General features: G+C 55.5%; 50 protein-coding genes and 1 pseudogene (1 of these 51 running past the window's edge). 36 read left to right on the plus strand and 15 right to left on the minus strand.

The features are described 5' to 3' along the window. The first annotated feature begins 307 nt into the window (after positions 1-307). The 4 genes from metA to aceK all read left to right on the plus strand — a co-directional run bounded on the left by metA (position 308) and on the right by aceK (position 6,247). Complete coding sequence (gene metA / locus SK53_RS20730) at positions 308-1,237, plus strand: homoserine O-acetyltransferase MetA (protein WP_003860360.1); 930 nt, start codon at positions 308-310, stop codon at positions 1,235-1,237. 269 nt (positions 1,238-1,506) lie between these two features. Then, positions 1,507-3,108 carry a malate synthase A gene (gene aceB, locus SK53_RS20735; RefSeq protein ID WP_045331332.1) on the plus strand — a complete coding sequence of 534 codons (1,602 nt, stop codon included), beginning with the start codon at positions 1,507-1,509 and terminating at the stop codon, positions 3,106-3,108. A 31-nt stretch (positions 3,109-3,139) separates the two neighbouring features. Beyond that, entirely contained in the window at positions 3,140-4,444 is a 1,305-nt protein-coding gene (gene aceA, locus SK53_RS20740) for an isocitrate lyase (protein WP_003860356.1), read from the plus strand. Between the two features lie 51 nt (positions 4,445-4,495). Beyond that, entirely contained in the window at positions 4,496-6,247 is a 1,752-nt protein-coding gene (gene aceK, locus SK53_RS20745) for a bifunctional isocitrate dehydrogenase kinase/phosphatase (protein WP_003860354.1), read from the plus strand. Positions 6,248-6,270: 23 nt separating this feature from the next. Here the strand turns inward: aceK and iclR are convergent, their stop codons facing one another. Continuing rightward, complete coding sequence (gene iclR, locus SK53_RS20750; protein ID WP_003860353.1) at positions 6,271-7,098, minus strand: glyoxylate bypass operon transcriptional repressor IclR; 828 nt, start codon at positions 7,096-7,098, stop codon at positions 6,271-6,273. Between the two features lie 193 nt (positions 7,099-7,291). Between iclR and metH the strand changes: the two genes are divergently transcribed. Further along, the gene (metH, locus tag SK53_RS20755) at positions 7,292-10,975 is read left to right on the plus strand and encodes a methionine synthase (RefSeq protein ID WP_048209951.1); all 3,684 of its coding nucleotides are present in this window, start codon (positions 7,292-7,294) and stop codon (positions 10,973-10,975) included. 116 nt (positions 10,976-11,091) lie between these two features. Continuing rightward, positions 11,092-12,723 carry a Na/Pi cotransporter family protein gene (locus tag SK53_RS20760; RefSeq protein WP_003860350.1) on the plus strand — a complete coding sequence of 544 codons (1,632 nt, stop codon included), beginning with the start codon at positions 11,092-11,094 and terminating at the stop codon, positions 12,721-12,723. Here SK53_RS20760 and SK53_RS20765 read toward each other — a convergent pair. Both SK53_RS20765 and SK53_RS20770 read right to left on the minus strand, forming a co-directional pair. Further along, positions 12,720-13,007 carry an addiction module antidote protein gene (locus SK53_RS20765; RefSeq protein WP_022650216.1) on the minus strand — a complete coding sequence of 96 codons (288 nt, stop codon included), beginning with the start codon at positions 13,005-13,007 and terminating at the stop codon, positions 12,720-12,722. The two genes, SK53_RS20760 and SK53_RS20765, sit on opposite strands and share 4 nt — an antisense overlap. A gap of 6 nt (positions 13,008-13,013) precedes the next feature. After that, entirely contained in the window at positions 13,014-13,316 is a 303-nt protein-coding gene (locus SK53_RS20770; protein WP_023315213.1) for a type II toxin-antitoxin system RelE/ParE family toxin, read from the minus strand. Between the two features lie 197 nt (positions 13,317-13,513). On the opposite strand from SK53_RS20770, the gene rluF reads away from it, so the two are divergent. Then, on the plus strand, positions 13,514-14,386 hold the full coding sequence (gene rluF / locus SK53_RS20775; protein WP_022646725.1) for a 23S rRNA pseudouridine(2604) synthase RluF: 873 nt from the start codon (positions 13,514-13,516) through the stop codon (positions 14,384-14,386). On the opposite strand, the gene SK53_RS20780 is transcribed toward rluF, so the two are convergent. The 3 genes from SK53_RS20780 to lysC all read right to left on the minus strand — a co-directional run bounded on the left by SK53_RS20780 (position 14,387) and on the right by lysC (position 17,097). Further along, positions 14,387-14,659, minus strand: a complete 273-nt coding sequence (locus SK53_RS20780; protein WP_003860346.1) for a YjbD family protein — start codon at positions 14,657-14,659, stop codon at positions 14,387-14,389. Between the two features lie 50 nt (positions 14,660-14,709). Next, complete coding sequence (gene panS, locus SK53_RS20785) at positions 14,710-15,654, minus strand: ketopantoate/pantoate/pantothenate transporter PanS (protein ID WP_022650218.1); 945 nt, start codon at positions 15,652-15,654, stop codon at positions 14,710-14,712. 93 nt (positions 15,655-15,747) lie between these two features. Then, positions 15,748-17,097: a lysine-sensitive aspartokinase 3 gene (gene lysC, locus SK53_RS20790; RefSeq protein WP_003860344.1), complete on the minus strand. Its 1,350-nt coding sequence runs from the start codon at positions 17,095-17,097 to the stop codon at positions 15,748-15,750. Between the two features lie 374 nt (positions 17,098-17,471). Between lysC and pgi the strand changes: the two genes are divergently transcribed. From pgi to psiE, 6 genes are all read left to right on the plus strand, one after another. Beyond that, positions 17,472-19,121, plus strand: coding sequence for a glucose-6-phosphate isomerase (gene pgi / locus SK53_RS20795; RefSeq protein WP_003860343.1), 1,650 nt, complete (start codon positions 17,472-17,474; stop codon positions 19,119-19,121). A gap of 366 nt (positions 19,122-19,487) precedes the next feature. Continuing rightward, the gene (yjbE, locus tag SK53_RS20800) at positions 19,488-19,730 is read left to right on the plus strand and encodes an exopolysaccharide production protein YjbE (protein WP_003860341.1); all 243 of its coding nucleotides are present in this window, start codon (positions 19,488-19,490) and stop codon (positions 19,728-19,730) included. A 63-nt stretch (positions 19,731-19,793) separates the two neighbouring features. Then, positions 19,794-20,432, plus strand: coding sequence for a YjbF family lipoprotein (locus tag SK53_RS20805; RefSeq protein WP_003860339.1), 639 nt, complete (start codon positions 19,794-19,796; stop codon positions 20,430-20,432). Beyond that, positions 20,429-21,166 carry a capsule biosynthesis GfcC family protein gene (locus SK53_RS20810; protein WP_023315215.1) on the plus strand — a complete coding sequence of 246 codons (738 nt, stop codon included), beginning with the start codon at positions 20,429-20,431 and terminating at the stop codon, positions 21,164-21,166. The genes SK53_RS20805 and SK53_RS20810 overlap by 4 nt, the downstream gene beginning before the upstream one ends. Beyond that, the gene (locus SK53_RS20815; RefSeq protein WP_048209952.1) at positions 21,166-23,262 is read left to right on the plus strand and encodes a YjbH domain-containing protein; all 2,097 of its coding nucleotides are present in this window, start codon (positions 21,166-21,168) and stop codon (positions 23,260-23,262) included. Before SK53_RS20810 ends, SK53_RS20815 begins: the two co-directional genes overlap by 1 nt. Positions 23,263-23,424: 162 nt before the next feature. Then, positions 23,425-23,835, plus strand: coding sequence for a phosphate-starvation-inducible protein PsiE (gene psiE, locus SK53_RS20820; protein ID WP_000202963.1), 411 nt, complete (start codon positions 23,425-23,427; stop codon positions 23,833-23,835). 96 nt (positions 23,836-23,931) lie between these two features. Here psiE and malG read toward each other — a convergent pair whose 3' ends face one another. The 3 genes from malG to malE form a co-directional block, all read right to left on the minus strand. Continuing rightward, the gene (gene malG, locus SK53_RS20825) at positions 23,932-24,822 is read right to left on the minus strand and encodes a maltose ABC transporter permease MalG (RefSeq protein ID WP_048209953.1); all 891 of its coding nucleotides are present in this window, start codon (positions 24,820-24,822) and stop codon (positions 23,932-23,934) included. A gap of 14 nt (positions 24,823-24,836) precedes the next feature. After that, positions 24,837-26,381, minus strand: coding sequence for a maltose ABC transporter permease MalF (gene malF, locus SK53_RS20830; protein WP_003860331.1), 1,545 nt, complete (start codon positions 26,379-26,381; stop codon positions 24,837-24,839). Positions 26,382-26,502: 121 nt separating this feature from the next. Beyond that, on the minus strand, positions 26,503-27,693 hold the full coding sequence (malE, locus tag SK53_RS20835) for a maltose/maltodextrin ABC transporter substrate-binding protein MalE (RefSeq protein WP_048209954.1): 1,191 nt from the start codon (positions 27,691-27,693) through the stop codon (positions 26,503-26,505). A 371-nt stretch (positions 27,694-28,064) separates the two neighbouring features. Between malE and malK the strand changes: the two genes are divergently transcribed. The 5 genes from malK (at position 28,065) to ubiA (ending at position 33,132) form a co-directional block, all read left to right on the plus strand. Beyond that, entirely contained in the window at positions 28,065-29,174 is a 1,110-nt protein-coding gene (gene malK / locus SK53_RS20840; RefSeq protein ID WP_003860329.1) for a maltose/maltodextrin ABC transporter ATP-binding protein MalK, read from the plus strand. A gap of 42 nt (positions 29,175-29,216) precedes the next feature. Next, entirely contained in the window at positions 29,217-30,527 is a 1,311-nt protein-coding gene (locus tag SK53_RS20845; protein WP_026080558.1) for a maltoporin, read from the plus strand. A gap of 114 nt (positions 30,528-30,641) precedes the next feature. After that, a complete protein-coding gene (gene malM, locus SK53_RS20850; RefSeq protein ID WP_003860327.1) occupies positions 30,642-31,580 on the plus strand; it encodes a maltose operon protein MalM in 939 nt (312 codons plus the stop codon). A gap of 172 nt (positions 31,581-31,752) precedes the next feature. Continuing rightward, complete coding sequence (gene ubiC / locus SK53_RS20855; RefSeq protein ID WP_022646736.1) at positions 31,753-32,250, plus strand: chorismate lyase; 498 nt, start codon at positions 31,753-31,755, stop codon at positions 32,248-32,250. 12 nt (positions 32,251-32,262) lie between these two features. Beyond that, a complete protein-coding gene (ubiA, locus tag SK53_RS20860; protein WP_023315219.1) occupies positions 32,263-33,132 on the plus strand; it encodes a 4-hydroxybenzoate octaprenyltransferase in 870 nt (289 codons plus the stop codon). Between the two features lie 89 nt (positions 33,133-33,221). Here the strand turns inward: ubiA and plsB are convergent, their stop codons facing one another. Continuing rightward, positions 33,222-35,642, minus strand: a complete 2,421-nt coding sequence (plsB, locus tag SK53_RS20865; RefSeq protein WP_048209955.1) for a glycerol-3-phosphate 1-O-acyltransferase PlsB — start codon at positions 35,640-35,642, stop codon at positions 33,222-33,224. Between the two features lie 154 nt (positions 35,643-35,796). Here plsB and SK53_RS20870 point away from each other — a divergent pair, with 154 nt between their 5' ends. The 4 genes from SK53_RS20870 (at position 35,797) to SK53_RS20885 (ending at position 38,612) form a co-directional block, all read left to right on the plus strand. Next, on the plus strand, positions 35,797-36,165 hold the full coding sequence (locus tag SK53_RS20870) for a diacylglycerol kinase (RefSeq protein WP_003860321.1): 369 nt from the start codon (positions 35,797-35,799) through the stop codon (positions 36,163-36,165). Positions 36,166-36,273: 108 nt separating this feature from the next. Next, positions 36,274-36,882: a transcriptional repressor LexA gene (gene lexA / locus SK53_RS20875; RefSeq protein ID WP_003860318.1), complete on the plus strand. Its 609-nt coding sequence runs from the start codon at positions 36,274-36,276 to the stop codon at positions 36,880-36,882. A gap of 63 nt (positions 36,883-36,945) precedes the next feature. Next, positions 36,946-38,283 (plus strand): MATE family efflux transporter DinF, encoded by a 1,338-nt coding sequence (gene dinF, locus SK53_RS20880; protein WP_048209956.1) that lies wholly within the window; start codon positions 36,946-36,948, stop codon positions 38,281-38,283. Positions 38,284-38,402: 119 nt separating this feature from the next. Further along, positions 38,403-38,612 carry a CsbD family protein gene (locus SK53_RS20885; protein ID WP_003860314.1) on the plus strand — a complete coding sequence of 70 codons (210 nt, stop codon included), beginning with the start codon at positions 38,403-38,405 and terminating at the stop codon, positions 38,610-38,612. Positions 38,613-38,659: 47 nt separating this feature from the next. Here the strand turns inward: SK53_RS20885 and zur are convergent, their stop codons facing one another. Next, positions 38,660-39,172: a zinc uptake transcriptional repressor Zur gene (gene zur, locus SK53_RS20890; protein WP_003860309.1), complete on the minus strand. Its 513-nt coding sequence runs from the start codon at positions 39,170-39,172 to the stop codon at positions 38,660-38,662. Between the two features lie 117 nt (positions 39,173-39,289). Between zur and SK53_RS20895 the strand changes: the two genes are divergently transcribed. From SK53_RS20895 to pspG, 4 genes are all read left to right on the plus strand, one after another. Further along, a complete protein-coding gene (locus SK53_RS20895) occupies positions 39,290-39,778 on the plus strand; it encodes a cupin domain-containing protein (protein ID WP_048209957.1) in 489 nt (162 codons plus the stop codon). A 168-nt stretch (positions 39,779-39,946) separates the two neighbouring features. Beyond that, positions 39,947-41,194, plus strand: coding sequence for a conjugal transfer protein TraF (gene traF, locus SK53_RS20900; RefSeq protein ID WP_003860305.1), 1,248 nt, complete (start codon positions 39,947-39,949; stop codon positions 41,192-41,194). An 82-nt stretch (positions 41,195-41,276) separates the two neighbouring features. Further along, a complete protein-coding gene (gene dusA, locus SK53_RS20905) occupies positions 41,277-42,272 on the plus strand; it encodes a tRNA dihydrouridine(20/20a) synthase DusA (RefSeq protein ID WP_003860304.1) in 996 nt (331 codons plus the stop codon). Positions 42,273-42,408: 136 nt separating this feature from the next. Then, positions 42,409-42,651 carry an envelope stress response protein PspG gene (gene pspG / locus SK53_RS20910; protein ID WP_003860302.1) on the plus strand — a complete coding sequence of 81 codons (243 nt, stop codon included), beginning with the start codon at positions 42,409-42,411 and terminating at the stop codon, positions 42,649-42,651. Between the two features lie 184 nt (positions 42,652-42,835). On the opposite strand, the gene SK53_RS20915 is transcribed toward pspG, so the two are convergent. Continuing rightward, positions 42,836-43,819 carry a quinone oxidoreductase gene (locus SK53_RS20915; RefSeq protein ID WP_003860300.1) on the minus strand — a complete coding sequence of 328 codons (984 nt, stop codon included), beginning with the start codon at positions 43,817-43,819 and terminating at the stop codon, positions 42,836-42,838. 60 nt (positions 43,820-43,879) lie between these two features. Here SK53_RS20915 and dnaB point away from each other — a divergent pair, with 60 nt between their 5' ends. The 6 genes from dnaB (at position 43,880) to SK53_RS20945 (ending at position 49,549) form a co-directional block, all read left to right on the plus strand. Then, complete coding sequence (gene dnaB, locus SK53_RS20920; RefSeq protein ID WP_003860298.1) at positions 43,880-45,292, plus strand: replicative DNA helicase; 1,413 nt, start codon at positions 43,880-43,882, stop codon at positions 45,290-45,292. 16 nt (positions 45,293-45,308) lie between these two features. Further along, complete coding sequence (gene alr / locus SK53_RS20925) at positions 45,309-46,388, plus strand: alanine racemase (RefSeq protein ID WP_003860296.1); 1,080 nt, start codon at positions 45,309-45,311, stop codon at positions 46,386-46,388. A gap of 109 nt (positions 46,389-46,497) precedes the next feature. Continuing rightward, on the plus strand, positions 46,498-47,691 hold the full coding sequence (tyrB, locus tag SK53_RS20930; protein ID WP_023315226.1) for an aromatic amino acid transaminase: 1,194 nt from the start codon (positions 46,498-46,500) through the stop codon (positions 47,689-47,691). A gap of 259 nt (positions 47,692-47,950) precedes the next feature. After that, positions 47,951-48,664 carry an acid phosphatase AphA gene (gene aphA, locus SK53_RS20935; RefSeq protein ID WP_003860292.1) on the plus strand — a complete coding sequence of 238 codons (714 nt, stop codon included), beginning with the start codon at positions 47,951-47,953 and terminating at the stop codon, positions 48,662-48,664. Positions 48,665-48,776: 112 nt separating this feature from the next. Beyond that, positions 48,777-49,193 (plus strand): secondary thiamine-phosphate synthase enzyme YjbQ, encoded by a 417-nt coding sequence (locus SK53_RS20940; RefSeq protein ID WP_032672110.1) that lies wholly within the window; start codon positions 48,777-48,779, stop codon positions 49,191-49,193. A gap of 2 nt (positions 49,194-49,195) precedes the next feature. Continuing rightward, positions 49,196-49,549 (plus strand): MmcQ/YjbR family DNA-binding protein, encoded by a 354-nt coding sequence (locus SK53_RS20945; protein WP_003860288.1) that lies wholly within the window; start codon positions 49,196-49,198, stop codon positions 49,547-49,549. A gap of 3 nt (positions 49,550-49,552) precedes the next feature. Here the strand turns inward: SK53_RS20945 and uvrA are convergent, their stop codons facing one another. Beyond that, positions 49,553-52,375 carry an excinuclease ABC subunit UvrA gene (gene uvrA / locus SK53_RS20950; protein ID WP_003860287.1) on the minus strand — a complete coding sequence of 941 codons (2,823 nt, stop codon included), beginning with the start codon at positions 52,373-52,375 and terminating at the stop codon, positions 49,553-49,555. A 251-nt stretch (positions 52,376-52,626) separates the two neighbouring features. Between uvrA and ssb1 the strand changes: the two genes are divergently transcribed. Next, positions 52,627-53,151 (plus strand): single-stranded DNA-binding protein SSB1, encoded by a 525-nt coding sequence (gene ssb1 / locus SK53_RS20955; protein ID WP_003860284.1) that lies wholly within the window; start codon positions 52,627-52,629, stop codon positions 53,149-53,151. Positions 53,152-53,212: 61 nt separating this feature from the next. Here ssb1 and SK53_RS20960 read toward each other — a convergent pair whose 3' ends face one another. Continuing rightward, the gene (locus tag SK53_RS20960) at positions 53,213-53,494 is read right to left on the minus strand and encodes a YjcB family protein (protein WP_003860282.1); all 282 of its coding nucleotides are present in this window, start codon (positions 53,492-53,494) and stop codon (positions 53,213-53,215) included. A 443-nt stretch (positions 53,495-53,937) separates the two neighbouring features. Between SK53_RS20960 and SK53_RS20965 the strand changes: the two genes are divergently transcribed. Then, positions 53,938-55,338 carry a sensor domain-containing diguanylate cyclase gene (locus SK53_RS20965; RefSeq protein ID WP_048209958.1) on the plus strand — a complete coding sequence of 467 codons (1,401 nt, stop codon included), beginning with the start codon at positions 53,938-53,940 and terminating at the stop codon, positions 55,336-55,338. A gap of 265 nt (positions 55,339-55,603) precedes the next feature. Beyond that, positions 55,604-57,169, plus strand: coding sequence for an EAL domain-containing protein (locus SK53_RS20970; RefSeq protein WP_003860279.1), 1,566 nt, complete (start codon positions 55,604-55,606; stop codon positions 57,167-57,169). 6 nt (positions 57,170-57,175) lie between these two features. Here the strand turns inward: SK53_RS20970 and soxS are convergent, their stop codons facing one another. After that, on the minus strand, positions 57,176-57,502 hold the full coding sequence (gene soxS, locus SK53_RS20975) for a superoxide response transcriptional regulator SoxS (RefSeq protein WP_003860277.1): 327 nt from the start codon (positions 57,500-57,502) through the stop codon (positions 57,176-57,178). A 98-nt stretch (positions 57,503-57,600) separates the two neighbouring features. Between soxS and soxR the strand changes: the two are divergent. Then, positions 57,601-57,671, plus strand: a pseudogene (soxR, locus tag SK53_RS20980) (redox-sensitive transcriptional activator SoxR) (it continues 388 nt past the right edge of the window).

The following is a 57,671-nucleotide window of genomic DNA, read 5'->3' on the forward strand; positions in this document are numbered from 1 at the left end:
CCCATGCCGAACTCAGAAGTGAAACGCCGTAGCGCCGATGGTAGTGTGGGGTCTCCCCATGTGAGAGTAGGGAACTGCCAGGCATCAAACAAGAAGAACCCCGTACCGTAAGGTGCGGGGTTTTTTGCTTTTGTTTTTCTCCCTCTCCCTGTGGGAGAGGGCCGGGGTGAGGGCACCAAACCGCACCATCCCCTCCTTGAAACTTTCTCACCTTACGCTTGCAGGCTCGACATTAACCCCGTTTCTGGGTATCGTTAGCTGTCTGGATGTCTAAACGTTTATACGTATGCTGTGAGGATTTAAGGTTATGCCGATTCGGGTGCAGGACGAGCTACCAGCCGTCAATTTCTTGCGTGAAGAGAATGTCTTCGTAATGACAACTTCGCGTGCTTCTGGTCAGGAAATTCGCCCGCTGAAGGTGCTGATCCTTAATTTGATGCCAAAGAAGATCGAAACAGAGAACCAGTTCTTGCGTTTGCTCTCCAACTCTCCGCTTCAGGTTGATATCCAGTTGCTGCGCATTGACGCGCGTGAGTCACGCAACACGCCTGCTGAGCATCTGAATAACTTCTACTGTAATTTTGAAGATATTCGCGATGAGAACTTCGATGGATTGATCGTCACCGGCGCACCGCTGGGTCTGGTGGAATTTAATGACGTTGCCTACTGGCCACAGATCAGGCAGGTGCTGGAGTGGGCAAAAGATCACGTCACGTCCACCTTGTTTGTCTGTTGGGCGGTACAGGCCGCATTGAATATCCTGTATGGTATTCCCAAGCAAACCCGCAGCGACAAACTTTCTGGCGTATACGAACACCACATCCTTCACCCGCATGCGCTGCTGACGCGTGGTTTCGATGACACTTTCCTGGCCCCGCATTCTCGCTACGCCGATTTTCCGGCACAGCTGATCCGAGATTACACCGACCTGGAAATCCTGGCCGAAACGGAAGACGGCGATGCCTACCTGTTCGCCAGTAAAGACAAACGCATCGCGTTCGTTACCGGCCATCCTGAGTACGATCCGCATACCCTCGCGGCAGAGTATTTTCGTGACGTTGAAGCGGGTCTGAATCCGGATGTCCCGTACAACTATTTCCCGAAAAACGATCCACAAAACACGCCTCGGGCAACCTGGCGTAGTCATGGAAATTTGCTGTTTACCAACTGGCTCAACTATTACGTCTACCAGATTACGCCGTACGATCTTCGCCACATGAATCCGACGCTGGAGTAATCGTCTGCATTAAACGATCCTAAAGCGTTTCAGCTATTCAGATCAGGCACCTTCGGGTGCCTTTTTTATTTCCGAAATCCTGTTCAACATACCAGGAAACTTTAACTCTATAGTAATCATGAAGTTGCGTTGCAATTAAAATTAAAATGGAAATTGTTTTTGATTTTGGAAAAATTATAGATAGTCTTAATTCTGCTGAGCGAAAACTACACAACGATCTTTCGCTCGCGTCGGGGGCGTGATTTGGATCTTTGATGAGGAGCAGAACGATGACTCAACAGGCAACAACGGTCGATGAACTGACCTTTACCCAGCCGAATGGTGAGCAAGAACAGCAAGTTTTGACGGCAGAAGCGGTAGAGTTTCTGACTGAACTGGTGACTCGCTTTACGCCACAGCGTAATAAACTGCTGGCGGCGCGCATTCACCAACAGCAGGGGATCGATAACGGCAAGTTGCCAGGATTTATTTCGGAAACTGCTTCCATTCGTCATGGTGATTGGAAAATCCGCGGAATCCCTGAAGATTTACAGGATCGTCGTGTGGAGATCACCGGCCCGGTAGAGCGCAAAATGGTGATCAACGCCATGAATGCCAACGTCAAAGTCTTTATGGCCGATTTTGAAGACTCGCTGGCACCGGACTGGCAGAAAGTTATCGACGGGCAGATCAACCTGCGCGACGCCGTCAATGGCACCATCAGCTATACCAACGAAGCCGGTAAAATTTACCAGCTCAAACCGAATCCGGCGGTGCTGATCTGTCGCGTACGCGGTCTGCATTTGCCAGAAAAGCACGTCACCTGGCGCGGAGAAGCGATTCCGGGCAGCCTGTTCGACTTTGCGCTGTACTTCTTCCACAACCATAAAAACCTGCTGGCGAAAGGCAGCGGCCCCTATTTCTATCTGCCGAAAACCCAGTCCTGGCAGGAAGCGGCGTGGTGGAGTGAAGTTTTCAGCTACGCAGAAGACCGCTTCAGCCTGCCGCGCGGCACCATTAAGGCCACGCTGCTGATTGAAACCCTGCCTGCCGTATTCCAGATGCATGAGATCCTCCATGCGCTGCGTGACCATATTGTGGGCCTGAACTGCGGCCGTTGGGATTACATCTTCAGCTACATCAAAACCCTGAAAAACCATGCTGACCGGGTATTGCCGGATCGTCAGGTTGTCACCATGGATAAACCGTTCCTCAGCGCCTACTCGCGCCTGCTGATTAAGACCTGCCACAAACGCGGCGCCTTTGCGATGGGCGGTATGGCGGCGTTTATCCCGAGCAAAGACGCAGAGCGTAACAATCAGGTGCTCAACAAGGTGAAAGCCGATAAAGAGCTGGAAGCCCGTAATGGCCACGACGGGACGTGGATTGCCCATCCTGGTCTGGCCGATACGGCGATGGAAGTCTTTAACCGCGTACTCGGCGACAACAAAAACCAGCTGTTTGTCACCCGTGAAGACGATGCGCCAATCGCAGAAGAACAGTTGCTGGCGCCGTGTGCGGGCGAACGCACGGAAGAGGGGATGCGCGCCAATATTCGCGTCGCCGTGCAGTACATCGAGGCATGGATCTCCGGCAACGGCTGCGTGCCGATTTACGGCCTGATGGAAGATGCCGCCACGGCGGAAATTTCACGTACCTCCATCTGGCAGTGGATCCACCATCAAAAAACGCTCAGCAACGGCAAACCGGTAACCAAAGCCCTGTTCCGTCAGATGCTGGCCGAAGAGATGCGGGTCATCCAGGACGAACTGGGCGAGCACCGCTTCAGCAGCGGGCGTTTTGACGATGCTGCACGTCTGATGGAGCAAATCACCACCTCTGATGACTTAATCGACTTCCTGACCCTGCCGGGCTACCGCTTCCTGGCGTAATTCACCACATAACAATATGGAGCATCTGCACATGAAAACCCGTACCCAACAGATCGAAGAGTTACAAAAAGAGTGGACCCAACCGCGCTGGGAAGGCATTCGCCGTCCGTACAGCGCAGAAGAAGTGGTGAAGTTACGCGGCTCGGTTAATCCGGAATGTACGCTGGCGCAGAACGGCGCGGCGAAAATGTGGGATCTGCTGCATGGGGGAGCTAAAAAAGGCTATATCAACAGCCTCGGCGCACTGACTGGCGGTCAGGCATTGCAGCAGGCGAAGGCCGGCATTGAAGCTATCTATCTTTCCGGCTGGCAGGTCGCGGCGGATGCTAACCTTGCCTCCAGCATGTATCCGGATCAATCTCTTTATCCGGCGAACTCGGTGCCGTCAGTGGTGGATCGGATCAACAATACCTTCCGCCGTGCGGATCAGATCCAGTGGGCCGCGGGTATCGAACCCCACGATCCGCGTTTTATAGACTATTTCCTGCCGATCGTCGCCGATGCGGAAGCCGGTTTCGGCGGCGTGCTGAACGCCTTTGAGCTGATGAAATCCATGATTGAGGCCGGTGCAGCGGCCGTTCACTTTGAAGATCAACTGGCGTCGGTCAAGAAGTGCGGGCATATGGGCGGGAAAGTGCTGGTACCAACCCAGGAAGCGATCCAAAAGCTGGTTGCCGCGCGTCTGGCTGCTGACGTGCTCGGCGTGCCGACGCTGGTGATTGCCCGTACCGATGCTGATGCGGCGGACCTGATCACCTCTGACTGCGATCCGTACGACAGCGAATTTATTACCGGCGAGCGCACCAGCGAGGGGTTCTATCGCACGCATGCCGGTATCGAACAGGCCATCAGCCGCGGTCTGGCCTATGCCCCTTACGCTGACCTGGTCTGGTGTGAAACCTCCACGCCGGATCTGGCGCTGGCGAAGCGTTTTGCCGATGCGATTCATGCGAAGTATCCGGGCAAGCTGCTGGCCTATAACTGTTCGCCGTCCTTCAACTGGCAAAAGAATCTGGACGATACCACCATCGCCAGCTTCCAGCAGCAGCTGTCGGATATGGGCTACAAGTACCAGTTCATCACCCTGGCGGGTATCCACAGCATGTGGTTCAACATGTTCGACCTGGCGCACGCCTACGCGCAGGGCGAAGGCATGAAGCACTATGTTGAGAAGGTGCAGCAGCCAGAATTTGCGGCAGGCAAAGAGGGATATACCTTCGTTTCGCACCAGCAGGAAGTGGGAACCGGCTACTTCGATAATGTGACCACGATTATTCAGGGCGGGGCCTCCTCCGTCACGGCATTAACGGGCTCAACGGAAGAAGCACAGTTCTAATCTTTTCCCCCTCTCCCCCCTCGGGGAGAGGGTTGGGGTGAGGGGGAATATATGTCGCGTGGTCTGGAATTACTGATTGCCCAAACTATTTTGCAGGGCTTCGATGCCCAATATGGCCGCTTTCTGGAAGTCACCTCCGGCGCGCAACAGCGTTTTGAGCACGCCGACTGGCATGCGGTTCAGCAGGCCATGAAGCAGCGTATCCATCTTTATGATCACCATGTAGGTCTGGTGGTGGAGCAACTGCGCTGTATCACCGACGGTAAAAGCCCGGATGCGGATTTTTTACTGCGCGTGAAAGAGCATTACACCCATCTGTTACCCGACTACCCGCGCTTCGAGATTGCGGAGAGCTTTTTCAACTCCGTCTATTGCCGGTTATTTGACCACCGCTCATTATCTCCTGAGCGGTTATTTATCTTCAGCTCCCAGCCGGAGCGCCGCTTCCGTACCATTCCGCGTCCGCTGGCGAAAGATTTCTTTCCCGATCGCGGCTGGGAAAAGCTCCTGCACCGCGTCTTAACGGATTTGCCGCTGCGCCTGCCGTGGGAGAATAAACCCCGGGATATCGGCTATATCCATGCGTATCTCAATGAAACCTTCGGCGAGGAGGTGCTCAGCCGCAGCCATTTGCAGGTTGCCAACGAGCTTTTCTACCGGAATAAGGCCGCCTGGCTGGTGGGCAAACTGGTTACGCCGACAGCCATCGTGCCGTTTCTGCTGCCCATTCACCGTACCGACGACGGCCAACTGTTTGTCGATACCTGCCTGACTACCAGCGCTGAGGCCAGTATCGTATTTGGCTTCGCCCGTTCCTATTTCATGGTCTATGCCCCACTGCCTGCCGCCCTGGTGGAGTGGCTGCGCGAGATCCTGCCGGGCAAAACCACCGCCGAGCTGTACATGGCGATTGGCTGTCAGAAGCATGCCAAAACGGAAAGTTATCGGGAATACCTGCGTTATGTCACCACGGCTGATGAGCAGTTTATCGAAGCGCCGGGGATCCGCGGCATGGTGATGCTGGTTTTCACACTGCCGGGCTTCGACCGCGTGTTTAAGGTGATTAAGGATAAATTCGCCCCGCAGAAGGAGATGAGCGCCGCGCACGTTCGCGCCTGCTATCAGCTGGTTAAAGAGCACGATCGTGTCGGGCGAATGGCCGATACCCAGGAGTTTGAAAACTTTGTGCTGGATAAGCAGCAGATCGATCCGTCGCTGATGTCGCTGCTAATGCAGGAAGCGCCGACGAAAATTACCGATCTTGGCGATAAGATTGCGATTAGCCATCTCTATATCGAACGCCGGATGGTGCCGCTAAATATCTGGCTGGAGCAGTCCGAAGGCCAGGCTTTACGAGACGCCATTGAAGAGTACGGCAATGCGATTCGCCAGCTCGCCGCCGCCAATATTTTCCCCGGCGACATGCTGTTTAAAAACTTCGGCGTCACCCGTCACGGGCGGGTGGTGTTCTACGATTACGATGAAATTTGCTACATGACCGAGGTGAACTTCCGCGATATCCCGGCGCCGCGCTACCCGGAAGATGAACTGTCCAGCGAGCCGTGGTACAGCGTATCGCCGGGCGATGTGTTTCCGGAGGAGTTTCGCCACTGGCTGTGTGCCGACCCGCGCATCGGGCCGTTATTTGAAGAGATGCATGCCGATCTGTTCCGCGCCAGCTACTGGCGCGGGCTGCAAACGCGGATCAAAAACGGACACGTGGAAGATGTCTACGCTTACCGCCGCAAGCAGCGGTTTTGCATCCGCTTTTCTCCCTCTCCCTGTGGGAGAGGGCCGGAGTGAGGGCATCAGGCGGCAATGCACGTTTAACGAATCCCACCATACGCCAGCGTCACCTCTTTCGCGGCCTTAATCACCATCGCGCCCAGCTCGGTGACGCGGTCGTCGGTCATGCGTGAAATCGGCCCGGAGATGGAGATGGCGGCAAACGGCTCGCGGTGCTCGTCAAAAATGCAGGACGCGAGGCAGCGCAGCCCGAGGGCATGTTCTTCGTCATCAAACGAATAGCCGCGCTTGCGGGTCAGAGCCAGATCTTCTTTCAGATGCACGGGCGACACCAGCGTGGCGTGGGTATAGGCGTGCAGCCCTTTACGGTGCAGCAGCCCCGTTACCTGCTCTTCGCTCAGCTGCGAGAGAAACGCTTTCCCTGCGCCAGAGGCGTGCATCGGCAGCTTGCCGCCAATCGGTGCGGACATGCGCATCAGCTGCGTACACTGCACCTGGTCGATAATAATCGCCTGGTGATCGCTCTGATCCAGTACGGCCAGGTTTACCGTCTCGCCGGACTCCTCCATCAGCTTGCGCAGAATCGGGTGGACAATCGCCAGCAGGTTGCGGCTTTGCAGGAAGCTGCTGCCGACAATAAACGCATGCGCCCCGACCGCCCAGTGTCCCAGCTCGCCCACCTGACGCACGAATCCCAGCTGCTGCATGGTGGTCAGCAGACGGTGCGTGGTGGAGTTCGGCAGGCCAGCCTGCTGCGCCAGCTCCGTCAGGGCCACGCTGCCGTGCGATTCGGCTATCCATTCCAGCAGCTTCAGGCCGCGCGTCAGGGATTGAACCTGTCCGCCAGGTTGTGCAGCGGTGGTTGCAGCAGGTTTTCTGCCGCGTTTAGCGGGAACGGTCGTAACCATGACGAACTCCTTTTTCTGTATCGTGGAAATCATTTTCGTTTTATTTGGTGGTTTTGCAACCGCTTTCCTGACTGATCGGAGGAGTGATAGTGAACATGTCTCATGTTACCGCTGTGTGACTTTTCGACCCTGCGAGATTATGCCAGTATGGAACGCAGCCTTTTGGCCATGTTGAGCGTTGTCGGGAGCAAGTGTGAGCAGCAAAGTAGAGCAACTGCGTGCGCAGTTAAATGAACGAATTCTGGTGCTGGACGGCGGCATGGGCACCATGATCCAGGGTTATCGCCTGAGCGAAGACGATTTCCGCGGCGAGCGCTTTGCCGACTGGCCTTGTGACCTGAAAGGGAACAACGACCTGCTGGTGCTCAGCAAGCCGTCCGTGATCAAGGATATCCACAACGCCTACTTCGAAGCGGGTGCGGATATCGTTGAAACCAACACCTTTAACTCGACAACCATCGCCATGGCGGATTACCAGATGGAATCCCTGTCGGCGGAGATCAACTTTGAAGCCGCAAAGCTTGCGCGCGCCTGCGCCGACGAGTGGACGGCCCGCACGCCGGACAAGCCGCGCTACGTTGCCGGGGTGCTTGGCCCAACCAACCGCACCGCGTCGATTTCACCGGACGTCAACGACCCGGCGTTTCGTAATATCACCTTTGACCAGCTGGTTGTTGCCTACCGTGAATCGACCAGAGCGCTGGTGGAAGGCGGTTCCGATCTGATCCTGATTGAAACGGTATTCGACACTCTCAACGCCAAGGCCGCGATTTACGCGGTGAAAGAGGAGTTCGAGGCGCTGGGCGTTGACCTGCCGATCATGATTTCCGGCACCATCACCGATGCCTCCGGCCGTACCCTGTCCGGCCAGACCACCGAAGCGTTTTATAACTCCCTGCGCCACGCCGAAGCGCTCTCCTTCGGCCTGAACTGCGCGCTGGGGCCGGACGAGCTGCGCCAGTACGTGCAGGAGCTTTCGCGCATCGCAGAGTGCTACGTCACCGCCCACCCGAACGCCGGTTTGCCGAACGCGTTCGGTGAGTACGATCTGGATGCCGACACCATGGCGGCGCAAATCCGCGAGTGGGCCGAATCTGGCTTCCTCAACATCGTCGGCGGCTGCTGCGGCACCACGCCGGAGCATATCGCCGCCATGAGCCGCGCCGTCGCCGGGCTTCCACCGCGCAAGCTACCCGAGCTTCCGGTAGCCTGTCGTCTGTCCGGCCTGGAGCCGTTGACCATCGGCGACGACAGCCTGTTTGTGAACGTGGGTGAGCGTACAAACGTCACCGGCTCCGCGAAGTTCAAGCGTCTGATCAAAGAAGAGAAGTACAGCGAAGCGCTGGATGTTGCTCGCCAGCAGGTGGAAAGCGGCGCGCAGATTATCGATATCAACATGGACGAGGGGATGCTCGACGCCGAAGCGGCGATGGTGCGTTTCCTCAACCTGATTGCCGGTGAGCCGGATATCGCCCGCGTGCCGATCATGATTGACTCCTCCAAATGGGACGTCATCGAAAAAGGGCTGAAGTGCATTCAGGGCAAAGGCATCGTTAACTCTATCTCAATGAAAGAGGGGGTCGATACCTTTATCCACCACGCGAAGCTGGTGCGTCGCTACGGGGCCGCCGTGGTGGTGATGGCCTTCGATGAAGTGGGTCAGGCCGATACCCGCGAGCGCAAGATTGAGATTTGCCGCCGCGCGTACAAAATTTTGACCGAAGAGGTGGGCTTCCCGCCGGAAGACATCATCTTCGACCCGAACATCTTCGCCGTCGCGACCGGCATCGAAGAGCACAACAACTACGCCCAGGACTTCATCGGCGCGTGTGAAGACATTAAACGCGAACTGCCGCATGCGCTGATCTCCGGCGGCGTGTCAAACGTCTCGTTCTCGTTCCGCGGCAACGACCCGGTTCGTGAGGCGATCCACGCCGTGTTCCTCTACTATGCCATCCGCAACGGGATGGACATGGGGATCGTCAACGCCGGCCAGCTGGCAATTTACGACGATCTGCCAGCCGAGCTGCGCGACGCCGTAGAAGACGTGATCCTCAATCGTCGTGACGACGCCACCGAACGCATGCTGGATCTGGCGGAAAAATACCGCGGCAGTAAATCTGACGAATCAGCCAACGTTCAACAGGCCGAATGGCGCTCCTGGGATGTGAATAAGCGTCTGGAATACTCGCTTGTAAAAGGCATTACCGAGTTTATCGAGGAGGATACTGAGGAAGCGCGTCAGCAGGCCGCCCGTCCGATTGAAGTGATCGAAGGGCCGCTGATGGACGGCATGAACGTGGTCGGCGATCTGTTCGGCGAGGGCAAAATGTTCCTGCCGCAGGTGGTGAAATCCGCCCGCGTCATGAAACAGGCGGTGGCGTATCTGGAACCCTTTATCGAAGCCAGCAAAGAGAAGGGCTCCAGTAACGGTAAAATGGTCATCGCCACCGTGAAGGGCGACGTACACGACATCGGCAAAAACATCGTTGGCGTGGTGTTGCAGTGTAATAACTACGAAATTATCGATCTTGGCGTGATGGTCCCGGCGGATAAAATCCTCAGGACCGCGCGTGAGGTGAATGCGGATCTGATTGGTCTTTCCGGGCTGATTACGCCGTCGCTGGACGAAATGGTCAACGTGGCAAAAGAGATGGAGCGCCAGGGCTTCACCATTCCACTGCTGATTGGCGGGGCAACCACCTCGAAAGCCCACACGGCGGTGAAAATCGAGCAGAACTACAGTGGGCCGACGGTGTATGTCCAAAACGCCTCGCGCACCGTGGGCGTGGTCTCCGCGCTGCTGTCTGACACCCAGCGCGATGACTTTGTCGCCCGCACCCGCAAAGAGTATGAAACCGTCCGCATTCAGCATGGACGTAAGAAACCGCGCACGCCGCCGGTTTCGCTTCAGGCGGCGCGCGAAAACGATCTGGCGTTCGACTGGTCCAGCTATACGCCGCCGGTCGCACACCGTCTGGGCGTGCAGGACGTGACGGCCAGCATCGAAACGCTGCGTAACTACATCGACTGGACGCCGTTCTTCATGACCTGGTCGCTGGCGGGCAAATATCCGCGCATTCTTGAAGATGAGGTGGTGGGCGAAGAGGCGAAGCGCCTGTTTAAAGATGCTAACGACATGCTCGACAGGCTGAGCGCAGAGAAAGCCCTCAACCCGCGCGGCGTGGTGGGGCTGTTCCCGGCGAACCGCGTGGGCGACGACGTGGAAATCTACCGCGATGAAACCCGCACCCATGTGCTGGCCGTGAGCCACCATCTGCGCCAGCAAACCGAGAAAGTGGGCTTTGCCAACTACTGCCTGGCGGATTTCGTCGCACCGAAACTCTCCGGTAAAGCCGACTATATCGGCGCCTTTGCCGTAACCGGTGGTCTGGAAGAAGACGCGCTGGCGGATGCGTACGACGCGCAGCACGATGATTACAACAAAATCATGGTGAAAGCGATCGCCGACCGTCTGGCGGAAGCCTTCGCTGAATATCTGCATGAACGCGTACGTAAGGTGCACTGGGGCTACGCGGCGAATGAGAATCTCAGCAACGAGGAGCTGATCCGCGAAAATTACCAGGGCATTCGTCCGGCGCCGGGGTATCCGGCCTGCCCGGAACACACCGAGAAGGGCACTATCTGGAAGTTGCTGGACGTCGAAGCGCATACCGGCATGAAGCTCACCGAGTCGTTCGCCATGTGGCCGGGCGCGTCCGTTTCCGGCTGGTACTTCAGCCATCCGGACAGCAAGTACTTCGCCGTGGCACAGCTTCAGCGCGATCAGATTGAGGATTACGCCCTGCGTAAAGGCATGAGCGTGTCAGAGGTGGAACGCTGGCTGGCGCCGAATTTGGGCTACGACGCAGACTAACGTCACTTTTCCTTACAACAAACAGGGCACCGCTATGGTGCCTTGTCTCTTTCTTACGTTTAAACCCTTATACTGAACCTCAGGAAAACGAATAACGATAAGGAGGAATACCTACCGTGTTGACGTTGTTACACCTGCTCTCCGCAGTCGCACTGCTGGTATGGGGCACCCATATCGTTCGTACCGGCGTGATGCGCGTGTTTGGCGCACGTTTACGTACCGTTCTCAGCGGCAGCGTTGAGAAGAAGCCGCTCGCCTTCTGCGCGGGTATTGGCGTCACGGCGCTGGTGCAAAGCAGCAACGCCACCACCATGCTCGTCACCTCGTTCGTGGCGCAGGATCTGGTGGCGCTCGCCCCGGCGCTGGTGATTGTCCTTGGCGCCGACGTCGGTACCGCGCTGATGGCGCGTATCCTGACGTTCGATCTCTCCTGGCTGTCGCCACTGCTGATTTTTATCGGCGTCATTTTTTTCCTCGGCCGTAAGCAAAGCCGTGCCGGGCAGCTTGGCCGCGTCGGTATTGGCCTCGGGCTGATCCTGCTGGCGCTGGAGCTGATTGTGCAGGCTGTCACGCCGATCACCCAGGCCAACGGTGTGCAGGTCATCTTCGCCTCGTTAACCGGCGATATTATGCTGGATGCGCTGATCGGCGCGGTATTCGCCATCGTCAGCTACTCCAGCCTGGCAGCGGTCCTGCTGACGGCGACCTTAACCGCCGCAGGGGTAATTTCCTTCCCGGTGGCGCTGTGCCTGGTGATCGGTGCCAACCTCGGCTCTGGCCTGCTGGCGATGCTCAACAACAGCGCCGCCAACGCTGCCGCCCGCCGGGTGGCGCTGGGGAGTTTACTGTTTAAGCTGGTGGGTAGCCTGATCATTCTGCCGTTTGTGCACCCGCTGGCGAACCTGATGGATAATCTCTCTCTGCCGAAAGCGGAACTGGTGATCTACTTCCACGTCTTCTACAACCTGGTGCGCTGTCTGGCGATGGTGCCGTTTGCCGCGCCGATGGCCCGCTTCTGCGAGCGGCTAATTCGTGATGAACCGGAGCTGGACGCGCGCCTTAAACCGAAGCATCTGGACACCTCTGTGCTGGACACGCCCGCACTGGCCATCGCCAATGCCGCCCGCGAAACGCTGCGCATGGGTGACGCGATGGAAACCATGCTGGAAGGGTTGCAAAAGGTGATGCACGGCGAGCCGCGCGAAGAAAAAGAGCTGCGCAGGCTGGCGGACGATATCAACGTGCTGTATACCGCCATCAAGCTCTATCTGGCGCGGATCCCCCAGGACGAGCTGGCGGAAGAGGAATCCCGCCGCTGGGCGGAAATTATTGAGATGTCGCTTAACCTGGAGCAGGCTTCGGATATTGTCGAGCGTATGGGCAGTGAAATCGCGGATAAATCCCTGGCCGCACGTCGGGCGTTTTCTGTGGAAGGGCTGAAAGAGCTGGAAGCGCTGCACGAACAGCTGGTCAGCAACCTGAAGCTGGCGATGTCGGTCTTCTTCTCCAGCGACGTGCCGAGCGCGCGCCGCCTGCGCCGCAACAAGCATCGTTTCCGCATCCTTAATCGCCGCTACTCGCACGCCCACGTTGAGCGTCTGCATCAGCAGAACGTGCAGAGTATCGAAACCAGCTCGCTCCATCTGGGGCTGCTGGGCGATATGAAACGTCTCAACTCGTTGTTCTGCGCGGTGGCGTACAGCGTGATGGAGCAACCGGATGAAGATGACGAGCGGGATGAGTATTAATCCCCAGAGGGTTTGATTGTTAACCCAAGGCCCAATGCTTTCATGACCGCCAGCGTGGTTTTGAGCGTTGGGTTCCCCTTATCACTGAATGATCGATACAGTTGTTCTCGTGACAGGCCCGTTTGCTGGGAAATGGTCGACATCCCTTTCGCTCGGGCGATGACGCCCAGCGCTTTAGCAATGTACGCTGAGTCACCCGTCTCTAATGCATCAGCCATAAACACAGCGATTTCCTCGTCATCCACCAGTGCGTTGGCTGGATCGTAGGGTGTTAATTTATGCATGCTCATTCACTCCTGCCATTGGGATACATTGCTCAGCATTTTTGCCATAAGTATGTCTCTGGCCTGGCTGCTTTTGTCACCACCACATAACAGCACGATGATGCAATTGCCCTGGTCCTTAAAATAGACTCTGTAGCCCGGGCCAAAGTGGATCCTCAGTTCACTGATACCTTCCCCCACGGGTCTAATGTCGCCCGCTAAGCCATTTGCCAGCCTAAAGAGGCGGGAAGCGATAATCGTCTTTGCCCGCCTGTCCTTTAAATTTTGCTCCCAGCGTCGGAAGGATTCTGTCTGAACGATCTCCTTCATATTACTCCCTGTGATTTATAAACTACAAGCAATTGTCTCTGGAGAGTAAAGCTAAAAGGAGTTAGCTCAAGGATAAATAGCCTGACGCTAAATCCTGAAAGCGTCTCGCAAACTAAAAAACCCGTCTCAGTAACCGTCGGCTAATCTTTTTTTCCAGCCCAAACCTAAGGTATATTTCGCCCTTCACAGGAGAAACTATGCTGCCAACTCAATCAACCCGATTAAACAAATACATTAGCGAGAGCGGGATCTGCTCACGTCGCGAGGCTGACCGTTACATTGAACAGGGTAACGTATTTCTTAACGGCAAACGCGCCACCATTGGTGATCAGGTGGTACCTGGCGATGTGGTGAAAGTGAATGGTCAGGTCATCGAACCGCGTGATGCCGAAGACCTGGTGTTTATCGCGTTGAACAAACCGGTTGGGATTGTCAGCACCACGGAAGATGGCGAGCGGGACAACATTGTTGATTTCGTGAACCACAGCAGCCGCATTTTCCCGATTGGCCGTCTGGATAAAGACTCTCAGGGGCTGATTTTCCTCACCAACCACGGCGATCTGGTGAACAAAATTCTGCGTGCCGGTAACGACCACGAGAAAGAGTACATCGTGACGGTGAACAAGCCGGTGACGGACGAGTTCATTCGCGGGATGGGCGCAGGCGTGCCGATTCTGGGCACCGTAACGAAGAAGTGTAAGGTCAAAAAAGAAGCGCCGTTTGCCTTCCGCATTACCCTGGTGCAGGGCTTAAACCGCCAGATCCGCCGCATGTGCGAGTATTTTGGTTATGAAGTGACGAAGCTGGAACGCACGCGCATCATGAACGTCAGCCTGTCCGGGATCCCGCTGGGCGAGTGGCGTGACCTAACGGATGACGAGCTGATCGAGCTGTTCAAACTTATCGAGAACTCCTCGTCCGAAGCGAAGCCGAAAGCCAAAGCCAAACCGAAAACGCAGGCGATTAAACGTCCGGTGGTGAAGGCACCGCAGGCAGAAGAGAAAGGGCGGGGCAAGCCGGGTAACGGAAAACGCTTTACCCAGCCGGGGCGCAAAAAGAAAGGGCGCTAATTAGCGCCTTCCACGGGTTGATGTATTGGCGGACCAGGAAAAGGTCGCCTCTGCATCCGGCTTATAAGCCTGCTCTTTTTTCAGCTTGCGGGCTTTTTTCGCCGCAGCCTCACGTTGCGCCATCAGTTTATCGATGTACTCTTTTTTAACCTGATTGGTTTCGGCGTTCGTCAGCGTGCGGCCATGCGCGATGCGGGCGCGGTCGAGAAGCGTTTTAAGTTCGCGCTGCTCGGCTTCGGTCATGTCTTTCTGGGTCAAACGTGGTGTAGCCATTGCTGAAGCCTCCTGATGGGGAGGCTTCAGTGTAAAGCAAGCCGGGACAATTAACCCTGTTTCACCGCATCTTTTTTCGGTTGGTCATCAATCGGCTTACCGGACCAGTACCCTGCTAACAGCGAACCGGACAGGTTATGCCAGACGGAGAACAGCGCCCCCGGTAGCGCTGCCAGCGGTGAGAAGTAAATTTTACCCAGCGCCGCCGCCAGGCCGGAGTTCTGCATCCCCACTTCGATCGCCAGCGTGCGGCAGGTGGATTCGTCAAAGCCAAACAGCTTCCCGCCCCAGTAACCGCCCAGCAGACCAATAGTGTTATGCAGCACAACCGCGACGATCACCACAAAGCCCACCGAAGCAATGTGCGATGCGGAACCGGCTACCACGGCGCTGATAATGGCCAGTATGCAGATCATCGAAAACGCGGGCAGATACGGCTCAACCGCTTTCACCACCCGCGGGAAGAGATGGTGGATCACCAGCCCCAGCGCAATCGGGATCACCACGATTTGCAGGATGCTGAGCAGCATGCCCATCACGTCCACCTGGATATGCGCGTCGACATACAGGCGGGTTAACAGAGGCGTGGCAATCACGCCCACCAGCGTGGAAACGGACGAGATGGTGACGGAAAGCGCCACGTCGCCTTTCGCCAGATAGATCATGACGTTAGATGCCGTGCCGCTGGCAACGCTCCCCACCAGCACCATCCCGGCGGAAAGGTCGGGCGGCATCTTAAAGGCCATCGCCAGCAGCCAGGCCGCGAGCGGCATCACCAGGTAGTGCAGGAAAATCCCTGCGGCAACCGGCGCCGGGCGAGACAGCACGCGTTTGAAATCGTCAATTTTCAGATGCACGCCCATGCCGAACATAATCAGCATCAGCAGCGTGGTGACCCACGGACCAATGCCCGTGAACGTGGCAGGAGTGTAATACGCGAGTACAGAGAGCAGCAGCGCCCATAACGGGAACAGCCGGGTGATAGCGGAGAGCATAGTGAATTCCTTGCAGTATTGTCGTGTTGTTTTGTTATAAAAAAGCCGGGTCTGTGCCCGGCTTATCGATATTGTTTAACGTGCTAACGAATTTTATTCAAACAAATTCTGATGAAGTTTCTGCACGACCTGCTCGGCCTGATCGGCAGGGACCAGGAAGCAGAGGTTGTAGCTGGATGCACCGTAGCAGATCATGCGGATATTGAACGGGTCGAGCACGCCGAACACCTCTTTACCCACGCCACAGGCGCGCGACAGCTTGTTGCCGATGATGGCCACCAGCGCCAGGTCTTCTTCTACTTCCACACGGCACAACTCGGAAAGCTCAATCAGCAGCGACTGCGTCAGCAGGGTATCACCCGTTGAGGTTGAACCGGTGGTGTCCAGCGTCAGCGCAATACTCACTTCGGAAGTGGTAATCAAATCTACAGAGATATTGTGGCGCGCCAGGATGCCAAACACTTCTGCCAGGAAGCCGCGGGAATGCAGCATATTATGGCTGTGCAGGGTAACCAGCGTCTGCTTACGACGCAGGGCCAGCGCGCGGAACAGCGGCGGGTTCTCGGTTTTCTTGCAGACCAGCGTCCCGCCCGCCTTTGGATCTTTACTTGAGCCAACGAAGACCGGAATGTCGCTGCGCACGGCGGGCAGCAGCGTGGCCGGGTGCAGCACTTTCGCGCCGAAAGTCGCCATTTCAGCCGCTTCTTCAAAGGCGATCACGTCAATACGTTTTGCCGCAGAGACCACGCGCGGGTCGGTGGTGTAGATTCCCGGCACGTCCGTCCAGATATCCACGCGGGTGGCGTGCAGGGCTTCACCCAGCAGGGCGGCGGTGTAGTCGCTACCGCCACGGCCCAGCGTGGTTGTGCGCCCTTTGGCTTCGCTGCCGATAAAGCCCTGGGTGATCACTATGCCTTCATCCAGGCGCGGGGCAAGCTGCTGGTTAGTCAGCTCAGCCAGGACTTCCACGTCCGGCTCGGCGCGGCCAAAGCGGTCGCTGGTGCGCATGACTTTACGCACGTCGAACCACTGCGCCTGAATATTGCGCTCGCGCATGATCTCAACGAACAGCAGGGTAGACATTAGTTCACCGTGGCTGACCAGCTCATCGGTCAGGGCGGTAGAGGTTGCCAGCGACGCGGCTTCGGCCAGAGTGGTGATATTTTCCAGCAGGCGTTCCACTTCCTCACGAATGACGTTCGGGTTTTGCAGACGCTCGAGAATGTCGAACTGAATTTTGCGCAGTGCATCCAGCTTCACGAAACGCTCGGTCGCTTCCAGTCCTTCAGACAGAGAAACCAGCAGGTTCGTCACGCCGGCTGAGGCGGAAAGTACCACCAGGCGGGTATTCGGATCGGCCAGCACCACATCGGCGCTGCGGTTCATGGCATCGTAGTCTGCCACACTGGTGCCGCCAAACTTGGCGACCACAAAACTCGTCATAACAACCTCGTGTCAGGGAATGAATAGAGCGACCTTGGCACAAGAATGAAGCGAGAACAGGTGCAGGCGCAAAATACGGCCCTATAAATAAAATGCGGGGGAGGTCCTGTCAATGCTGGGATTATGCGGATTTTTCATGGGGGGGTACCCCTCAGAAACAGGACTTATAACAGGCCCATATTTTATGCTCCTTTTTACCCCTTTTTGACCAACATTTCGCCACGCCGGAAGGGCGCGACAGCAGCTATACTTTTCGGGTCTTTTCACCTGCGTTTGATGCAGACCAGGGCAATGGCATAAAAACCATCACAATTTTTATTTGCAGGCGCTACAATCGACCGCAGTCACAATTCTCAAATCAGAAGAGTATTGCTATGAAAAACATCAACCCAACGCAGACCGCTGCATGGCAGGCACTACAGAAACATTTTGATGAAATGAAAGACGTCACCATCGCGGATCTGTTCGCGAAAGATGCCGATCGTTTCAGCAAGTTTTCCGCCACCTTCGATGACCTGATGCTGGTGGATTTCTCCAAGAACCGTATCACCGAAGAGACGCTGGCGAAGCTGCAAGATCTGGCGAAAGAGACTGAACTGGCAGATGCCATCAAATCCATGTTCTCCGGTGAGAAGATCAACCGCACCGAAGACCGTGCCGTGCTGCACGTGGCGCTGCGCAACCGTAGCAATACTCCAATTATCGTTGACGGCAAAGATGTGATGCCGGAAGTGAACGCGGTGCTGGAAAAGATGAAAACCTTCTCCGAAGCGATCATCTCAGGTAGCTGGAAAGGCTACACCGGCAAAGCGATCACCGACGTCGTAAACATCGGTATCGGCGGCTCTGACCTCGGCCCGTTCATGGTGACCGAGGCGCTGCGCCCGTACAAAAACCACCTCAACATGCACTTCGTGTCCAACGTCGATGGGACCCACATCGCTGAAGTGCTGAAAAAGGTGAACCCGGAAACCACGCTGTTCCTGGTGGCGTCTAAAACCTTCACCACTCAGGAAACCATGACCAACGCCCACAGCGCGCGCGACTGGTTCCTGAAAACCGCGGGCGACGAAAAGCACGTGGCGAAACACTTCGCGGCGCTGTCCACCAACGGTAAAGCGGTGGGTGAGTTCGGTATTGATACGGCGAACATGTTTGAGTTCTGGGACTGGGTTGGCGGCCGCTACTCTCTGTGGTCTGCGATCGGTCTGTCCATCATCCTGTCCGTCGGCTTCGACAACTTCGTTGAGCTGCTCTCCGGCGCGCACGCGATGGACAAACACTTCTCCACCACCGCGCCTGAGAAAAACCTGCCGGTGCTGCTGGCGCTGATCGGGATCTGGTACAACAACTTCTTCGGCGCTGAAACCGAAGCGATTCTGCCGTACGACCAGTACATGCACCGCTTTGCGGCCTACTTCCAGCAGGGCAACATGGAATCCAACGGCAAGTACGTTGACCGTAACGGCAACGCGGTGGATTACCAGACTGGCCCAATCATCTGGGGCGAGCCGGGCACCAACGGTCAGCACGCGTTCTACCAGCTGATCCACCAGGGCACCAAAATGGTACCGTGCGATTTCATCGCCCCGGCGATTACGCACAACCCACTGTCCGACCACCATCCGAAGCTGCTGTCTAACTTCTTCGCCCAGACCGAAGCGCTGGCGTTCGGTAAATCCCGCGAGGTGGTTGAGCAGGAGTACCGTGATCAGGGTAAAGATCCGGCAACGCTGGAGCACGTGGTGCCGTTTAAAGTGTTCGAAGGCAACCGTCCAACTAACTCCATTCTGTTGCGCGAAATCACGCCGTTCAGCCTGGGGGCGCTGATTGCCCTCTACGAGCACAAAATCTTCACTCAGGGCGCTATTCTGAACATCTTCACCTTTGACCAGTGGGGCGTTGAGCTGGGCAAACAGCTGGCAAACCGCATTCTGCCAGAGCTGGGTGACGATAAAGCGATCGACAGCCACGACAGCTCCACCAATGGTCTGATTAACCGTTATAAAGCCTGGCGTGCGTAATAAATATGTCATGAACAATGCCGGCGATATGCCGGCATTTTTTTATCGGATAATTCCTGATGTCTGTTAGTTATCTCAAATTCTGAATCTGAGTTTAATCCGAAAAAGACAGTAACCCCGTTAATTGCTGAGGTTTATTTTAAGAAAATACGGAGTGATGCTTTAATGTTCTTATATTATAAATTATTGATTTATATTTATTATATATTTACTTGATTCTTTTTTCCTTCCATTTTTAACCATTAGTCTGAAAACCTCATCCCTATTTACCCCCACGGTAAACCCACTGCTTTAGTTGTGTATACTCGAATCCGCCTGAATTTCTTTTCGGGCAAATCTCCATTCATTCATTGAAGGGAAATTGTTATGAAGAAAGTACTGTATGGCATTTTTGCCATATCTGCGCTTGCGGCGACGTCTGTCTATGCAGCTCCGGTCCAGGTCGGGGAAGCAGCAGGGTCGGCAGCGACGTCTGCGTCTGCGGGGAGTTCTACCGCAGCCAGCACCAGCGCCGTAAGTTCAGCCGTGGGTGTCGCGCTGGCGGCAACCGGTGGCGGTGATGGCTCCAATACCGGAACCACGACCACTACGACGACCAGCACCCAGTAATACCGGGTGTTTTAATCATAACCACACTTCGGTGTGGTTATTTCGCCCCTTCGGAGAAGAGTCGTGAAGCGACCTGCAATCATCCTGATTTGCCTGCTGTTGCAGGCGTGCTCAGCTACCACCAAAGGGCTGGGCCACTCACTGTGGGACAGCATGTTCGGCACGCCGGGCGTGCATCTGACCGATGACGAACTTCAGAACATGCCGTATGCCAGCCAGTACATGCAGCTAAACGATGGTCCGCAACTGTTTGTGGTGCTCGCTTTCGATGAAAACGGGCAGCAGAAATGGGTGACGCAGGATCAGGCCACCATCGTGACGCAGCATTCCCGCATCGTGAAAACGTTGCTCGGCGGCGACAACCTGCTTGAGGTGAACAACCTGGCTGAAGATCCGCTCATCAAGCCGAATCAGATTGTCGATGGCGCAAGCTGGACGCGCACGATGGGCTGGACCGAGCACAAACAGGTGCGCTACGCCACGGCCCGCTCCACCTTCCGCTGGGACGGTACGGATAGTGTCAAAGTGGGCAGCGACGAAACGCAGGTGCGCGTGCTGGATGAAGAGGTGACAACCGATCAGGCCACCTGGCATAACCGCTTCTGGGTGGACGAAGAGGGGCAAATCCGCCAGTCCTTACAGTATCTCGGTGCCGGTTTCTTCCCGGTGAAGACCACCCTGATCAAGGCGGCGAAATCATGAAAATGTTCATCCACATTGCGCTTCTCGCCAGCCTGGCCTCGCCGCTGGCGTGGTCTGCGGGAACGGTACAGGTCTACACCCCGGACAGCGAAAAACCTAAAACCTTAACCAATGCCGGGCATCTGCTCGATCTGGTGGGGCAGCCGAGGCTGGCGAAAAGCTGGTGGACCGGGGCGGTTATCAGCGAGCGTCAGGCGACGATTGTAGCGGAACAAAAACATCAGGCGCTGCTCGCCCGACTGAGCGGGCTGGCACAACAGGAAGATGCCGACGATGCCGCGGCTATTACTAGCCTGCGTCAGCAGCTTCAGGCGGTTAAGGTGACGGGGCGCCAGAAGGTGAATCTCGATCCCGACGAAGTGCGTGTCGCGGAAAACGGCAATCCGTCGCTGGAAGGGGACTATACCCTGTGGCTTCCGGCTCAGCCTTCCACCGTCACCGTGATGGGGCTTCTCAGCAGCCCTGGCAAAAAGCCGTTTACGCCGGGCCGGGACGTGGCGAGCTATCTCGACGAGCAAAGTCTGCTCAGCGGAGCGGATAAAAGCTATGCCTGGGTGGTCTATCCGGACGGGCATACGCAGAAAGCGCCGGTGGCTTACTGGAATAAACGCCATATCGAACCTATGCCGGGCAGCATCATTTTTGTCGGTTTTGCCGACCATTTCTGGACGAAAGCGTATGACGGGCTTAATGCCGATATCCTTCGCTCCCTGATACAGCGGATACCGGAATAATGAAAAAAACCTATCTCTACAGCATGCTTGCACTGTGCGTGAGTGCCGCCTGTCATGCAGAAACGTATCCGGCACCCATCGGCCCGTCGCAGTCCGATTTTGGCGGCGTGGGCTTACTGCAAACCCCAACCGCGCGTATGGCCCGCGAGGGGGAAATCAGCCTTAACTATCGCGATAACGATCAGTACCGTTACTACTCTGCGTCCGTACAGCTGTTCCCCTGGCTGGAGACCACGCTGCGCTACACCGACGTGCGTACAAAACAGTACAGCAGCGTAGACGCTTTCTCCGGCGATCAGACCTACAAAGACAAAGCCTTCGACGTGAAGCTGCGTCTGTGGGAAGAGAGTTACTGGATGCCGCAGGTCTCCGTTGGTGCGAAAGACATTGGCGGGACCGGCCTGTTTGACGCGGAATACATCGTGGCCAGCAAAGCCTGGGGACCGTTTGATTTCTCACTCGGTCTGGGATGGGGCTATCTGGGTACCAGCGGCAACGTAACCAACCCGTTCTGTACCTACAGCGACAAATACTGCTACCGCGATAACAGCTACAAAAAAGCGGGTTCCATCAACGGCGACCAGATGTTCCACGGCCCGGCCTCGCTGTTTGGTGGTGTAGAGTATCAAACGCCATGGCAGCCGCTGCGCCTGAAGCTGGAGTACGAAGGTAATAACTACAGCGAAGATTTTGCCGGCAAAATTGAGCAGAAGAGCAAGTTTAACGTCGGCGCCATTTACCGCGTCACCGACTGGGCCGACGTTAACCTCAGCTATGAGCGCGGTAATACCCTGATGTTTGGCTTTACCCTGCGCACTAACTTTAACGACATGCGGCCGCACTATAATGACAACCCGCGGCCAAAATATCAGCCGGAGCCGCAGGATGCGATCATTCAGCACTCCGTGGTAGCGAACCAGCTGACGCTGCTGAAATATAACGCGGGCCTGGCGGATCCGAAGATCCAGACCAAAGGCGATACGCTGTATGTTACCGGCGAGCAGGTGAAATACCGCGACTCCCGCGAAGGGATCGAGCGCGCCAACCGGATCGTCATGAACGATCTGCCGGAGGGGATCCGCACGATCCGCGTGACGGAGAACCGCCTGAATCTGCCGCAGGTCACCACCGAAACCGATGTTGCCAGCCTTAAGCGTCATCTTGAAGGCGAACCGCTCGGGCATGAAACCGAGCTGGTGCAAAAACGCGTTGAGCCGGTGGTGCCGGAAACCACCGAGCAGGGCTGGTATATCGATAAATCGCGCTTCGATTTCCATATCGATCCGGTGCTGAACCAGTCCGTGGGTGGGCCGGAAAACTTCTACATGTATCAGCTGGGCGCGATGGCGACGGCGGATCTGTGGGTGACCGACCACCTGTTGACCACCGGTAGTCTGTTCGGCAACATTGCCAACAACTACGACAAATTTAACTACACCAACCCGCCGAACGATTCAAAACTGCCGCGCGTGCGTACCCGCGTTCGCGAATATGTGCAGAACGATATCTACGTGAATAACCTCCAGGCCAACTACTTCCAGTATTTCGGCAACGGCTTCTACGGCCAGGTTTACGGTGGCTATCTGGAAACCATGTTCGGCGGCGCCGGGGCAGAAGTGCTTTATCGTCCTGTCGACAGCAACTGGGCGTTTGGGGTTGATGCCAACTACGTGAAACAGCGTGACTGGCGCAGCGCGCAGGACATGATGAAGTTCACCGACTACAGCGTCAAAACCGGCCACCTGACCGCCTACTGGACGCCGTCGTTCGCGCAGGACGTGCTGGTAAAAGCCAGCGTCGGCCAGTATCTGGCGGGCGATAAGGGCGGCACGCTGGATATCTCCAAACACTTTGACAGCGGCGTTGTGGTGGGCGGCTATGCCACCATCACCAACGTTTCGCCAGACGAGTACGGGGAAGGGGACTTCACCAAAGGGGTGTACGTGTCGATTCCGCTGGATCTGTTCTCATCAGGCCCAACCCGCAGCCGTGCGGCAGTGGGCTGGACGCCGCTGACGCGCGACGGCGGTCAGCAGCTTGGACGTAAATTCCAGCTGTATGATATGACCAGCGATAAGAACATTAACTTCCGCTGATGCTTCACGCCGGGCGGCACTGCGTTTGCCCGGCCTACGGTTTTTGTAGGCCCGGTAAGCGCAGCGCCACCGGGCGAATGCGCCAAACATAAACAAAAAATATAGATCCCCGTCACATTTTTGCGTTATACAGGAACCTCGCCCTGGAGAATGAGGTGCTGTATGACATCCCTGACTCGTCCGCGCGTTGAGTTTATCTCAACGATACTCCAGACCGTACTGAACCTCGGTCTGCTGAGCCTTGGCCTGATCCTGGTCGTTTTTCTGGGTAAAGAGACGGTGCATCTGGCGGATGTGCTCTTTGCTCCTGAGCAAACCAGCAAATACGCACTGGTGGAAGGCCTGGTGGTCTACTTTCTCTACTTTGAATTTATCGCCCTGATTGTGAAGTACTTTCAGTCCGGCTTTCACTTCCCGCTGCGCTATTTTGTCTACATTGGCATCACCGCCATTGTGCGGCTGATCATCGTCGATCATAAATCCCCGCTCGACGTGCTGATCTACTCGGCGGCGATCCTGCTGCTGGTGATCACCCTCTGGCTGTGCAACTCAAAGCGGCTAAAACGCGAATAAAAAAAGGGCGCTCCGAAGAGCGCCTAACAACAGTCACAAGTTGGTTCAATACAATACGTCTAAAGTTGAGGGTTGCAGTGGCATAACAAATGAAACTTAACCTTTCACACCGCCCGCCGTCAGGCCGTTGACCAGCCAGCGCTGGGCCAGCAGGAACACCACGGTAATCGGGATGGCAGAGAGGACGGCCGCCGCGGCAAAGTCGCCCCACAGGTAGTTTTGCGGGTTGAGATACTGCTGCATACCGACGGCCAGGGTGTAGCTGTTTACATCGCGCAGTAACAGAGAGGCGACCGGTACTTCGGTGATCGCCGCGATAAACGACAGAATAAACACCACCGCCAGAATCGGCACCGACATCGGCAGCAGCACCAGGCGGAACGCCTGCCACGGTGTCGCGCCATCCAGTGCCGCCGCTTCTTCCAGCGAGCCGTCGATGGTTTCGAAATAGCCTTTAATGGTCCACACGTGCAGGGCGATACCGCCGAGATAGGCGAAGATCACGCCGCCGTGAGTGTTCAGGCCGATGAACGGCACGTACTGGCCCAGACGGTCAAACAAGGCATATAACGCCACCAGCGACAGTACGGCCGGGAACATCTGGAAAATCAGCATCCCTTTCAGCAGGGTCGCTTTGCCCGGAAAACGCATACGGGCGAAGGCGTAAGCACAGGTGGTGGAGAGCGTCACGATGCCGATGGCTGTGATGGTTGCCACCTTCACCGAGTTCCACAGCCACAGCAGCACCGGGAACGGCGGCGGCGTGACGCGGCCATCCGCGTGTTCCACGCTGAAGCCCAGCGCGAGCTTCCAGTGCTCCCAGGAGATTTCGTCCGGGATCAGGCTCCCGGTGGCGAAGTTCCCCGAACGCAGGGAGATGGCGATAACCATCAGCAGCGGGAACATGATCGCCGCGATGAAAATCAGCAGGCCTAAGTGCGTCGCGAGGAGGCGCAGTTTCTGAGATTTGGGTTGTACCATTGCCATGTTCAGTGCCCTCCTTAGTCAAATTTCATACGTGTGGCTTTCAGGTTCACAATCGCCAGGGCGCCCACCAGCAGGAAGATCAGGGTGGCAATCGCCGCCGCCAGGCCGAAGTCCTGACCGCCGCCGCCCTCGAAGGCGATGCGGTAGGTGTAGCTCACGAGCAGGTCGGTATAGCCTGCCGGCGTGGTGGTGCCGAGACGGTCCGGGCCACCGTTAGTCAACAGCTGAATCAGCACGAAGTTGTTAAAGTTAAAGGCGAAGCTGGCGATCATCAGCGGCGTCAGCGGCTTAATGAGCAGCGGCAGGGTAATTTTGAAGAAGTTCTGGAACGGACCCGCGCCGTCCATCGCCGAGGCTTCGTAAAGGTCGTCCGGGATGGCCTTCAGCAGCCCCATGCACAGGATCATCATGTACGGATAGCCCAGCCAGGTGTTCACGATGATAATCATCGAGCGAGCGGTGGTCGGGTCGCTGAACCAGGCCGGTTTAATGCCGAACAGCGCGCTCAGCATCATGTTGATTTCACCGAAGCTCTGGTTAAACAGCCCTTTGAAAATCAGAATCGAGATGAACGACGGCACGGCGTACGGCAGAATCAGCAGCACGCGGTAAATCGCTTTGCCCTTCAGGGACTCCCACTGCACGAGGCAGGCCAGCACCATGCCCACGGCCACGGTCAGGATCACGGTCAGTACGGAGAAGACCACCGTCCAGACGAAGATGGCGAAGAACGGTTTCTGGATGCCTTCGTCGGTAAACACGCGGGTAAAGTTGTCCCAGCCGATGGTGACGGTATAGCCCGGGCTGAGTTTGTCATCCCCCCAGCTGCCGTCGGCATTCACCGACTGATAGAAACCAATATCGTTGTTCGGGCGGTACTTCACGCCGCTCTGGTTGTTGGTCAGCGTGCCGTCATCCGCCAGGGTATAGAGCGGTTGGGTGCCGGAGAACTGGCGCAGCGAGCTCATGATCACTTTGCTTTCGTCTGGCAGTACGGCGGTGAGCTGGGTCAGTGCCTGGCGATTCTGGGTGATGATACGCAGGTTGGCACGTTCACCTTCCGGCAGGGCCGCAGCCTCTTTTAAGGTCAGCTTCTGCTCACCGCCAAATTTGAACGCGTCGGAAAGATAGGTTTTGCCGCTCTCACCGTCAGTGAGCGCTAACTTCCACTCATCACCCGCAGGATACAGGCCGAAGTTAAAGGTTTTACCCGCCTGATAAGAACGGTCCAGAAGCACCTGGGTGGCACGCTCCTGCGCGAGCTGGTTGGTGCTGCTGTAGTTGGTAAAGGCAATCGCGATGGTGCAGATCAGCGGAAAGAGGACAAACAGCCCCATCCCGGCAACGCCCGGGTAAACATAGCGCCAGGCATACGCTTTACGGTTGGCGAAAATATACAGGCCAACCGAGCTTAAAATCAGCGTCATGATGGCGAATAGGTATTCCCCTTGCACGTACATTAAAACAACAAGGTAACCCACCAGCAGACACAGCAGACCTATCACTGACCACTTCAGTGCGTCGCTTTGCCACCAGTGTTTCTTTTTAATGACATCCATGGGGTTCTTCCTCTACAACGGTGGAAACTTATCGTCAGGTGGCGCTGCGCTTACCTGACCTACGGATCGTGCCGTAGTCGTAGGGCGGGTAAGCGCATGCGCCACCCGCCGTTTTTCAGACTTACTTAGTAATACGACCCTGAGCATCTTTCAGCGCGGCATCGACAGTCTGGCGACCGCTTGCAGCGTTGATGACGGCGGTACGGGTGGCGTACCAGAATGCAGCCATCTGAGGGATGTTCGGCATGATTTCGCCTTTCTGGGCGTTATCCATGGTGGCCGCAATACGTTGATCTTTCGCCAGCTGATCCTGGAAGGATTTCAGCGCAACGGCGCCCAGCGGTTTGTCCTTGTTCACTTCATCCAGACCCTGATCGGTCAGCAGGTAGTTTTCGAGGAACTCTTTCGCCAGCTCTTTGTTCGGGCTGGCGGCGTTGATGCCTGCGCTCAGCACGCCCACGAACGGTTTAGACGGTTTGCCGTTGAAGGTTGGCAGCAGGGTCACGCCGTAGTTGATTTTGCTCTTGTCGATGTTGGTCCAGGCCCACGGACCGTTGATGGTCATCGCGGTTTCGCCTTTATTGAACGCCGCTTCCGCGATGGAGTAGTCAGTATCCGCGTTCATGTGTTTGTTCTTAATCAGGTCAACCAGGAAGGTCAGACCTTTTTTCGCGCCCGCACTGTCCACGCCCACGTCCTTCACGTCATATTTGCCGTTTTCAAACTTGAACGCGTAGCCGCCGTCGGCAGCAATCAGCGGCCAGGTGAAGTACGGTTCTTGCAGGTTGAACATCAGAGCGGATTTACCCTTCGCCTTCAGCTCTTTATCCAGAGCAGGGATCTCTTCCCAGGTTTTCGGTGGGTTTGGCACCAGGTCTTTGTTGTAAATCAGTGACAGGGCTTCAACCGCGATTGGGTAAGCGATCAGCTTGCCGTTATAGCGAACGGCGTCCCAGGTGAACGGGAACAGTTTGTCCTGGAAGGCTTTGTCTGGCGTAACTTCTGCCAGCAGGCCAGACTGCGCGTAGCCCCCGAAACGGTCATGCGCCCAGAAGATAATGTCCGGACCATCGCCCGTTGCCGCAACCTGCGGGAACTTCTCTTCCAGTTTGTCCGGGTGCTCTACGGTGACTTTGATACCGGTGTCTTTCTCGAATTTTTTGCCCACTTCGGCCAGACCGTTATAGCCCTTGTCGCCGTTAATCCAGATAACCAGCTTACCTTCTTCAATTTTGGCGAGAGCCGGTGCGGAAATCATCATTGCTGCGAGGGCGGACAATGCGAAAACGCGTGCGCCAGTCTTGATCTTCATATCTGCCATCCTTTATTGGTGATGTGCTCGTGGATACATAAGGTGGTTCAACGTGACTCAGTCTCCTTATTTGACATCCTCTTTCCATCCTCCCAGTCCCTACGCCCCACCCCCTGTTTGTGTGATCCCTGTAACATAAATTTAAGTTATGAGTGCTGGCGCACATAAAAACCCACTGAATTTTGCAGGCCGCTTCACGATTTTCGCCTCGGCCCCTCAGCTGCGGTCGCAGAGCCTGCTCTCTCATCCTCCCGCCTCCTCCCCCATAAAAAAGCCGGGGGGTGGAGGATTCACGAAAGTAATGGAACACGCATAGTGAACTTATCTTGAATGTTTCTGTCGGTGACAGGTTGTAACGAAGGGAGAAGGGCATGGCGAGCGTACAGCTGCGTAATGTAACGAAAGCCTGGGGCGACGTAGTGGTGTCAAAAGACATCAATCTGGACATCCACGAAGGTGAATTTGTGGTGTTCGTGGGTCCATCAGGCTGTGGTAAATCGACTCTGCTGCGTATGATTGCCGGTCTTGAAACCATCACCAGTGGCGATTTATTTATTGGTGATACCCGAATGAACGACATCCCACCAGCAGAACGCGGCGTGGGCATGGTGTTCCAGTCTTATGCGCTTTATCCGCATCTTTCCGTTGCCGAGAACATGTCCTTTGGCCTGAAGCTGGCCGGCGCGAAAAAAGAGACCATTAACCAGCGCGTCACCCAGGTGGCGGAAGTGCTTCAGCTGGCACATCTGCTGGAGCGTAAACCGAAGGCGCTCTCCGGCGGTCAGCGTCAGCGTGTGGCGATCGGCCGTACGCTGGTGGCCGAGCCGCGCGTGTTCCTGCTCGATGAACCTCTCTCTAACCTGGATGCCGCCCTGCGCGTCCAGATGCGTATCGAAATCTCCCGTCTGCACAAACGCCTTGGACGCACGATGATTTACGTCACCCACGATCAGGTCGAAGCGATGACGCTGGCCGACAAAATCGTGGTGCTGGATGCCGGTCGCGTGGCGCAGGTGGGCAAACCGCTGGAGCTGTATCACTACCCGGCAGACCGCTTTGTTGCGGGCTTTATTGGCTCGCCAAAGATGAACTTCCTGCCCGTAAAAGTGACCGCGACGGCAATCGAACAGGTACAGGTGGAGCTGCCAAACCGTCAGCAAGTCTGGCTGCCGGTCGACAGCGCCAACGTACAGGTGGGGGCCAATATGTCCCTCGGTATCCGTCCTGAGCATCTACTGCCAAGCCACATTGCGGATGTGACGCTGGAAGGTGAAGTTCAGGTCGTCGAACAGCTTGGTCACGAAACACAGATTCATATCCAGATCCCCGCCATCCGTCAGAACCTGGTCTACCGCCAGAATGACGTGGTGTTGGTAGAAGAGGGTGCCACATTCGCTATCGGTTTGCCGCCAGAGCGTTGCCATCTGTTCCGTGAGGATGGCACTGCATGTCGTCGGTTGCACAAAGAGCCAGGCGTTTAAGCATTCCAATTACAAAGAAAAGCAATGATCTCAGGAGATAGAATAATGATTACTCTGCGCAAAGTCCCTCTGGCTGTCGCCATTGCGGCAGGCATCCTGTCTGCCCAGGCGGGCGCCGTAGACTTTAAAGGTTATGCTCGTTCCGGCATTGGCTGGACCGGAAGTGGCGGTGAACAACAATGTTTCCAGGCAACAGGCGCACAAAGTAAATACCGTCTCGGTAACGAATGTGAAACCTACGCCGAACTGAAACTGGGCCAGGAAGTGTGGAAAGAAGGCGACAAGAGCTTCTATTTCGACACCAACGTAGCGTACTCCGTTTCTCAACAGAATGACTGGGAATCCACCAGCCCGGCCTTCCGTGAAGCTAACGTGCAGGGTAAAAACCTGATTGAATGGCTGCCAGGCTCTACCATCTGGGCCGGTAAGCGCTTCTATCAGCGTCATGACGTACACATGATCGACTTCTACTACTGGGATATCTCTGGTCCTGGTGCCGGTATTGAAAACATCGATCTGGGCTTTGGTAAACTCTCTCTGGCAGCGACCCGTTCTTCTGAGTCCGGCGGTTCTGCAACCTTCGCCGATCGTGATGCGAACGGCGACCGTATTTATGACAACGTGGTACCAAACGATGTCTTCGACGTCCGTTTAGCCGGTCTGGAAACCAACCCGGGCGGTACGCTGGAGCTGGGCGTTGACTACGGTCATACCAACATTCCTGACGACTACTATCTGCAACCTGGCGCCTCTAAAGATGGCTGGCTGTTCACCGCTGAACACACCCAGAGCATGATGAAAGGCTTCAACAAGTTCGTACTGCAATACGGTACGGATTCCATGACCTCTAACGGTAAAGGTATTCCACAGGGTGGCAGCATCGATAACGACGGCTCTATGTGGCGCGTGCTGGACCACGGTGCAATCACCCTGGCAGACCGTTGGGACCTGATGTACGTCGGTATGTACCAGAACATCGATCGTGACAACAACAACGGTACCGAGTGGTGGACCGTGGGTGTTCGTCCAATGTTCAAATGGACGCCGATCATGAGCACCTTGCTGGAAGTGGGCTACGACAACGTTAAGTCTCAGAAAACTGACGACAAAAACAGCCAGTACAAAATCACCCTGGCACAGCAATGGCAGGCAGGCGACAGCATCTGGTCCCGTCCGGCTATCCGTGTCTTCGCAACCTACGCGAAGTGGGATGAGAAATGGGGCTATGCAAACAACGACTCAGGTGCAGGTTACACCTCTGGCGTAGCGTATAGCGACACCTCCGCGAAAACCTTCAGCCGTGGCGACAACGATGAGTGGACCTTCGGCGCCCAGATGGAAATCTGGTGGTAATTCGTCGAGCCTGACGTAATGACCTGAAAAGAGGGGCGTAAGCCCCTCTCTCCTTAGGGTGCTGCGCGCTATTGCCTGGCCACCGCAGTGCTCACGCTATCAGAGGTAATAACAATGAAAATGAAGAAAAGTCTCGTCGCGCTGTGCCTCTCTGCGGGGCTGTTGGCCTGTGCGCCTGCGCTCACCTATGCAGATGTGAATTTTGTTCCTCAAAATACCAGTGCTGCGCCAGCTATTCCGGCTGCGGCACTTCAGCAACTGGTGTGGACGCCAGTTGATCAGTCGAAAACGCAAACCACCCAGCTTGCCGCTGGCGGTCAGTCGCTGAACGTGCCGGGTATCAGCGGTCCGGTTGCGGCTTTCAGCGTGCCGGCGAATATCGGCGAGCTGACCCTGACGTTAACCAGTGAAGTCAATAAACAGACCAGCGTCTTCGCGCCTAACGTGCTGATCCTCGATCAGAGCATGACGCCATCCGCATTCTTCCCAAGCGACTATTTCAGCTATCAGGAGCCTGGCGTCATGAGTGCCGATCGGCTGGAAGGCGTTATGCGCCTGACGCCAGCCCTGGGTCAGCAGAAGATTTATGTCCTGGTGTTCACGACTGAAAAAGATCTGCAACAGACAACGAAGCTGGTTGATCCGGCGAAAGCCTACGCAAAAGGCACCGGTAACGCTGTCCCGGATATCCCGGATCCGCATGCTCGCCATACTACCGACGGCCTGATCAAGCTGAAAGTCTCCACCAACAGCGCCTCCAGCGTACTCGTAGGCCCGCTGTTTGGCTCATCTGGCCCGGGGCCGGTAACGGTGGGTAATACTGCCGCGCCTGTGTATGCCGCGCCAGCCGCAACACCGGCCGCGGCTCCGGCCCCGGCGAAAAAAGCCGAGCCGGTGCTTAACGATACTGAAACGTACTTTAACAACGCCATCAAGCAGGCAGTTAAAAACGGCGATGTCGATAAAGCGCTGAAACTGCTTGATGAAGCCGAGCGTTTAGGTTCAACCACTGCCCGTTCCACCTTTATCAGCAGTGTAAAAGGCAAGGGGTAACCGTCTCCCCACAGTGCTGATTTTGTTAGTCGTTTGGTGCGCCTTCACGGGCGCACTTTTTTTGGCTAAGTTGCACCATTGTTGCAATAGTGATCGTTAAATTCTGTTTGTCCGTCCTCATTTTGCCAATCTGCGATACAATGCTTTTACGTTATGTATCGGAGAGTCTGGCATGTCACACCCCGCGCTCACGCAGCTGCGTGCGCTACGCTATTTCGACCACATCCCTGCGCTTGACCCGGAACAGCTGGACTGGCTGCTGCTGGAAGATTCCATGACAAAACGTTTTGAGCAACAGGGTAAAACGGTCACGGTGACGATGATTCAGGAAGGGTTTGTCTCGCCTGCGGAGATTGCCAGCGAGCTGCCGCTGCTGCCGCAGGAAGAACGCTACTGGCTGCGTGAAATTTTACTCTGTGCGGATGGCGAGCCGTGGCTTGCCGGGCGGACGGTGGTTCCTGAGTCTACACTTTCCGGGCCGGAGCTGGCATTGCAACGCCTCGGCAAAACGCCCCTGGGGCGCTATCTGTTCACCTCGTCTGAACTGACCCGTGATTTTATTGAAATTGGTTGCGATGCCGATTTGTGGGGGCGCCGTTCCCGCCTTCGTTTGAGTGGCAAGCCGTTAATACTGACGGAACTCTTTTTGCCTGCATCGCCGTTGTACTAAGAGGGAGAGAAAATGGAGTGGAGTCTGACGCAGAATAAGCTGCTGGCCTATCACCGCCTGATGCGTACTGATAAACCCATTGGCGCGCTGCTGCTGCTGTGGCCGACCTTATGGGCGCTGTGGGTTGCCACGCCGGGCGTGCCGCCGCTGTGGATCCTGGCGGTATTTGTGGCGGGCGTCTGGCTGATGCGCGCTGCGGGCTGTGTGGTCAACGACTATGCTGACCGGAAATTTGATGGACATGTTAAGCGCACCGCGAATCGTCCTCTGCCGAGCGGTCAGGTGACCGGGAAAGAGGCGCGCATTCTGTTTGTGGTGCTGGTGCTTCTCTCTTTCATGCTGGTGTTAACCCTTAACACCATGACCATTCTACTGTCCGTTGCGGCTCTGGCGCTGGCCTGGGTTTACCCGTTCATGAAGCGATACACCCATCTGCCGCAGGTGGTATTGGGTGCGGCATTTGGCTGGTCGATTCCCATGGCGTTTGCCGCGGTCAGCGAGTCCGTTCCGCTCAGCTGCTGGCTGATGTTCCTGGCGAATATTCTCTGGGCCGTTGCGTACGATACCCAATACGCGATGGTCGATCGCGATGACGATCTCAAGATTGGCATCAAATCGACGGCGATCCTGTTTGGTCGTCACGACAAGCTGATCATCGGCATATTACAGGTGGCGGTGCTGGCGCTGATGGTGGCGATTGGTCGCCTGAACGGGCTGAACTGGGAGTTTTACTGGTCCGTACTGGTGGCGGGGCTGCTGTTTGCGTATCAGCAGAAGCTGATCGCGAAGCGCGAGCGTGAAGCCTGCTTTAAAGCGTTTCTGAATAATAACTACGTCGGGCTGGTGCTGTTTCTGGGCCTGGCGATGAGTTACTGGTCATAAAAAAGCCGGGTGGCGGCTTCGCCTTACCCGGCCTACGATTTAGCGGAACATGTAGGCCGGGTAAGCGTTAGCGTCACCCGGCTTTAGCATCATTCGCCCTGCGTCGAACTCTCAATCGTTAAACGCACATCCGCGGTAATCAGCTCTGCCAGCATCTGGTAAACCTTCATCGTCTCTTCCGGCTCGGCATCGCCCGTATCGCTAATGTACCCTTCGTCGCGCAGCGTCAGCACCAGGGAGCTGAATACCGCTTTGTCGAAGAATTCTGGGGCGTTAATGCCATGCAGAACGGAGAGGCGCTGGGCCAGCGTCCGGCTCTCTTTTTCCAGCGTACCGCGGTTGATGGACGGATTTGCACTCAGCAACCAGAAGGTAATGGCGTAGCGCTGCAACGTCTCACGCGCACCGGAAGCCAGGAGCTGCAAGGTACGTGAACGTGACGGATTGATATGCAGTTCATCATCACTGATGGTAATCAGCCCCTGACGATGCATCTCTGCCGTCATTTTATCGAGCTCTGCCGCCAGTTCATCCTTACTCCAGCGCAGGAACAGCTCCGCTTTCAGCATCGGGTAGATGGCCTGAATATGGCGCAGCAGCTCCTGACGCGAAATACGGCGGTGCTGGGTAATAATGGCCGCCATCAGCGACGGCAGCATCAGCATGTGCGTGATGTTATTACGGTAGTAGGTCATCAGCACGGCCTGCTCGCGCGGCAGAATGATGATGTCACCAATCGTATCTTTCTCGACTTCGAACTTGTTCATCTGCAACGCGTGATCGATCAGCTCGCTGGCGGTGGCAGACGGCACGGTCGAATCCACGGAATACGGCACGTTGCGCATGATATCCAGGTAGCAGTCAATCTGCTCGGTCAGCTGTTCGCGGGTCAGTGAACGCTGGCGAGAGGCCAGAAGCGCAGTACAACACAGGTTCATGGCGTTTGCCGCACCAGCATTGTTGATGCGTACCATCAGCTCGGATGCAATGCCGTTGACCGTTGGCGTCAGCCAGGCCGGACGTACCGCTTCGATAGGATCGATAGACTCGCGCCACTCCGGAACATGATGGTTCAGAAATGTCATCAGCGGCAGGGGCTCGCCAAAGTTCACGTATCCCTGGCCGAGGTTGCGCAATTTACTCAGCCCACGCAGCATCTGCGGCAGACTCTCTTTCTCTTTAGTCGCACCGCGCAGCTCTTTCGCGTAGGTGCCCACTTCCATCACGTGTTCATAACCGATGTAAATCGGCACCAGCGTGATAGGACGGGTACCGCCACGCAGCATGGCCTGAATGGTCATCGACAGCGTGCCGGTCTTTGGATCGAGCAGACGACCGGTACGCGAGCGACCGCCTTCAACAAAGTACTCCACAGAATAACCGCGGCTGAACAGCTCGCCCAGATACTCCCTGAAGACGGTGGAGTAAAGCTTGTTACCTTTAAAGGTACGACGAATGAAGAACGCACCCAGACGGCGGAAAATCGGGCCTGCTGGCCAGAAGTTCAGGTTGATACCGGCAGCAATATGCGGTGGCACCAACCCCTGGTGATAGAGCACGTAAGAGAGCAACAAGTAGTCCATGTGGCTGCGGTGGCAGGGCACATAGACAATCTCGTGGCCGTCGTGCGCTAACTGACGCACGCGTTCGGCGTTGTGGACGTTAATCCCCTGATAGAGGCGGTTCCACGTGAAGCCGAGGATACGGTCAGAGAGGCGAATCATCTCGTAGGAGAAGTTCGCGGCGATCTCTTCCATCAGCGCGATTGCGTTCTGCTGCGCTTTCTCGTGCGAAATTTTCTTGCTGCGCGCTTCGTCTTCTACGGCACGGGCAATCGCTTTGGAAGCCAGCAGCTTGTTGAACAGATCCTGACGTGCCGGGAGACGTGGTCCAACGGCCGCCAGACGCTGACGTGCAAAGTGCATACGCGCAACGCGCGCCAGCTTTTGCGCAATGATTTTGTCAGTGCCGTGTTCATCCGCCATGCGGCGCAGTGAAACGGAAGGTGAGAAGCGGACAAAACTGTCGCGTCCCAGCCAGGAGACGGCGAAAAACTTCTGAATGCCGTTGAGCATACGCAGCGGCGGGTTCTCTTCCCCTTTTTCGCGCCCCGGACGACGGCCAAACATCACCGACACCGGCACCATCTGCACGTCCAGATCGGGGTTGCTGCGGTGCAGATCGAGGTAATCATGGAACAGCTTAATGGACTCTTCTTTCGGCGTGTAATAGGTGAACACGCGCGGCCCGCCATGGATGAACACGTAGCGTGGCAGCAGCGTACCGTCGACTTCCAGCGGTTCAAGTGGGTCAGGTAAATCGTGCGCCAGACATTGAGCGCGAAGCGTCAGCAGGTCTGCCTTCGAGTTATAAGGCAAAACGTACATAATAGGGCGCGACGTATCGAGCCCTAATTCCAGCGCAGGTTCTGCTGGGATAGACTTACTTTTTACCAGGACGCTTAATGGTAAATTAAGTAATTTGTAGTAAATTCGTGGCCAGCCGGACATAAACGATGTAAAGCCTCTGGTTAATAATGCAATTGCGGCGCAAGGATAACAGAAAGCGCGCAAAATTTCTGTTGTTACCCGTCATACTTCAGGTTGCAGCAAAACGCGCTGCGGCTTTAGTTACAGACGCTATTTATCATAAAAGGTTCTTTTAATGGCCAATAATACCACTGGGTTAACTCGAATCATTAAAGCTGCCGGTTATTCATGGAAAGGTTTCCGCGCTGCATGGGTTAATGAAGCCGCTTTCCGCCAGGAGGCGGTTGCTGCAATCGTTGCCGTTGTCATCGCCTGCTTCCTTGATGTTGATGCTATCACCCGCGTACTGCTCATCGGATCTGTCTTTCTGGTGATGATAGTGGAAATTCTTAATAGCGCTATTGAGGCCGTTGTTGACCGAATCGGGTCGGAATTCCATGAATTGTCTGGCCGGGCGAAAGACATGGGTTCCGCTGCCGTACTGCTGGCGATTATCACTGCGGCGATCACCTGGGTCACGCTGCTTTGGTCGCATTTCCGATGAGCCTCGAGGAATAATTAAGTCCCTGGTTTTTTGTGCAGTTTTTGGTTCCAAAATCGCCTTTGACTGTATATACTCACAGCATAACTGTATATACACCCAGGGGGCGGTATGAAAGCGTTAACGACCAGGCAGCAAGAGGTGTTCGATCTCATTCGGGATCATATCGGCCAGACGGGTATGCCACCCACGCGTGCAGAAATTGCGCAGCGTCTGGGCTTCCGTTCTCCTAATGCTGCCGAAGAGCACCTTAAAGCACTGGCGCGTAAGGGCGTGATTGAGATTGTTTCCGGCGCCTCACGCGGTATTCGTCTGCTGGTGGAAGAAGAGAGCGGTATTCCGCTGGTGGGTCGCGTAGCGGCAGGTGAACCTCTGCTGGCGCAGCAGCACATCGAAGGGCACTATCAGGTTGATCCAGGCATGTTCAAGCCGAGCGCCGATTTCCTGCTGCGCGTTAGCGGAATGTCCATGAAAGATATCGGTATTCTGGATGGCGATCTGCTGGCGGTACACAAAACGCAGGACGTGCGTAACGGGCAAGTCGTGGTGGCGCGCATTGATGATGAAGTGACGGTTAAACGCCTGAAGAAACAAGGCAATACCGTGCAGCTTCTGCCTGAAAACAATGAATTCTCCCCGATTGTGGTGGATCTCCGCGAGCAGAGCTTCTCTATTGAAGGACTGGCGGTCGGCGTTATCCGCAACGGTGAATGGCTGTAATCTCTTCCTGACAGGCTGTAGTTCCTCTACAGCCTGGCCTGTTTTCTGATTCCGGTAATTTCCATGGCATTGCTAACTTCTGCCGATAAGGCGTTGTGGCGTCTTGCGCTACCGATGATTTTTTCCAATATTACCGTTCCTCTGCTTGGGCTGGTGGATACGGCGGTTATCGGGCATCTCGATTCGCCGATTTATCTCGGCGGCGTCGCGATCGGCGCAACGGCGACCAGCTTTCTCTTTATGCTGCTGCTTTTTCTGCGCATGAGTACGACGGGCCTGACGGCCCAGGCGTATGGTGCAAAAGATCCCCTGCGTCTGGCGCGTGCGCTGGTTCAGCCGCTCATTCTGGCATTCGGTGCCGGCGCGTTAATCGTTCTGTTGCGTACGCCGCTGATTGATCTTGCGCTCCATATTGTAGGCGGCAGCGATGCCGTACTGGAACAGGCCCGGCGGTTCCTCGAAATTCGCTGGCTCAGCGCGCCCGCTTCACTGGCAAACCTGGTCCTGCTGGGCTGGCTGCTGGGCGTGCAGTACGCCCGCGCGCCGGTGATCCTGCTGGTGGTGGGCAACCTGCTTAACATTGTGCTCGATCTGTGGCTGGTGATGGGGCTGCACATGAACGTCCGGGGCGCGGCGCTGGCCACGGCAATTGCCGAGTACGGTACGCTGCTGATCGGTTTGGGGATGGTCTGGCGCGTGCTGGCGATGCGCGGTATCACCCTGGATCTGCTGAAATCGGCCTGGCGCGGCAACATTCGTAAGCTGCTGGCGCTTAATCGCGACATCATGCTCCGTTCTCTCCTGCTGCAACTCTGCTTTGGCGCCTTAACCGTTTTTGGTGCGCGTCTTGGGCCTGAGATCGTTGCCGTCAACGCAGTGCTCATGACGTTACTGACCTTTACCGCTTACGCGCTGGATGGTTTTGCTTACGCCGTCGAGGCGCATTCAGGGCAGGCCTATGGCGCGCGTGAAAGCGGCCAGTTACGTGAAGTCTGGCGTGCTGCCTGTCGTCAGGCGGGTCTGGTGGCGCTGGCCTTTGCTCTGGTATACGCCTGTTTTGGTGGGCATATTGTCGCACTACTCACCTCGTTGCCCGCGCTACGTGAGCTGGCCGATCGCTACATCCTCTGGCAGGTAGTATTACCGGTGGTGGGTGTGTGGTGCTATTTGCTGGACGGCATGTTTATTGGTGCGACGCGAGGGGCGGAGATGCGCAACAGCATGGCCGTCGCGGCGGCGGGGTTTGGCCTGACGCTGCTGACCCTGCCGTATCTCGGCAATCATGGTCTGTGGCTGGCGCTGGCGGTGTTTCTCTCACTGCGTGGCCTTTCGCTGGCCGTTATCTGGCATCGTCACTGGCGAAACCATACCTGGTTTCCAGCCCCGCACGATATATCGTAACGGTTAAAGATTCCGAATATAAAAACAACTACCGAATCCTTAACTACAATAATAATCACGTCCAGCAGAAAAGAACGTAGCGGGCGATACTCATAGACGCTTAACACGAGGACACGATTATGAATAAAGACGAAATCGGCGGCAACTGGAAGCAATTCAAAGGTAAAGCGAAAGAACAGTGGGGTAAGCTGACAGATGACGATATGACCGTCATTGAAGGTAAGCGCGATCAGCTGGTAGGTAAAATCCAGGAGCGCTACGGTTACGAAAAAGATCAGGCGGAAAACGAAGTCAAAGACTGGGAAACCCGTAACGACTACCGCTGGTAACCGGTACTATCCCCAAGGGCGGCCCTGAGCCGCCTTTTTCTTTGGCTTTAACGCGGCTTTTTCTTCACCAGGATAGAGTGATCGTGCTGACAGTCATCCTGATGACGGCATGACTCCACCTCCACGCAGGCAGAACATAAGCCGTGGGCTTCAATCACGTTATGTCGCAGCGCAAAGCCCATTCTGGCTGCCAGCGTATGCATAATATCTTCCACACCTTCCGCACACTCTTCCTTCACCACACCACAGCGATCGCAGATAAACATGGCGGACGTGTGAGTTGGCTGGTCAAAAAGATGGCACAGCACATAGCTGTTTGTTGATTCCACTTTATGCACAAATCCTTGCTCCAGCAGAAAATCCAGCGCCCGATAAACGGTCGGCGGTTTTGCCTGCGGCTCGCTTTCACGCAGCAGATCGAGCAGATCGTAGGCGCTGATGGCGCCCTGTTGCAGGCTCATCAGACGCAGTACCTCAAGGCGCTGCGGGGTCAGGCGCACATTGCGTTGCGCGCACAGCTTTTCAGCTTGCGCTAACAGCTCTTTTGTGGACTTGTCCATCGGGCACCTCGGATGTGGTAAGGGGTGAAAACTCTCACTTTATCATGTTCTGCTAAAAACACCGAGATCCGCCAGGCTGTGCTATACCTGACGCATCGCAAATCAGGAGATCGCAAAATGAAAAGACCTGACTGTATTCGGCACTGGCGGGACGTGGAAGGCGCTGATGACGCAACGTATCCTGACAGCAACGAACGTTTTTCTATTGGCGCGCCGCTGGCCCGCAAACTGGGTCTCGGCCGCATTGGTATTCACCATGAACGGCTGCCGCCCGGACGCCGCACATCTTATCCGCATGCGGAAAGCGACGAAGAGGAGTTTGTTTACGTTCTGGAGGGTTACCCTGAGGCCTGGATCAATGGCTATTTATGGAAGCTCGAACCCGGAGACAGCGTGGGATTTCCAGCAGGGACGGGCGTGTGTCACACCTTTATCAACAATACCGATGAAGAGGTGCGCTTACTGGTGGTGGGTGAGGCCAATAAAAAACATAACCGTATCTACTATCCGCTCAATCCGGTGTATGCCGCGACGCGCGAAGACCGCTGGGTCGACCATCCGCCTCAGTTTTTTGGGCCGCACGATGGAAAACCTGGGCGACAATAATTTCCTCTTCTATAAATATTGATGGTCGTCACATATTACAACAGGCCGGGATGGAATTTAACTTAAGGAAATAGCGGGTCTTTTTGCACTTATTCACAGCAATAGTTCGTTCCTGTTTGGGTGATAACAGACAGGGTTAACTAATAACAAACTATTTACGAGCACACTGTGAAAAAACATTTTAAATTTTCGATGGTTAGCATCGCTGTCTCCTTTTTTATGGCAAATCAGGCGGGAGCAGCCAATACCTGGACGGAAGCGCGTAGCGACGCAATGGGCGGAACGGGTGTCGCGGCAGGGAGCTATGGCAGCGGGGCGTTAATCAACCCCGCGTTGCTGGCAAAATCTAAACCGGACGATAGTGTCACTGTGATCCTGCCGTCCATTGGTGCGCAGATTTCAGATAAAGACAATCTTCGGGATAAGATTGATGACATCAGTGATGATGTGAATAACTATCGCAGCACACTGAATAATATTAATCCTGTCGATCTTTTTAACCCTTCAAGCCCTGCCTCTTTGCAGGTCTCTTCGGCGGCAGGCGATCTTGCCGATCAACTGGATTCATTGAAAGGGAAAACCGCCAGCGGTAAAGCAGGAGGGGGGATCGCCGTAAGCATTCCTAATGATGTACTTTCAGTCGCTTTTGTAGCGAAAGCCAATGCGCGTGCACGCGTGAGCTCTTATATCGATCAGGGCGATATCGATAAGCTACGTTTAGTAGAGGCTACGCCCGTTGCCGTATTTGGCGTTAACCCGAATGATCTCAAATCAAAAGGGTATGGCCGTGCAGCAATCGTTTCGGATTATGGTGTTGCAATCGCACGTCAGTTTGATCTTAGCGGTGTGCCGGTTTCCGTCGGCATCACCCCGAAGCTACAAAAAACATGGCTTTATAACTACACCGTTTCTATCTACAACTTTGACAGTGATGATATAAACAGTAGCCGTTACCGCAATGATGACACCGGGTTTAACGTTGATGCTGGCCTTGCGGCAGACTTTGGGGAAAACTGGACGGTCGGCCTGACCGGTCAGAATCTCTTCTCTCGCGATATCGACACCAAAGAAGTGGATGGGGTACGCGATACCTATCAAATTAGTCCTGTCGTCACTGCCGGGGCCGCCTGGCATAACGATCTGGTCACGCTTACCGCAGACGGCGATCTGACCGAAACCAAGGGCTTTAAAAGCGAAGACACCTCCCAGTACGTTGGCGTCGGTGCCGAAGTCACGCCGCTGAGCTGGCTGGCAGTACGCGCCGGTTATCGTGCGGATATGAAAGGGAACGACAGCAACGTCTTTACCGGCGGTGTCGGTTTCGCGCCGTTCAACGCCGTCCACGTTGACCTGATGGGGCTTTATGGCGAAGACGAGACCTGGGGCGCAGGGGCACAGTTGAGCATGACGTTCTAAAGTCCACCGGAGGCGCTGCGCCTCCGGCTTTTCTTTATGCTATAGTAGCGCCCCTTTTCCACCAGATGCTTAAAACTTCGCCATGTCGTCAGAATTCCAGACCGCTTTCCCTGCACACCGTTTCTCCATTGCGCCAATGCTCGACTGGACGGACAGACACTGCCGCTATTTCCTGCGCCAGCTCTCCCGCCATACGCTGCTGTACACCGAAATGGTCACTACCGGCGCAATTATTCATGGCAAGGGCGATTATCTGGCGTACAGCGAAGAGGAGCATCCGGTTGCGCTGCAACTGGGTGGCAGCGATCCGGCTGCGCTGGCGCAGTGCGCGAAGCTGGCTGAAGAACGCGGCTATGACGAGATTAACCTCAACGTCGGTTGCCCGTCCGACCGTGTGCAAAACGGTATGTTCGGCGCGTGTCTGATGGGAAATGCACACCTGGTGGCGGACTGCATCAAAGCGATGCGCGACGTCGTCTCTATCCCGGTTACGGTCAAAACCCGTATCGGCATAGACGACCAGGACAGCTACGAGTTTCTGTGTGATTTCATCAACACCGTATCAGGGAAGGGTGAATGCGAGATGTTTATCATCCACGCCCGTAAAGCCTGGCTCTCTGGCCTCAGCCCGAAAGAAAACCGCGAGATCCCGCCGCTGGACTACCCGCGCGTGTACCAGCTGAAACGCGACTTCCCACACCTGACCATGTCGATCAATGGCGGTATTAAGTCGCTGGACGAGGCCAAAGCGCACCTCGAACATATGGATGGCGTGATGGTCGGACGCGAGGCGTATCAGAATCCGGGCATTCTGGCGACGGTTGACCGGGAAATCTTTGGCGTTGAGGGTGCTGACACCGATCCCGTGGCCGTAGTGCGCGCCATGTATCCGTACATTGAGCGCGAGCTGAGTCATGGTACGTATCTGGGCCACATTACCCGCCATATGCTTGGCCTGTTCCAGGGCATTCCTGGTGCGCGCCAGTGGCGTCGTTATCTCAGCGAGAACGCGCATAAAGCCGGTGCGGATATTGAGGTACTGGAACACGCGCTGCGTCTGGTTGCGGATAAACGTTAAATTTCGCTAAAAGATGGTCAAATACGCCACGCCCTGCAACACATTGCGGGGCGTTTTGCTTTCAGAACAACAACTTATTTTTGGCATGATTCTTGTAACGATCGCAGCATCATTCGGGAACTCGTGGGAGAGCACCATGCTTGAACTACTTTTTGTGATTGGTTTCTTTATCATGCTGATGGTCACGGGCGTGTCGCTGCTCGGTATCCTGGCCGCGCTCGTTGTGGCCACGGTGGTGATGTTTGTCGGCGGTTTATTTGCCCTGACGATTAAACTCTTGCCGTGGTTACTTCTGGCGATTGCGGTGGTATGGGCGATACGGGCGATTAAATCGCCAAAACTGCCCAGTTATCAGCGTAATAACCGCTTCCGTTACTAAGGTATTGAGGGGTACGTCACATACCTGCAACTTTTCCGGCAGCAATCCTTAGAACAGAATAGGATTTACTTATCGAATCTGTCACTATGGCTGCCGCTAAAGAATTCATCGAGCTGTACCCTACATACAGCCGAACTAAAAAAAGAAAGGGCTTCCCACGGGAAGCCCAATTTCTTTTTATGGCTCAGGGAATTAACAGACTCGACCCCTGCGTTGCCCGGCTCTCCAGCACCTCATGCGCACGTTGCGCATCGGTCAGCGGATATTTCTGCGCCTCTGCCACATCCACTTTAATCACCCCGCTGGCGATCAGCGAGAACAGCTCGTTGCTGGCTTCCTCGAGTTCTTCCCGGTTGGTGATGTAACCTTGCAGGGAAGGGCGAGTGACGTACAGTGATCCTTTCTGATTCAGAATGCCCAGGTTCACCCCGGTGACAGCCCCGGAGGCGTTACCGAAGCTCACCATCAGCCCGCGACGTTGCAGGCAGTCCAGCGAAGATTCCCAGGTGTCTTTCCCCACCGAGTCATACACCACGCGGACCTTTTTGCCGCCAGTGATCTCTTTTAGCCGCTCAACGATGCTCTCTTCCCGGTAGTTGATCACCTGCCATGCGCCCGCGTCCAGCGCACGCTGCGCTTTTTGCGCGCTGCCTGTGGTGCCGATCAGCTTCGCGCCCAGGGCTTTCGCCCACTGGCAGGCAATCAGCCCCACGCCACCTGCGGCTGCGTGAAACAGGAATTGCTCGTCAGGCTTAATTTCGTAGGTTTTACGCAGCAGATAATAGACCGTCAGCCCTTTCAGGAATGAGGCGGCAGCCTGCTCGAAGCCGATCGCATTTGGCAGAAGCGCCGCTTTCTCGGCCGGAACGTTATGGATGGAGCTGTAAGCGCCCAGCGCCGACTGCGCGTACACCACGCGATCGCCTTCCTTAATGTGCTTAACCGCGCTGCCCACTTTGCTGACGATGCCGGCCGCCTCTGTGCCCAGCCCGCTCGGCATCGACGGAGGCGGATAGAGGCCGCCGCGAATATAGGTATCGATGTAGTTAATGCCGATAGCTTTGTTTTCCACCTGGATTTCGTTCTCGCCAGGCGCAGCGGGGGTAAATTCCACCGCTTTGAGTACGTCAGGGCCACCATGCTTGTGAAATTCAATACGTGTTGCCATGCTTCCTCCAGAATGTGGTAATCTTTCGACCCACTCTTTATCTCGGTAACTCCATTCACTATGGCAGGAAACAAACCCTTCAACAAACAGACTGAACCTCGTGAGCGTGATTATCAGGTCGCCGGGTTAAAAGTCCCGCCGCACTCGATTGAAGCGGAACAGTCGGTGTTGGGCGGTTTAATGCTGGATAACGAACGCTGGGACGACGTCGCCGAGCGCGTTGTCGCGGAAGACTTCTATACCCGCCCGCACCGCCACATCTTTACGGAAATGGCGCGTTTGCAGGAGTCGGGCAGCCCGATCGACCTGATTACGCTCGCAGAATCGCTGGAGCGTCTGGGACAGCTCGACAGCGTCGGCGGATTTGCCTATCTGGCAGAACTGTCAAAAAACACGCCAAGTGCCGCGAACATCAGCGCTTACGCTGATATAGTTCGTGAACGTGCCGTTGTCCGCGAGATGATCTCGGTGGCGAATGAGATCGCCGAGGCCGGTTTCGATCCCCAGGGGCGCACCAGCGAAGATCTGCTCGACCTGGCGGAATCCCGCGTCTTTAAAATCGCCGAAAGCCGTGCGAATAAAGACGAAGGCCCGAAAAACATCGCCGATGTGCTCGACGCCACCGTCGCACGTATTGAGCAGCTTTTCCAGCAGCCGCACGATGGCGTGACGGGGGTGAACACCGGTTATGACGATCTCAACAAGAAAACGGCAGGTCTTCAGCCGTCGGATTTGATTATCGTGGCCGCACGTCCGTCGATGGGTAAAACGACATTTGCAATGAACCTCGTCGAAAACGCGGCGATGTTGCAGGATAAGCCGGTGCTTATCTTCAGTCTGGAGATGCCCTCTGAACAGATCATGATGCGTTCTCTGGCGTCCCTGTCGCGCGTGGATCAGACCCGCATCCGTACCGGTCAGCTGGACGATGAGGACTGGGCGCGGATCTCCGGCACCATGGGGATTTTGCTGGAAAAACGGAACATCTATATTGATGACTCCTCCGGCCTGACGCCGACGGAAGTGCGCTCCCGCGCGCGCCGTATCGCCCGTGAACACGGTGGCATCGGTCTCATCATGATCGACTACCTTCAGCTGATGCGCGTTCCGTCGCTTTCCGACAACCGTACGCTGGAGATTGCCGAGATTTCGCGCTCGCTCAAGGCGTTAGCCAAAGAGCTGCACGTGCCGGTGGTGGCGCTGTCGCAGCTTAACCGCTCTCTGGAACAACGTGCAGACAAGCGCCCGGTCAACTCCGACCTGCGTGAATCCGGCTCCATCGAGCAGGATGCCGACTTAATCATGTTCATCTACCGTGATGAGGTTTATCACGAGAACAGCGACCTGAAAGGGATCGCCGAAATTATTATTGGTAAGCAACGTAACGGCCCCATCGGTACGGTACGTCTGACCTTTAACGGCCAGTGGTCGCGTTTCGACAACTATGCCGGTCCTCAATATGATGATGAGTAATTTCTAAGGAATTCAAATGCAAGCGGCAACTGTTGTTATTAACCGCCGCGCTCTGCGACACAACCTGCAACGTCTGCGAGAACTGGCGCCCGCCAGTAAGCTCGTTGCAGTCGTGAAAGCGAACGCTTACGGACACGGTCTTCTTGAGACCGCGCGAACGCTCCCCGATGCCGACGCTTTTGGCGTCGCCCGTCTCGAAGAAGCTCTCCGCCTGCGCGCAGGTGGAATTACGCAACCGATTCTGCTCCTCGAAGGCTTTTTTGAAGCCTCGGACCTGCCGACCATTGCCGATCAGCACCTGCACACGGCGGTGCATAACGAAGAACAGCTGGCCGCGCTGGAAACGGCCGAACTGAGCGAGCCGGTCACCGTCTGGATGAAGCTCGACACGGGCATGCACCGTCTGGGCGTGCGGCCGGAAAGCGCGGAGGCGTTTTATCAGCGTCTGTGTCAGTGCAAAAATGTGCGTCAGCCGGTGAACATCGTCAGCCACTTTGCCCGCGCCGATGAGCCTGAATGCGGCGCAACGGAACAGCAGCTTGATATCTTCAACACCTTCTGCGAAGGCAAACCGGGGATGCGCTCGATCGCGGCATCCGGCGGTATTCTGCTGTGGCCGCAGTCGCACTTCGACTGGGCGCGTCCGGGCATCATTCTTTACGGCGTATCGCCACTGGAGAACAAACCCTGGGGGCCGGACTTTGGCTTTAAGCCGGTGATGTCGCTGGTTTCAAAGCTGATTGCCGTGCGTGAGCACAAAGCGGGAGAGCCGGTAGGTTACGGCGGCACCTGGATCAGCGAGCGCGATACCCGTCTTGGCGTGGTGGCGATGGGCTACGGTGACGGCTATCCCCGCGCCGCACCAACGGGCACGCCGGTGCTGGTCAACGGTCGTGAAGTGAAGATTGTCGGCCGCGTGGCGATGGACATGATTTGTGTTGATCTGGGGCCCGACGCGCAGGATAAAGCGGGGGACGATGCGGTGATGTGGGGCGAAGGCCTGCCGGTAGAACGTATTGCTGAAATAACAAAAGTGAGTGCTTACGAACTTATCACGCGTCTTACCTCAAGGGTCGCGATGAAATACGTCGACTAAGCATGAGCGGGATGCGGTGCATCCCGCTGCTGTTAACATCCCCTCGATCTTCTTCCGCTTCCGGTTTATTGTTGAATTCCCTGCCTCATAATAATCCGGAGAACATCGCGTGTTTCAGAAAGTAGACGCCTACGCCGGCGACCCTATCCTCTCCTTGATGGAGCGTTTCAAAGAAGATCCTCGCAGCGACAAAGTGAACCTCAGCATTGGTCTTTACTACAACGAAGACGGCATCATTCCTCAGTTGAAAGCCGTTGCTGAAGCTGAAGCGCGTCTTAACGCAACCCCGCACGGTGCTTCGCTTTATCTGCCGATGGAAGGATTAAACACCTACCGCAACACTATCGCGCCGCTGCTGTTTGGTGCGGACCACGCGGTGCTCGCGCAAAAGCGCGTAGCGACTATCCAGACGCTGGGTGGCTCGGGTGCGCTGAAGGTAGGCGCAGATTTCCTGAAAAAGTACTTCCCGGATTCCGGCGTGTGGGTCAGCGACCCGACGTGGGAAAACCACGTTGCGATCTTCGAGGGCGCGGGCTTTAAGGTTGAAACCTATCCGTGGTTCGACAGCGAAACGAACGGCGTGCGCGTTGATGCGCTGCTGGAAAAACTGAACACCCTGCCGGAGCGCAGCATCGTATTGCTGCATCCGTGCTGCCATAACCCGACGGGTGCGGACCTCACCAATGCCCAGTGGGATGCGGTGATCGAGATACTGAAGGCGCGTAACCTGATCCCGTTCCTCGACATCGCCTATCAGGGCTTTGGCGCGGGCATGGAGGAAGACGCCTACGCCATTCGCGCGATTGCCAGCGCGGGGCTTCCCGCTCTGGTCAGCAACTCCTTCTCAAAAATCTTCTCCCTGTACGGCGAGCGCGTTGGCGGTCTGTCCGTGGTGTGTGAAGACGCTGAAGCCGCGGGACGCGTACTCGGCCAGCTGAAAGCGACGGTCCGCCGGATCTACTCCAGCCCGCCGAACTTTGGTGCGCAGGTGGTGGCGACAGTTCTCGGTGACGAAACACTGAAATCGTCCTGGCTTGCCGAAGTAGAAGCGATGCGTAAGCGCATCCTGTCGATGCGTCAGGAGCTGGTTAACGTCCTGAAAGAGGCCGTGCCTGGGCATAACTTTGATTATCTTCTCAAGCAGCGCGGGATGTTCAGCTACACCGGACTGAGCGCAGCGCAGGTCGATCGCCTGCGTGAAGAGTTCGGTGTCTACCTGATCGCCAGCGGCCGTATGTGCGTGGCGGGTCTGAATGCCAGCAACGTCCAGCGCGTGGCGCAGGCGTTTGCAGCTGTGATGTAAGTACTCACTACTTATTATCTCCCTCTCCCTGTGGGAGAGGGCTGGGGTGAGGGCATCAGGCCGCAGAAAATCTTGCCCGGTGGCGGCTGCGCCTTACCGGGCCTACATTACTCATCCACACTTTGTGATCGTCTTCTTTTTATTCCGCTTCATAAGTAAAAACCCCTTTCCTTCCCCTCCCGCTGGGGTTATGGTCGGATAGTTTTTTGACCATCCGCTCAAAATAAAAAGATAACAAACTGAATATTCAGGGGAAAATATGCGCAAGATCACACTGGCGCTCAGCGCCGCCTGCTTATTGTTCTCGCTTAATAGTACCGTTGTTGCGCGGGCTTCTGCACCCACGCCGCTTTACACCGGCACCACCGCCGCCATTCTTGCCGAACAGGCCCCCATTCACTGGGTTTCAGTGGCACAAATTGAAAACAGCCTGACGGGTCGCCCGCCGATGGCCGTGGGCTTCGATATTGACGATACCGTTCTCTTCTCCAGCCCCGGTTTCTGGCGCGGCAAAAAAACGTACTCCCCGGACAGCGAAGCCTATCTGAAAAACCCGGAATTCTGGGAAAAGATGAACAACGGCTGGGATGAGTTCAGTATCCCGAAAGAGGTTGCCCGCGCGCTGATCGCCATGCACGTAAAGCGCGGCGACAGCATTTACTTCGTGACCGGACGTAGCCAGACCAAAACCGAAACCGTCTCGAAAACGCTACAGGATGATTTTCTGATCCCGGCGGCCAGCATGAATCCGGTCATTTTTGCCGGGGACCAGGAAGGGCAAAACACCAAAACCCAGTGGCTGGAAAAGAAAAATATCAAAGTGTTCTACGGGGATTCAGATAACGACATCACCGCGGCGCACGACGTGGGAGCCAGAGGCATCAGGGTGTTACGCGCCTCGAACTCCACCTACCGACCGCTGCCGATGGCCGGAAAATTTGGTGAAGAGGTGATCGTTAACTCTGAATACTGATGCATTAACGGCGGGGTGAATGCTTTTTTAAGCAAATCTCGCTGCGCGGGTTTTACCTTTCGCTTTCTTGCTGCACACTTAGAAAGATTCACCTTTCATAATGGAGCAGCACATGTGGTATCAACAGACCCTGACCTTAAGCGCAAAACCACGCGGATTTCACCTTGTGACGGACGAAGTCATCGGGCAAATCCGCGACCTGTCGCGCGTCAAAACGGGTTTGCTGCATCTGCTGCTTCAGCACACGTCTGCTTCTCTCACGCTCAATGAAAATTGCGATCCCACCGTCCGGTCTGATATGGAGCGGCATTTTCTGAAAACCGTCCCGGACAACGCCCCGTATGAGCATGATTACGAGGGGGCGGATGATATGCCCTCACACATCAAATCCTCTTTGCTGGGCGTCTCGTTGATGCTGCCGGTCCACAACGGACGGCTACAGCTGGGAACGTGGCAGGGGATCTGGCTGGGAGAACATCGCATTCACGGTGGTTCGCGTAAAATTATCGCAACGCTACAAGGGGAATAAAGATGACAATTTCGGAGATACTTCAGTACTGCATGAGCAAGCCGGGGGCGGAACAAAGCGTACACAGCGACTGGAAAGCCACGCAGATCAAAGTGGGGGATGTGTTGTTCGCGATGGTGAAAGAGGTGGATGCGCGGCCAGCGGCATCACTGAAAACCAGTCCTGAACTGGCCGACTTACTGCGCCAGCAGCACGATGATGTCAGGCCTAGCAAGCATCTGAATAAAGCACACTGGAGTACGGTGTTTCTCGACGGCTCGCTGCCAGATTCGCAAATTTACTACCTGGTGGATGCGTCGTATCAACAGGCGGTTGAACTGCTGCCGGAAACGATCCGACAGCAGCTCTCCGTGTAACGATTACAGCAACGGTTTGAGGAAGCGCGCGGTGTGCGAGGCTTCGCACTCTGCAACGGTCTCTGGCGTACCGGAGACGAGGATTTCACCGCCGCCGCTGCCGCCTTCCGGGCCGAGATCGACAATCCAGTCCGCGGTTTTAATCACGTCCAGGTTGTGCTCAATCACCACGATGGTGTTGCCCTGATCGCGCAGCTGGTGCAGCACGTCCAGCAGCTGCTGGATATCCGCAAAATGCAGGCCGGTGGTCGGCTCGTCCAGAATGTACAGCGTCTGACCGGTACCGCGTTTGGACAGCTCACGCGCCAGCTTCACGCGCTGCGCTTCACCGCCGGACAGCGTTGTCGCTGACTGCCCCAGACGGATATAGGTCAGACCCACATCCATCAGGGTTTGCAGCTTACGCGCCAGCGCAGGGACGGCGTCAAAGAACTCGCGCGCCTCTTCGATGGTCATATCCAGCACTTCGTGGATGGTCTTGCCTTTGTACTTAATCTCCAGCGTTTCACGGTTATAGCGCTTGCCTTTGCACTGGTCGCACGGCACGTAGATATCCGGCAGGAAGTGCATCTCAACCTTGATTACGCCGTCGCCCTGGCACGCTTCACAACGGCCGCCGCGCACGTTAAAGCTGAAACGTCCTGGCGTGTAGCCGCGCGAACGCGCTTCCGGCACGCCGGCAAAGAGTTCACGTACGGGCGTAAAGACGCCGGTATAGGTCGCCGGGTTGGAACGCGGCGTACGGCCAATCGGGCTCTGGTCGATGTCGATAACCTTGTCGAAATGCTCCAGCCCCTGAATGTCGCGGTACGGTGCAGGTTCAGCCAGCGTCGCGCCGTTCAGCGCCGTCTGCGCAATCGGGAACAGCGTATCGTTGATAAGCGTCGATTTACCGGAACCGGACACGCCGGTGATGCAGGTGAACAGCCCGACAGGCAGCGTCAGGGTCACGTCCTTCAGGTTGTTGCCGCGCGCCCCGGTTAGCTTCAGCACTTTTTCCGGGTTCGCCGCCACGCGCTGTTTTGGTACTTCAATTTTGCGCTTGCCGCTCATGTACTGGCCGGTCAGCGACTCGGGCACCGCCATAATGTCTTTCAGCGTCCCTTCTGCCACCACCTGTCCGCCGTGCACGCCAGCGCCCGGGCCGATGTCGATCACGTGGTCAGCGGCGCGAATGGCGTCTTCGTCGTGCTCAACCACAATCACAGTGTTGCCAAGGTTACGCAGGTGAACCAGCGTGCCGAGCAGGCGTTCGTTGTCGCGCTGGTGTAGGCCGATAGACGGCTCATCCAGTACGTACATCACGCCGACTAAGCCTGCGCCAATCTGGCTCGCCAGACGGATACGCTGGGCTTCACCGCCGGAGAGCGTTTCAGCCGAGCGGGAAAGCGTCAGGTAGTTCAGGCCAACGTTCACGAGGAACTTGAGGCGATCGCCGATCTCTTTCAGCACTTTTTCAGCGATTTTCGCGCGCTGGCCGGAGAGCTTCAGGTTGTTGAAGAAGTCCATCGCGTGGCCGATGCTCATGTCTGAGATGGTCGGCAGCGCCGTGTTTTCGACAAACACGTGACGCGCTTCGCGACGCAGGCGCGTGCCCTCGCAGGTGGCGCAGGAGCGGTTGCTGATGAACTTCGCCAGCTCCTCACGCACCGCGCTGGATTCGGTCTCTTTGTAGCGGCGCTCCATGTTGTGCAGCACCCCTTCGAACGGGTGGCGACGCACGGAAGTGTCACCGCGATCGTTCATGTACTTGAACTCAATGTTCTCTTTGCCGGAACCGAACAGGATCACTTTATGTACGTTCGCGCTCAGGCTGGCCCACGGGGCTTCAACGTCGAACTTGTAGTGCTCCGCCAGCGACTTCAGCATCTGGAAGTAATAGAAGTTACGCTTGTCCCAGCCGCGAATGGCGCCACCCGCCAGCGACAGCTCCGGATTCTGGATCACGCGGTCAGGGTCGAAATACTGCTGAACGCCCAAGCCGTCACAGGTCGGGCACGCGCCCGCCGGGTTGTTGAACGAGAACAGGCGCGGTTCCAGCTCGCGCATGCTGTAGCCGCAAATCGGGCAGGCAAAGTTGGCGGAGAAGAGCAGCTCTTCCGCTTTTGCATCGTCCATGTCTGACACCACCGCCGTGCCGCCCGACAGTTCCAGCGCCGTTTCAAAGGATTCCGCCAGACGCGTCGCCAGATCTTCACGTACCTTAAACCGGTCAATCACCACTTCGATGGTGTGTTTCTTTTGCAGCTCCAGCTTTGGCGGATCGGACAGGTCACACACTTCGCCGTCGATACGGGCGCGGATATAGCCCTGGCTTGCCAGATTTTCCAGCGTTTTAGTGTGTTCGCCCTTACGCTCTTTAATGATTGGCGCCAGCAGCATCAGGCGTTTGCCTTCCGGCTGCGACAGCACGTTATCCACCATCTGGCTGACGGTCTGGGCCGCCAGCGGAACGTCGTGATCCGGGCAGCGCGGCTCGCCCACGCGCGCATACAGCAGACGCAGGTAGTCATGGATTTCGGTAATGGTACCGACCGTGGATCGCGGGTTATGCGACGTGGATTTCTGCTCAATGGAGATAGCAGGAGACAACCCTTCAATGTGGTCGACATCCGGTTTTTCCATCAGCGACAGGAACTGACGCGCGTACGCCGAGAGCGATTCAACGTAACGACGCTGTCCTTCGGCATACAAAGTGTCGAAAGCCAGTGAGGATTTGCCAGACCCCGAAAGCCCGGTCACGACGATGAGTTTGTCGCGAGGGATTATGAGGTTGATATTCTTGAGATTGTGGGTGCGGGCGCCCCGAACTTCGATCTTATCCATTCACCTTTCCCGGTTGGAACACGGATTGCCTGATTTGTTTGAAGGACAAACGGCTGTCAGAAACGGCTAATTATGACACAAAATGACCTGTTTGAATATACAGTATTGGAATGCATTTTCTGATTCACTGTGTAACAATGTCGAGTCCGCGAGAGAACTCTGGAACATGCTACGCAACTATCAAAGTGTCGCATGGAAATGGTACACTCGCGCGTTTACACTATTAAGAAACGTATTCAGGAGACACGAACATGGCCAGCAGAGGCGTAAACAAGGTGATTCTCGTCGGTAATCTGGGCCAGGACCCGGAAGTACGCTACATGCCGAGTGGTGGCGCAGTTGCCAACATTACGCTGGCTACTTCCGAATCCTGGCGTGATAAAGCGACCGGTGAAATGAAAGAGCAGACCGAATGGCACCGCGTTGTGCTGTTTGGCAAACTGGCTGAAGTGGCCGGTGAGTATCTGCGTAAAGGCTCTCAGGTTTACATTGAAGGCCAACTGCGTACCCGCAAATGGACCGATCAATCCGGTCAGGAAAAATACACCACGGAAGTGGTGGTGAATGTTGGCGGCACCATGCAGATGCTGGGTGGCCGTCAGGGCGGCGGCGCACCGGCAGGTGGCGGCCAGCAGCAGGGCGGTTGGGGCCAGCCTCAGCAGCCGCAGGGCGGCAATCAGTTTAGCGGCGGCGCGCAGTCCCGTCCGCAGCAGCAGTCTGCTCCGGCACCGTCTAACGAACCGCCAATGGATTTCGACGACGATATCCCGTTCTGATATCCAGACGCGTGAAACACAAAAAACCCAGATAATGTCTGGGTTTTTTTATAACAGGCTATCAGGTAATCACCATCGGCCAGTCTGGCGGGGTGTGGCTCATGGCTTCAACCATCACCACTTTAATGTTTTCCCAGACGGCGGCTATATCCACCAGCGTAATACCGAGCAAACCTGTTGCGAACCAGCATGCGGCGCCTAACCCTAACAGGGTGCTAATCACAGCAAGACCTGCGTAGTCGGACTTTCGGAACTGAATGTTTAACGTGCTGGCCAGGAACATCAAAACCGCGCTCAACAACGGCCAGCGCAGGAGCACCATGCTGGTGGTAATGGTTGCCATAAAACTCATCCTCGACAAAACAGACGAACTGGAATGAAACAATGTTTCTCGTTACATAAGATGTGTGAACTATATCACATTTGCTGTTTTATTAGCCAGTATCCGCGTGAGGTAAAAGTGGGTTTATTACCAGGGAAAATATATCGTCGTCGCTCGTATCCGCGTCTGGTCGGAATTTTTATTTTTAATTCATTCAGATAGCAAAACCTTTGCAAAACACCTTCGGCTGTATAGCGTTTACAGCAGTATGTCTATGGATTATGCTTGTGTGGAACAATAAATGTACCCGCAGAAATAATTCATCGCATTGAATTAATTGTCTTTTTTGGATTTTATATTCTTTGTTTTACACTCAGCATGCTCTTTGATTTCGTGGTCTTATTCTTTTATTCAGATATGAGTTATTGCGGTTGCTCTCTCGATTAATGACCTGCGAAAAGATAATGAAAGAACAAAGACGCGAGATTATTAACGACAGCATGCAGGCGCTGCACGCCCTGGCGAAGCTGATGCCGCAACTCAACGCGCAGTGTTCGCCGGTTGAAATGCTGGAAACCATCAACAGCGCTTTGGGGGCAAATCTCTCGTGGGTCAGTGTCGAATCCGCAGACGGCCCGCGCGTGGTTTGTGCCGGCGACGTGACGTGTCACGCCTTCAACGTGGCGGATTTTCTTGCCAGCACCCTGTTGCAGCGGCATCACCGCGCCTGGCGGGTTATCTACTGGAAAGCGCATATTGGCCGGGCGGTATTTTCCCCTCAGCACCCGGGCTATGCGCGGCTGCAAAGCGGCGTCCTGTGTAAACTCTCAGCGCATGGCAGACAGTGCAGTGGTTATTTCTTTTTGGCTTTTAATGGAAAACTTACCTCGTTGCCGATACTGAAAAATATCGTGGTGGTATTGGTTGAGAAGCTAAAAGATTATTTTGATGACATCATCGTGCGGGAAAAAACGGCGCAAGAAATGCAGCGCGTCGTCACACAATATAAAACCTTATTTGAGCGTGCGCCGGTATTAATGAACGCCTTTGACAGGCATAACCGGTGTGTATTGTGGAATGCCGAATGCGAAAAAGTCTTTGGCTGGAGTATGACTGAAATCGACGAGCACCCCGATCCGCTGGCCCTGTTTTATCCGGATCCCGAGGAGCGACAGCGCGTGCAGGAGTCGGTTCGTTTCGCACCACTTAAGGATATGTACGAATGGCACCCGGTGCGTAAAGACGGGACGCAGTTAACGATTCTCTGGTCAAACATCCTTTTGCCGGATAACTCCATTCTCAATATTGGCCTGGATATCACCGAACGTAAAAAAGCAGAACAGCAGCTGACCGTCAAAGCCACCACGGACGATCTGACGGGCTGTCTGAATCGCTCGACAATCTTACAGCAGCTCAAAATGGCGCTGGCAGCCAGTTCGCCGCAGGATGTCAGTAGCCACTTCTGTCTCCTGATGTTCGATCTCGATTATTTCAAGCAGATTAACGATCGGTGGGGACATCAGGTTGGCGATGCGGCATTGATTCACTTTTGCGACCGTATTCGCGAGGTGAGCCCGGCCGGGTCAGCGCTGGGACGGGTGGGGGGCGAAGAGTTTGTTCTTCTGCTGGCGCGTACGGATGGTATGGCCGCTACGTTGCTCTCTTCTCGCCTGCGTGCCGGGCTGATCTCAAAACCGCTGCGTGTGGGCGATAAAACGCTGGTACTCTCCTTCAGCGCCGGGGTGGTTGAAGTCTGTCAGGGGCAACGAGATACTTCTGCCATACTGATGCGTGCCGATAAGGCATTATATGACGCCAAGCGTACGGGAAGAGGAAAAACGGTCCTGGCGTCTGATTATTTATAAATCAGCATAAGAACAAAGAGCAGGCTATTTCAGCCAGCGAATTTTCCACACCTGTCGCGGGTAATTATTTTCCTTATCAGAAACGAAATGAATACTTTTAGTTTGGCTTACGGGAAAATATTATCGGCATCACGAATTTTAGGATTTTTAATACCAAAAGTCAGTTGCTAACTTCCTATGATTCATGCAACGTAATCACCTGTTTATCAAAGCAGCCGGTCTTCATTGCTACAGGCGTACAACATGCAGGGATACAGAGCGGGAAATGAATCGTAGCGCGCGGCGCAAAATGCTCAAAGTGGTCGGGATTATCATGGTAGTTATGCTGCCGGTGATGCTTGCGCTATGGTTTGCCCAGCTTAGTGCAGTGTCGGAAATCAGCGCCCAGCTGCGCACGTTTGCTGAACTTGCTTTAAATAAAACTGAACGGGTTATTCAACAGGTTGACCTGGCCCGGAAAGACGCGGAAAAATATCAGGGCAAAGTGTGTACGCCGGAGCATCGTCAATATATGTTGAACGTTTCCCGCGGTCGCCTTTTTGTTGCCGATTTAATTTATGCTGATGGCCAGGACTTTCTCTGCTCGACCCTTTTTACGCCGGAGCATCCTTACATCATCCCCGCTGCCAATTACACACGTAAACCCGACGTTGCTATCTATTATTTTCGCGATACACCATTTTTTAATGGTTATAAAATGATATATATGCAGCGCGGAAATTATGTCGCAGTGGTCAACCCGCTTTCGTACAGTGAGGTGATGTCAGACGATCGTTCCCTGTCGTGGGGAGTGTATGACACCGTCAGCAATGCATTCTTTTCTGTGAGCCAGAAAGCCAATATTTCTTTATTGCATTCGATGCTTCGACATCAGGAAACGACTTTTCAGAAAGATGACCGTTTTTATACGATCGTAAAATCAGAGCAGCGGCCCATTGCGGCCATCGTTTCAACCTCCAGTGCCCGTTTTTATAAAACGCTTTATCATCAGGCTACCCTGACGCTACCGCTAGGGATAATTTGCAGCATTATTATTCTGCTGGTGTGGTCGCGTACACACCGTGAATTCAATTCGCCTGGCCGACTTCTGCACCGGGCGCTGAATAAACGCCAGCTGTGCGTCCATTATCAGCCCATCATTGATATTAAAAATAACCAGTGCGTGGGGGCAGAGGCGTTGTTGCGCTGGCCTGGATTCAACGGTCAGGTTATGAGCCCGGCGGAATTTATTCCCCTGGCAGAAAAAGAGGGGATGATTGAGCGCATTACGGATTACGTCGTGGAGGAGGTGTTCAGCGATCTGGGGCATTTTCTTGCCGCTCATCCCGATCTGTATGTCTCGATTAACCTGTCGGCGTCAGATTTCCACTCTTCACGTCTTATCGCCCTGATCTCCGACAAAGCCCGCTTTTACTCGGTTCGCGCGCAGCAGATCAAAATTGAGGTGACGGAGCGGGGGTTTATTGACGTGCCGAAAACCACGCCGGTCATTCAGGCGTTTCGTCAGGCGGGGTATGAAGTGGCGATTGATGATTTCGGAACCGGCTACTCTAACCTGCATAACCTCTATTCGCTGAACGTCGATATCCTGAAAATCGACAAATCCTTTATCGATACCTTAACCACCAACAGCACCAGCCACCTGATTGCCGAGCACATCATTGAGATGGCGCAAAGCCTGCGGCTGAAAACCATTGCGGAAGGGGTCGAGACGGGGGAGCAGGTGAGCTGGCTGCTGAAGCGTGGCGTACAGTATTGTCAGGGATGGCACTTTGCGAAAGCGATGCCGCCCCAGGCATTTATGGCCTGGCAGCAGCAACCCTTGCGTTAACACGCATTAATTGAGCTGATGGCGGTAGTCGCTCGGCGTACGGTCAAACTCGCGGCGGAAGACGCGGGAAAAGGTCTGCTGCGACACATAGCCCAGATCCATTGCGATATCAAAAATGGGCCGCTGCGTTGAGCGTAACGCCTGCGCCGCCAGCAGGAGCCTGCGCTGGCGAATGTAATCACCCAGCGTTTGATGCATTACGGTGCGGAACATTCTCTGTAAATACCATTTCGAATAGCCCGACTTCTTAGCGACCACATCAATGTTCAACGGCTGGTCGATATGTTCATCAATCCATTCAATAAGCGTCTGAATAATTTGCTGATGCGACATAAGGTTACCCCTCTGTGGAGACATCTGTCCTGATTAATTCGTCGTTTTCTCTGCGGGGGAGTATAATTCCTCAAGTTAACTTGAGGTAAAGAGGTTTTATGGAAAAGAGATTACCGCGCATCAAAGCACTGTTAACCCCCGGTGAAGTGGCTAAGCGAAGCGGTGTGGC

It is taken from the genome of Enterobacter sp. MGH119 (genome assembly GCF_001037675.1).
Lineage (GTDB): Bacteria > Pseudomonadota > Gammaproteobacteria > Enterobacterales > Enterobacteriaceae > Enterobacter > Enterobacter hormaechei_C.

What these genes read in the sequence shown, in the direction of transcription:
- metA (WP_003860360.1), top strand. Translation starts at nt 308, where the DNA reads ATGCCGATTCGGGTGCAGGACGAGCTACCAGCCGTCAATTTCTTGCGT.
- aceB (WP_045331332.1), top strand. Translation starts at nt 1,507, where the DNA reads ATGACTCAACAGGCAACAACGGTCGATGAACTGACCTTTACCCAGCCG.
- aceA (WP_003860356.1), top strand. Translation starts at nt 3,140, where the DNA reads ATGAAAACCCGTACCCAACAGATCGAAGAGTTACAAAAAGAGTGGACC.
- aceK (WP_003860354.1), top strand. Translation starts at nt 4,496, where the DNA reads ATGTCGCGTGGTCTGGAATTACTGATTGCCCAAACTATTTTGCAGGGC.
- iclR (WP_003860353.1), bottom strand. Translation starts at nt 7,098, where the DNA reads ATGGTTACGACCGTTCCCGCTAAACGCGGCAGAAAACCTGCTGCAACC.
- SK53_RS20765 (WP_022650216.1), bottom strand. Translation starts at nt 13,007, where the DNA reads ATGCATAAATTAACACCCTACGATCCAGCCAACGCACTGGTGGATGAC.
- SK53_RS20770 (WP_023315213.1), bottom strand. Translation starts at nt 13,316, where the DNA reads ATGAAGGAGATCGTTCAGACAGAATCCTTCCGACGCTGGGAGCAAAAT.
- rluF (WP_022646725.1), top strand. Translation starts at nt 13,514, where the DNA reads ATGCTGCCAACTCAATCAACCCGATTAAACAAATACATTAGCGAGAGC.
- SK53_RS20780 (WP_003860346.1), bottom strand. Translation starts at nt 14,659, where the DNA reads ATGGCTACACCACGTTTGACCCAGAAAGACATGACCGAAGCCGAGCAG.
- panS (WP_022650218.1), bottom strand. Translation starts at nt 15,654, where the DNA reads ATGCTCTCCGCTATCACCCGGCTGTTCCCGTTATGGGCGCTGCTGCTC.
- lysC (WP_003860344.1), bottom strand. Translation starts at nt 17,097, where the DNA reads ATGACGAGTTTTGTGGTCGCCAAGTTTGGCGGCACCAGTGTGGCAGAC.
- pgi (WP_003860343.1), top strand. Translation starts at nt 17,472, where the DNA reads ATGAAAAACATCAACCCAACGCAGACCGCTGCATGGCAGGCACTACAG.
- yjbE (WP_003860341.1), top strand. Translation starts at nt 19,488, where the DNA reads ATGAAGAAAGTACTGTATGGCATTTTTGCCATATCTGCGCTTGCGGCG.
- SK53_RS20810 (WP_023315215.1), top strand. Translation starts at nt 20,429, where the DNA reads ATGAAAATGTTCATCCACATTGCGCTTCTCGCCAGCCTGGCCTCGCCG.
- SK53_RS20815 (WP_048209952.1), top strand. Translation starts at nt 21,166, where the DNA reads ATGAAAAAAACCTATCTCTACAGCATGCTTGCACTGTGCGTGAGTGCC.
- psiE (WP_000202963.1), top strand. Translation starts at nt 23,425, where the DNA reads ATGACATCCCTGACTCGTCCGCGCGTTGAGTTTATCTCAACGATACTC.
- malG (WP_048209953.1), bottom strand. Translation starts at nt 24,822, where the DNA reads ATGGCAATGGTACAACCCAAATCTCAGAAACTGCGCCTCCTCGCGACG.
- malF (WP_003860331.1), bottom strand. Translation starts at nt 26,381, where the DNA reads ATGGATGTCATTAAAAAGAAACACTGGTGGCAAAGCGACGCACTGAAG.
- malE (WP_048209954.1), bottom strand. Translation starts at nt 27,693, where the DNA reads ATGAAGATCAAGACTGGCGCACGCGTTTTCGCATTGTCCGCCCTCGCA.
- malK (WP_003860329.1), top strand. Translation starts at nt 28,065, where the DNA reads ATGGCGAGCGTACAGCTGCGTAATGTAACGAAAGCCTGGGGCGACGTA.
- malM (WP_003860327.1), top strand. Translation starts at nt 30,642, where the DNA reads ATGAAAATGAAGAAAAGTCTCGTCGCGCTGTGCCTCTCTGCGGGGCTG.
- ubiC (WP_022646736.1), top strand. Translation starts at nt 31,753, where the DNA reads ATGTCACACCCCGCGCTCACGCAGCTGCGTGCGCTACGCTATTTCGAC.
- ubiA (WP_023315219.1), top strand. Translation starts at nt 32,263, where the DNA reads ATGGAGTGGAGTCTGACGCAGAATAAGCTGCTGGCCTATCACCGCCTG.
- plsB (WP_048209955.1), bottom strand. Translation starts at nt 35,642, where the DNA reads ATGTCCGGCTGGCCACGAATTTACTACAAATTACTTAATTTACCATTA.
- SK53_RS20870 (WP_003860321.1), top strand. Translation starts at nt 35,797, where the DNA reads ATGGCCAATAATACCACTGGGTTAACTCGAATCATTAAAGCTGCCGGT.
- lexA (WP_003860318.1), top strand. Translation starts at nt 36,274, where the DNA reads ATGAAAGCGTTAACGACCAGGCAGCAAGAGGTGTTCGATCTCATTCGG.
- dinF (WP_048209956.1), top strand. Translation starts at nt 36,946, where the DNA reads ATGGCATTGCTAACTTCTGCCGATAAGGCGTTGTGGCGTCTTGCGCTA.
- SK53_RS20885 (WP_003860314.1), top strand. Translation starts at nt 38,403, where the DNA reads ATGAATAAAGACGAAATCGGCGGCAACTGGAAGCAATTCAAAGGTAAA.
- zur (WP_003860309.1), bottom strand. Translation starts at nt 39,172, where the DNA reads ATGGACAAGTCCACAAAAGAGCTGTTAGCGCAAGCTGAAAAGCTGTGC.
- SK53_RS20895 (WP_048209957.1), top strand. Translation starts at nt 39,290, where the DNA reads ATGAAAAGACCTGACTGTATTCGGCACTGGCGGGACGTGGAAGGCGCT.
- dusA (WP_003860304.1), top strand. Translation starts at nt 41,277, where the DNA reads ATGTCGTCAGAATTCCAGACCGCTTTCCCTGCACACCGTTTCTCCATT.
- pspG (WP_003860302.1), top strand. Translation starts at nt 42,409, where the DNA reads ATGCTTGAACTACTTTTTGTGATTGGTTTCTTTATCATGCTGATGGTC.
- SK53_RS20915 (WP_003860300.1), bottom strand. Translation starts at nt 43,819, where the DNA reads ATGGCAACACGTATTGAATTTCACAAGCATGGTGGCCCTGACGTACTC.
- dnaB (WP_003860298.1), top strand. Translation starts at nt 43,880, where the DNA reads ATGGCAGGAAACAAACCCTTCAACAAACAGACTGAACCTCGTGAGCGT.
- alr (WP_003860296.1), top strand. Translation starts at nt 45,309, where the DNA reads ATGCAAGCGGCAACTGTTGTTATTAACCGCCGCGCTCTGCGACACAAC.
- aphA (WP_003860292.1), top strand. Translation starts at nt 47,951, where the DNA reads ATGCGCAAGATCACACTGGCGCTCAGCGCCGCCTGCTTATTGTTCTCG.
- SK53_RS20940 (WP_032672110.1), top strand. Translation starts at nt 48,777, where the DNA reads ATGTGGTATCAACAGACCCTGACCTTAAGCGCAAAACCACGCGGATTT.
- SK53_RS20945 (WP_003860288.1), top strand. Translation starts at nt 49,196, where the DNA reads ATGACAATTTCGGAGATACTTCAGTACTGCATGAGCAAGCCGGGGGCG.
- uvrA (WP_003860287.1), bottom strand. Translation starts at nt 52,375, where the DNA reads ATGGATAAGATCGAAGTTCGGGGCGCCCGCACCCACAATCTCAAGAAT.
- ssb1 (WP_003860284.1), top strand. Translation starts at nt 52,627, where the DNA reads ATGGCCAGCAGAGGCGTAAACAAGGTGATTCTCGTCGGTAATCTGGGC.
- SK53_RS20960 (WP_003860282.1), bottom strand. Translation starts at nt 53,494, where the DNA reads ATGGCAACCATTACCACCAGCATGGTGCTCCTGCGCTGGCCGTTGTTG.
- SK53_RS20965 (WP_048209958.1), top strand. Translation starts at nt 53,938, where the DNA reads ATGAAAGAACAAAGACGCGAGATTATTAACGACAGCATGCAGGCGCTG.
- SK53_RS20970 (WP_003860279.1), top strand. Translation starts at nt 55,604, where the DNA reads ATGAATCGTAGCGCGCGGCGCAAAATGCTCAAAGTGGTCGGGATTATC.
- soxS (WP_003860277.1), bottom strand. Translation starts at nt 57,502, where the DNA reads ATGTCGCATCAGCAAATTATTCAGACGCTTATTGAATGGATTGATGAA.